This window comes from Synechococcus sp. BDU 130192 (assembly GCF_963876085.1).
Lineage (GTDB): Bacteria > Cyanobacteriota > Cyanobacteriia > Cyanobacteriales > MRBY01 > MRBY01.
Genome location: NZ_CAWNNO010000060.1, coordinates 112,786 through 170,097, shown reverse-complemented (window position 1 = coordinate 170,097; position 57,312 = coordinate 112,786). Strand labels below are relative to the sequence as shown.

The window sequence follows — 57,312 nt, the reverse complement described above, 5'->3', positions numbered from 1 at the left end:
GGCTGCGGGCGGAAGCCAAAAATCCTTACCGTTCGCTCCGCCAATTTATTTATCTATGCTTTGGGTTGTCTGGGAGCGTTGGGGGGATGATTTTTCTGTTGCAAATTGCCGCTGGGCGAGATTTAGACCAAGCGATTCCGAATCTGGCGGTGCAGGCTGGGGTTGTGGGGTTAATGATTTTTCTTTGGCGCTGGGAAAACAAAAATAAACTCGCCAGTCAAGAGAAAGAATAAGCTGGATCTCACCAATTGGCCCGTTGATTTTAAATGAATAAACTGATGCTGCCCCCTTGGTTACAACCGGGGGATTTATTGAGAGTGATTGCCCCTAGTGGTCGTTTGCTAGAGCAGGATGCTTTTTGGGCTGGGGTAGATATTTGGCGATCGCAAGGATATCGGGTAGAACTGACGGCGGGTTGGGATGCGCGCTGGGGCTATTTAGCGGGCAACGATCAGGGGCGACGGGACGCCTTAGCAGAAGCTTGGTTTGACCCAGATTGCAAAGGCATTCTCTGTGCGCGGGGCGGTTATGGCGGGATGCGCCTCCTAGAGAATTGGGACTGGAAAATCGACCAAGTGACTCCCAAATGGCTGATCGGTTTTTCGGACATCACCAGTCTATTGTGGAGTTTAGGCACGGTGGGCATTGCCAGTATCCACGGCCCCGTTTTAACTACTTTTGCGGCAGAACCCGATTGGTCTAGGCAAAGATTATTTGATTTCTTGGCGGGAAAACCCCTTGAAGTGCTCCAGGGCAAGGGTTGGGGCAATGGCCAAGCTGAAGGAATTTTATTGCCCGCGAATTTGACGGTGGCGACCCACATTCTCAAAACACCGTTACAGCCGAATTTTAAGAATGTAATTTTGGCCCTCGAAGATGTGACAGAAGCGCCTTACCGCATTGATCGCCTGTTAACCCAATGGCGACTGCTGGGGGCTTTTGAAAAAATCAAAGGCATTGCCCTCGGTCGTTTTAGCCAATGTGATGAGTTGGGTTCAGCGGACAGTTTTAGCGTTATGGAAGTGCTTGGCGATCGCCTCCAGGATTTAAACATTCCGATTGTCGCCGAGTTGTCCTTTGGCCATGATGGGATTAATGCCGCTCTACCCGTGGGGGTTCCGGTAATTTTAGATGGCGATCGCGGTTTACTCTTTTTCCCGGAGAAGCCGACCCCCCATTAGCACCGCTTCGGCAATGGGGTAAACTGGATCCCTGTGCATTGTAAGGAAAGCATTAGTAGGAAAGCCGTGCGAAAGATCATTATTGCGGGTAATTGGAAAATGTATAAGACTCAAGCCGAGTCTTTAGACTTTCTCAAAGCATTACTGCCCAAAATCGCCGATGACCATGAAGAACGAGAAGTGGTACTCTGTACGCCCTTTACCGATTTAGGCTTAATGTCCAAGAGTCTCCACGGAACGCGGGTACGTCTAGGAGCACAAAATATCCACTGGGCTGACGAAGGTGCCTTTACTGGGGAAATCTCCGGGTCAATGCTGACGGAAATGGGCGTCCGTTATGTCATTGTGGGCCATAGCGAAAGACGGCAATATTTTGGTGAAACCGATGAAACCGTAAATCAACGCCTTAAAGCGGCCCAACGCCACGGTCTAACACCAATTCTCTGTGTTGGTGAAAGTAAAGCCCAACGGGATGCTGGCGAAACGGAAGCGGTGATTTTTGCCCAGTTAGAGCAAGATTTAGTCGATATTGATCAAAATAACTTGGTTGTTGCCTACGAACCCATTTGGGCCATTGGCACAGGTGACACCTGTGATGCCACTGAAGCAAACCGAGTCATTGGTCTGATCCGCGAAAAACTCACCAATAAAAATGTCACCATTCAATATGGTGGTTCCGTTAAACCGAATAACGTTGATGAGATTATGGCCCAGCCCGAAATTGATGGAGCCTTGGTAGGTGGTGCGAGCCTAGAGGCAGAGAGTTTTGCCCGCTTGGTGAACTATGTGTAAGTTCTAATCAATTTTTCATTGGGTAGGGGTTTACCATGGTAAACCCCTACGTTTTAATCATCTTTTCATTTCCACATTGCCAAACTTTTATTTTTATAAAAACTTTTTTGATAGATGCCTACTCTCACGACATCGCGCACGACCTTTCCCCTAACAGCGGTGGTTGGTCAAGATGTAATCAAAACTGCTCTCCTGCTGGGGGCCGTTGATCCTGCCCTTGGTGGGGTGGCGATCGCCGGGAAACGGGGCACCGCAAAATCCGTGATGGCCCGGGGAATCCATTCTCTTTTGCCCCCCATCGAAGTTATTAAGGACAATCCCTTTAACTGTGATGTGCAGAACCGCAGTGATTGGGACGATCTCACCGCAGCGACCTATGGTGAAACGGCCAGCGAAAACATTCCCACAGAAGTGATTGCCGCGCCTTTTGTGCAAATTCCCCTGGGCGTTACCGAAGATCGTCTCTTGGGTTCTGTGGATGTCGAAGCTTCCGTGCGCCAGGGAGAACCTGTTTTCCAACCTGGTCTATTGGCCCAAGCCCATCGGGGTGTGTTGTACATCGATGAAATCAACCTCCTTGATGACCAAATTGCCAACCAACTCCTGACGGTCTTAACCGAAGGACGCAACCAAATCGAACGGGAAGGTATTAGTTTTTCGCACCCCTGTCGGCCCCTCCTCATTGCCACCTATAACCCCGAAGAAGGAAATCTGCGGGAACACCTCCGCGATCGCATCGCCATTACCCTGTCCGCCGATCGCCCCCTCAGCCTCGAAGAGCGAGTTGCAGCAGTGGATCAAGTCGTGCAATATGCCACTGCCCCCAGGGATTTTCTCCAAAGCTACGAAGAAGACCTCGATGCTCTCCGCACCCAAATTATCCTGGCACGAGAATGGCTCAAAGACGTCAAAATTAGCAAAGACCAAGTGGCTTACCTCGTGAGTGAGGCGGTACGCGGCAGTGTTGAAGGTCACCGGGCCGAATTGTTTGCCGTGCGCGTTGCCATGGCTGCTGCTGCCCTTGATGGCCGGAATGTAGTAATTGCCGATGATCTCCGCACAGCGGTCGAACTGGTGATTTTACCCCGTGCTACGACGATCCCCACCCCTGAGGATGAGGATATGCAGCCACCGCCGCCGCCGCCTCAATCCCAGGATGATCAGCAGGACGAGGAGGATCAATCCCAGGACGAAGATCAAGAAGACCAAGACGACGACGATCAAAACGAAGACCAAGAGGAACAGCCGGAACAGGAGCCGACGATTCCCGAAGAATTTGTATTTGATCCAGAGGGGGTTGTGCTTGACCCAGGGATTCTCGCCTTTGCCCAGATGATGCAAAACAAAGGCAACTCTGGGAAACGGGGCTTGATTTTCTCCGATGACCGGGGCCGTTACATTAAACCGATGTTACCGAGGGGGAAAGTGCGACGCATTGCGGTGGATGCGACCCTGCGGGCGGCGGCTCCCTACCAAAAGGCGCGACGACTGCGGCACCCTGAGCGAAAAGTGATCGTCGAACAAAGCGATCTGCGTTCTAAACGGATGGCCCGTAAAGCAGGGGCTTTGATGATTTTCCTTGTTGATGCCTCTGGTTCCATGGCTCTGAACCGAATGCAGGCCGCGAAAGGGGCGGTGATGCGTCTGCTGACAGAAGCCTATGAAAACCGTGACCAAATTGCGTTGATCCCGTTCCGGGGCGAAATGGCGGAGGTGCTTTTACCTCCTACCCGTTCGATTACTTTGGCGCGCAATAGATTAGAAACGTTGCCCTGTGGTGGTGGTTCACCGCTGTCCCATGGGTTAACCCAAGCTGTGCATATCGGTGTGAATGCGCAAATGTCCGGTGATGTGGGTGAAGTAGTCATTGTCGCGATTACTGATGGTCGGGGCAATATTCCCCTCTCTCGTTCCCTTGGCGAAAAACCAGAGGAAGGGGAAGAAAAACCTGATATTAAAGAGGAACTTCTGGATATTGCCGGTAAAATCCGTGCTTCTGGGATGAAACTGCTGATTATTGACACAGAGAAGAAGTTTATTTCCTCTGGCTTCGGTAAAGAGCTAGCTGCTAAAGCGGGGGGTAAATATTACCGTCTGCCCAAGGCCACAGATCAGGCGATCGCCGCCATGGCCAAAGGAGCAATGGCCGAAATTTAGGCGATTTTAAATCCATAAAAGCTTCAGGGGCGATTGTCTACAAAGGCGATCGCCTTTATTTTTCCTTCTGGGGGCAAGGCTACAATGAAACCATCTGGCTCACGGGAAAACATACCATGGCAACCACTCTCTTGATTCAAAGCAATCTGGCTCCTCTTGAGGTTTCTTTTCCGGCGATCGCCAAAATGGGAAAAGATGAATTTTATGCTTTTTGCCGCGCCAACCCTGAACTACGCATCGAACAAACTGCCACAGGAGAAGTCATCATTATGTCCCCTGCCACTTCGGATACTGGCAATCGAAATTTTAATCTCGCTGCTTATCTTTGGTTATGGAGCGAACAGGATGGTACAGGTCTAGGCTTTGATTCGAGTGCCGGTTTTACGTTGCCTAATGGCGCGACCCGTTCCCCCGATGCGTCTTGGATGCGCCGTGAAAAGTGGGACAGCCTAAGCGATGAGGAAAAAAATTCCTTTGCGCCGATTTGTCCCGATTTTGTGATTGAGTTGCGCTCTAAAAGTGATGCCCTCAAAACGCTACAAGCAAAAATGGTGGAATATCTGGAAAATGGTGTGTCTTTGGCTTGGCTAATTGATCGCCAAAACCGCACCGTCCACGTTTATCGACCCCAGCAATTGCCCCAAATCCTTGAAAATCCGGAAACAGTCAGTGCCGATCCTGAACTGCCAGGATTTACGTTATCCCTCGCAAAAATTTGGTGATTTTCAGGCGATCGCCTTTTAGTTCAAGAATTTTTGGTGACGAAACCCCGTAGGCTATACTAAAAAGCTGTGCCAAACGCCATCCAAAATCACTGCCTTCACCATGACTGTTAACGCCGAAGAACGGGCTAAACTTGACAACGAATTATCCAATAGGTTTATTGACCTCGATCCCGACGGTTATTTTATTATCTATCTAGACCGTGAACAGGGTTTAATTTGTGCGAAACATTACACCAATACGATTAACGATAAAGGTTTAGCCACAGATCCAGAAACCGGAGAAGTCCTCGCCTGTAAAGGTAGTTTAGAACGGACTCATGTCACTGTTTACACTGGCCGCACTGCAAAAGAATTAGGCATTGAAATCACCGAAAAAGCCGATCCCTGTCCCATTTCCAAGTTAGATCATGCCCTATATCTCGGACGGGAATTTGTTAAAGCAGAAATCGCCCTTCTTTCCGGCACAGAATATATTCAAGATTAATTGAATTGAAACATATCTAAAAAAAAGATGTTTGTCAATGCGATCTTCAAGTAAGAATAATATTTCGCCAAACTAATTCGTATATTTCTTTTACAGCAAACAAAATATAAAACCCTTTTCTATAACTAAAAACTTAAAAAAATAATTATTTATCATGAAGTCTATTTTGTCGCAATTAAAAACGGCTGTTTCTGAGGCTCTGATCAAGGCATTTGGCGAAGATCTTAAAGATACTGATCCCCTTGTTGTCCTTGCTAGTAATCCGAAATTTGGTGATTATCAGTCTAATGTTGCCCTATCGCTAACGAAAACACTGAAGAAAAATCCTAGAGAAATTGCCCAAAGTATTATCGAAGCTTTAGACATTGCTGATCTTTGTGAGAATCCGACCATTGCCGGGCCTGGTTTTATTAACTTCAGCCTCAAACCGAGCTATTTAGCCACACTTTTGAAGGAAGTTCAGCAAAGCGATCGCCTGGCCATTGAGCCAGCAGAAAATCCCCAGAAAGTCATTGTAGATTTTTCTAGTCCGAACATTGCTAAAGAAATGCACGTCGGCCACCTCCGCTCAACGATTATTGGGGACTCTATTGCACGGATTTTAGAGTTTCGGGGCCAGGATGTTTTACGCCTCAACCATGTGGGGGATTGGGGCACGCAATTTGGGATGTTAATCACCTATTTAAAGGAAGTTTACCCTGATGCTTTAACGAAAGCAGATGTTCTCGACATTGGTGATTTGGTCGCATTTTATAAAAAAGCAAAGGTGCGTTTTGATGAAGATGAAGCCTTTAAAGAAGCCTCTCGAAATCAAGTCGTAAAATTGCAATCTGGGGACGAAGAAAGTCAAAAAGCGTGGCAATTGCTCTGTGAACAATCCCGCCGAGAATTTCAAAAGATCTATGACATTCTAGATATCAAATTAACGGAACGGGGCGAGTCTTTTTACAATCCATACCTGGCAGATGTTCTAACGGCATTGGACGAAGTGGGTTTGTTAGAAGAAGATGCCGGAGCGCAATGTGTTTTCCTCGAAGGGTTTAAAAATAAAGATGGCGATCGCCTGCCATTGATCGTCCAAAAATCCGACGGGGGCTTTAACTATGCCACCACCGATTTGGCAGCAATTCGTTATCGCATCAAAGAAGATCAGGCCAAACGGATCATCTACGTGACAGACTCTGGCCAGGCCGGACATTTCGCCCAGGTGTTCCAGGTGGCAGAGCGTGCTGGGTTTTTACCCGATGATGTGGAAGTTGTCCATGTGCCCTTCGGCCTTGTGCAAGGAGAAGATGGCAAAAAACTCAAAACCCGTGCTGGCGATACGATCAAGCTCAAGGATTTATTGGATGAAGCTGTCAACCGCTCCCGCGCTGATTTAGAAAAACGTCTCGCCGAAGATGAACGCCAGGAAACAGCAGACTTCATCGAAAAAGTCTCCCAGGTGGTCGGGATTGGAGCTGTGAAATATGCTGACCTGAGCCAAAATCGCACCAGTAATTACATCTTTAGCTTCGATAAAATGTTGGCGCTCCAGGGCAACACGGCACCCTATATGCTCTATGCCTATGTGCGTGTCCAAGGGGTCAGTCGCCAAGGGGGCATTGACCTCAGCACCCTACCCACCGATACGCCGATTATTCTTGAAGAGGCCGCTGAACTGACCCTGGCTAAACATTTACTGCAACTGAGTGAAGTCCTGATGAGTGTTGAGCAGGATCTGATGCCCAATCGCCTCTGTGAATATCTCTATGACCTCAGTCGCAAATTCAACCAATTTTATGAGGCTTGCCCGATCCTCAAGGCCGAAGGCGATCGCCGGATTTCCCGGTTAATCCTCGCCGACACCACGGCCCGCACCCTCAAGTTGGGTTTATCTCTCCTGGGGATTGAGGTGCTAGACCGAATGTAGTCCTAAACCCTTATTCCCTCAGAAGAGTTGCCAACATCGCCCGCGAGATCGATAAGCAAATATTACAAGATATAAAGTATCCATCACCGCTACCTATCTTTGCTGATACCTTATAAGCAAGGTACAAAATAAAAGTTCTGAAAAAGCTTTTATTCGGACGAAGAGATTGAGCGGTTGTACCTCCTTTGTTCGGTCTCGCCCAGAAGTCCTTCTCAACATTTCAAGTTGAAGATAGACTCGGTTATTCCCCCTAACGGAATCGGGTAATCGGGCTATAATCACTGCCTGTTAGGTACCGTTTTTCGAGAAGCGCTTGTTGGGTTCGTTGTTAACCTCGTTTTGTTGTTTGGTAAATCTTTTTGTTAGTTAAATTTGGATTGTAAGCCTGCTCCCCTGAGTAGGCTTTCGCCTTGTTTGGGGGAAAATCATCCCAAACAGCGGTAGATTAATCTTGGGTTAATACCTCTGGCAGAGGGGTATATTCACCGATGGGGTAGCCCCTTTGCTGAATTAACGTTTTGAGGTGTTGCACTCGTTTTGCGGGGGCCGGGTGGGTCGCAAGAAAATCCCAATTGGCCCCTTGTTTTTGGCTCATCGCCTCAAAGAAATCCGTTGCACCAGCGACCTGTCCATAGGTGGCATAGAGCAAATCTAAACCATATTCATCGGCTTGTTTTTCTTGGGCTTGGGAAAAGCGCGAGGTACTGACAATTTGCGCGACATCTCCCAACCAACTGACATCACCAAAAATAGAGGAAATCACTGTACGGATTACGAGAGCCCGACCAATATTACGCAGGTGGTCTCGGTTGGCAAAGTGACCGATTTCATGGCCCAACACCATCATTAAGGCGTTTTCTGAGTCCATTTGATCTAACAACCCTTGATAGACCAATACCGTATCCCCCGGCAGGGCCGCGGCATTAACCACATGCTGGGGAATATAGAGGAGTTGGTAGTCGCGTTTTTCTTTAGCGCCAGTAGGAATTTCTGCTTCCAGGCGGTCAAGCAGGGCATTTAGTTCATCTTGGGCAGGCGAAGGTTCGGCTTGGGGTTCGTAGATTTTGACCAGGGCTTGCCCTAACCGTTGTTCCCAACTCACGGGCATCTGGACAATGAGCCAGTTGACACTGAAGTTTAATAGCCAAATCAAGAGGGCGATCGCACAGATAAACATGCTCCCAAGGGTAAGGAGTTCTCGGAGGGACGCTTCAGGGTTGCGATCTTCTGGGGTTGGGGGAGCAGGCATCGTTAATCGAGGAGTGTGGCAAGACGCGGCAACAGCAGTGCAAAGGCTTGGCCCCGGTGACTGACGTTATGTTTGAGCGCCGCTGACATTTCCGCAAAGGTCTGTTGATATTCTGGCACATAAAAAATGGGGTCATAGCCAAAGCCCCCTCTCCCCCGCAGTTCCGGGAGGATTTCTCCGGGACAGTCTCCTTGCACTTGGGCGGCAATGGTACCGTCTGGTTTGGCGATCGCCACTGCACAGATAAATTTCGCGCGGCGATTGGGGTTGTTGCCCAGTTCCGTTAACAGACGTTCAATGCGTTCTTGGTCGGTGGTGCCGTAGCGGGCTGAATACAGACCGGGGGCACCGTTGAGGGCTTCGACGACTAAACCAGAATCATCGGCGATCGCCCATTGGTTGAGGGCCTTTGCCACCTGAGAGGCTTTGAGAGCTGCATTTTCGAGAAACGTTGTGCCTGTTTCTTCAATGTCGAGTTCCGGGGGCTTGAGCTGCAATTCCCAGGGCAAATCCTGGAGATAAGCTTGCATTTCCTGTAATTTACCGGGGTTTCCGGTGGCGACGACAAGGACGGGCATGGGCGTTAAATATCTGAATGAGAAATTAAAAAAGTTAACCGAGAGCGCCGGGCAGCGACTTCTATTTTAAGGAAATTTGCCGAAAAAAAAGACGACCAAGGGCCGCCCTAGACAAACTTATGCTGTTGAGATGTTGTTTGAAAAAATTAAAAGCTGTTGGTCTTACTGAAAAATACCAATGACACCATGGCCGGTGAAGATTTCGAGAAGAAGTAAAGAAGCAAAACCGATCATTGCGGCGCGACCATTGAATTTTTCTGCGTATTCGGTAAAGCCGACGCGGGGATTTTCTTGGACGTAAACGGTGGGCTCTACGGCAAAGGTATTCATTTTGCCTTGGTCGTCGATGATGTTGCCTTGGTATTTTTTAGCCATATTGTTATCTGGGGTAAATTAGGTTGTTTTTTATCTTGATTCAAGATTAACAAGTTTTGTAACAATTTGCAACATTTTATTTTTCGAGGTTGACAAAAGCTGCAAGTGTAAGCGTTTATCCCATTTTAGAAAAGAATTGCAAACTTTTTCTTGATGTTCTGGAAGATGGTGCCATGGGCTACAGATTTTTGGCCCATATCTTTTTAGGTTGATAGTTGATTTGTCCTGCACCTGAGGGGCTGCGGTCTATGGTCTGCTCGGATTTCCCCGTCATTTACTCCACGCTATCGGCGATCGCCCTCCGGGAGCGTGTGCTGCCGCAATATGGCCTTAAGACCGTCAGCCAATGTGAGTTATGGAATCGGGGCTTGAGTGATATTTATTTTGTGCAAGCAGCCCAGGATACGTTTGTCTTGCGGGTCTCCCATCACCATTGGCGATCGCCCACAGAAATCTTTTTCGAGCTCGATTTTTTAAATTTTCTCAAGGCCCAGGGTTTACCGGTGGCGGCTCCTTTACCGACGGAAACTGGTGAATGGGCCGTCAAAATTCAAGCCCCAGAAGGCGATCGCTATGCCACTCTGTTTCCCTTTGCCCCAGGAGAAATTGCCCTAGGGGGGTGGAACGAAAGCCAAAGTCGTCATTTAGGGGCAGTGGTGGCGCAGATCCATCAGGTCAGCCAAGACTTTATCTGTGACCACCCGCGCAAACCCCTAGACCTTGAGTATTTGTTGGATGAATCCTTGGGCGTGATTTTGCCGTTTTTTGGCGATCGCCCCCGGGATTGGGGTTTCATGCAGGACATTGCCCACAAAATCCGCGAAACTTTAGCGCAACTCCCCAAGGAAAAGCCCCTCTGGTCGGTCTGTTGGGGGGATGCTCACTGCGGCAACGTCCATTTCACCGAAGATCATCAGCTCACCCTCTTTGACTTTGACCAGTGCGGCTACGGTTGGCGCGCCTTTGAAATTGGCAAATTTTTCCAGGGGGCACTCACCACAGGTCTCCAGCGACGGGTGCGAGAAGCCTTTATCGCGGGCTATGAGTCCCAAACCACCTTTGTCGCCCAGGAACAGGCGGCTCTCCAGGCCCTCACCCAACTGGCTTATATTTGGTCGTGGCGCATCAGTCTCACCAGTATTCAAATTTTTAACAACAGCCAACTGGATCGTCACTACCTCACCCAGCGGCTAGAACGACTCAAGGCTTTATCTTCGCGGGATTGGCAATTATTCTAAAGAAAATCTCCCCAATGATAAATCTATGTGACATGACCCAGGCTGAGGGAAAATGTCGCGAAAAGTTGAAAAATTCCCTGATCAAAAATGGTATGTTCTGCTACACTTAGCGTTGTGTAAAGAAATATTTCGGGCTTCGTGCTGGGAACGCGTGGTTTGAAATCTTGTATTTTTTCGATGCAAAAACAACAAGCTTGAGTCATGCCAGCGATCGCCTCGCTGGTTTTTTCTTGGGGCCCTTGCTGGGATAATGGAAGCCACAACTTTTAATGATCCCTTAATTAACTGCACTGGCCTTGTGCCAAAACGTTTTTATCAAACTGACCCATGGAAAATTTAGATTTTGCCCTTTATACCCAGTGGTCTGCCTACGCCACCTTGTTCTTTGCGGTCTTGGCGATCGCCGCGTTTCTTTTTAAGTGGGGCATCCGTTTCCGCTTAGTCGGCACCACCGGCTTTATGATTGTGCTTACCATTGGTTTGTTTGGCCTCAGCTTAGGACTCTTTAGCCGTAGTGTCGTGCCGGGGGCCGTGCGCTATGCCCTGGTCTACGACAATGGTGCAAACCTAGCCGTTGTCTCCGTGAAGCCTGAAGTGACTGCCGAGGAAGTCAATGCAACCCTCCGCCAAGCTTCCAATGACCTCTTTTCCTACGGACGCATTGGCAATGGGGATAATAAATTTACCGTGCGCCTCCGGGTGATGAGTCACCCCGAACCCGGCGTTTCCGAACCCCTCTATCTAGGTCAAGTCCAACGCGCCATTGCCGACCGCGAAAATGGGGCCCTGGACATTCAGCTTTATCCAGAAAATCTCAAAAAGCTGCCCCAACCCAATGCGATTAGTTAGGATCTAGGGAAGTTTTTCTCAACCGTTTCGTCGCCATTTCTTCGCTACCAATACCCATGAAAAAGCCTGCTGCTACCCAAACCCAAACTGTTCCCATGCAAGTGCTGATTGCGCCGGCCCAAGTGCTCAAGGGAAATAACGCCCTAGCCCAAGCTGGTGCGGCGATCGCCCGGTGGGGCAAACGTCCTTTTGTGGTGGGAGGGCAGCAGAGCCTCGAAAAATTGGCAGATCCGCTCCAAACCCTAGCCGAGCAAGAAAAACTCGATCTCGCCAGTGGCAGCTATAGTCCTGACTGTTCCGAAACGTCTCTCAAAGAACTCAACAAAAAATTCAAAGCCCACAAAGCAGATTTTGTCATCGGCCTCGGTGGCGGCAAGGCCCTCGATACGGCCAAGCTCCTTGCCCATCAGCAACGTTGCCCCATTGTGACCGTGCCCACCTCGGCGGCCACCTGTGCCGCTTGGACGGCTCTGTCGAATATTTATTCTGATCAAGGGGCCTTTCAATATGATGTGGCCTTGGAGCAATGTCCGAATCTGTTGATCCTGGACTATGATTTGGTACGCACGGCGCCGCAACAGACTCTCATTGCCGGGATTGGGGATGCGATCGCCAAATGGTACGAAGCTTCCGTCAGCAGTGGCCATTCCCCCCAGACCCTCACCATTGCCGCCGTCCAAGAAGCGCGGATTCTCCGGGATCTCCTCTTTCAAAAATCCTCCCAGGCGATCGCCGATGTCCACAGTCCCGAATGGCAAGAAGTGGTAGATGCGACGGTTCTCCTCGCCGGCGTAATCGGTGGCTTAGGGGGAGCCAATTGTCGTACTGTAGCTGCCCACGCAGTTCACAATGGGTTAACCCACCTACCTGCGGCCCATGGCATTTTGCATGGTGAAAAAGTTGCCTACGGCATTTTGGTGCAACTCCGTCTCGAAGAAATTTGCCAAAAAAGTCAACTGGCTGAGACCGCCCGCCAACAGCTCCTCCAGTTTTACCGCGATATTGGCTTACCGAAGAGCCTCGCTGATCTCGGCCTAAATACAATGACCTTGGCCGAATTGCGCCAGGTGGCAGAGATCACCTGTCAGCCCCAGTCAGACATCCACCGTCTACCCTTTACCGTCAACCCAGACCAGTTAATGGCGGCGATGGTTTCCACAGAAGCAACCAGAGAGAGTACCGCCTCTGAGACCCAGTCTGCCCCAGAGACAACTAAAGCTCAGGCTTAGGCTTGCGGATCTAGACAATTGACATCCGGCAGCCCTCCTAGGGTTTAATGGGGCACGGGCAATCCATATAAAAACGGCAAAAACAAGAGCATGAAACATAAAGTGGGTGTCATTGGCGGCGGACAACTCGCCTGGATGATGGGAGCAGAAGCCCGGAGCCTCGGCATGGAACTGTGGGTACAAACACCCAACGCCAGTGATCCGGCGGTTTCTAATGCTGATCAAGTGATCATTGGGGCGATCGACGATCTAGAGTCTACGGCCAAGCTGGTGGAAAACTGCCATGTGGTCACCTTTGAAAATGAATTTGTTGATCTCGAAGCCCTCGATACCCTCGTTAAACGGGGGGCAAAATTTTTTCCTTCTCTGCCTTTTCTCGCTGCCCTCTTGGATAAATATGATCAACGGCGCTGTTGTCAACGGTTCGGCATTCCGGTGCCGACCTTTGTCCCTTGGCAACTGGGGGAACCGCTGCCCTCTGGTTGGGAATTTCCACTGGTCGTGAAGGCCCGTCGCCATGGTTATGACGGCAAAGGGACATTTATCGTGAAAGATGCTGCGGCGTTACAGACTTTACCAACGGATTTAGCTGATATTCCCTTACTTTTAGAAGCGTTTGTGCCCTTTGAGCAGGAATTAGCGGTGATGGTGACCCGCAACCGCCGGGGAGAAATTCGCACCTTTCCGACGGTGGAAACCCAACAGATTGATCAAGTGTGTCGTTGGGTGCTGGCCCCTGCGGCGATCGCTCAAGATGTAGTGAATCAGGTCGAAAAGATTGCCCGCACCTTAGCTGAAGGGTTAAATCTGGTGGGCATTATGGGGATTGAGTTGTTTCTCACTCCCGAAGGACAGGTGTTGGTGAATGAAATCGCCCCCCGCACCCACAATTCCGGCCATTTTAGTTTGGATGCTTGTCAGACTTCGCAGTTTGCAATGCAACTCCAGGCGATCGCCGATCTGCCTTTAGGGAACCCCAAGATGATCACCCCTGGGGCGGTAATGGTTAATTTACTAGGGTTTGAGCACAGTACGGGGAACTATGCCCACAAACGGCAGATGTTGACCCAGTTTCCCCATAGCCATGTCCACTGGTACGACAAAACCAGCGCCAGCCCAGGCCGCAAACTGGGTCATGTCACGGTTTTAAGTGAAACAAATGATCGGGAAACATTGGCGGCGATCGCCCAGCAAATTGAAGCCATTTGGTATGGTGACTCTAGCCCCACCTAGAAGTTCGAGAAGTTTTGGTTAGCCGTCCAGCGGGAACCAGAGAAAGGCGTCCCTCCCAGTTGGGCAACCTTTTCTGGGGTCATCCCATAGACCCAAGCCTCCGTCAGGAGCGTTTTTGTCTCCGTGTAAACAGGCGCTTGACGCCGTTGATATTCATTGAGGCTTGGCGATCGCCCCGGTTGATAATCTTCAAGGACATCTAGTCTCTCTAAAACCTTGGGATCCCTGAATCGCAACAGACAACCTTCTACCCAACCCGGTTCTGGGGTGAGGGCCGGATAACCCACCGGTAACTGATAAAGCTTCCCTGGGATGAAAGCCTTCTCAATGTGGGGGTGATAGGGGGCACAGTAGCGGGGAAAATTTGCTTCTCCTGGCTGGAGGGTGCCATACACGAAAACCTTGAGCATGGTGTGATTTCCGACAAAGAACAACAGAGGGCGAAACCGCGAAAAGCTATAATCAGGGGCAAGATCATGCGCTTTCGTAAGGGGAAAATGGGCGATGGATAAACGCTACAATATTTTGCTTGTCGATGATGAACCGGGCGTCCGGGAGGCAGTTCAAGCCTATTTAGAAGATGATGAAGCCCTAACCGTCACCACCGCTGAGAATGCCACAAAAGCCTGGGATGTTTTGCAAACGTTTACACCGGATCTGGTCATTTCTGACATTATGATGCCCCAGGTGGATGGCTATCAGTTTTTGGGGCAACTGCGCGAAGATCCGCGCTTTAAAACGCTTCCGGTAATTTTTCTAACGGCCCGTGGCATGACTGGCGATCGCATCCAAGGCTACCAAGCGGGCTGTGATGCCTATTTACCGAAACCCTTTGAACCCGAAGAACTCGAAGCGATTGTCAAAAATCTCCTGACCCGGGAGGCGGCGATCGCCGAACAACAAGATGGTGGCGGCAGCAATCTCGAAGGCATCGCCCAGGATCTCCGGGAGATTAAGCAATTCCTCGGCCAGCAAAATCAATTGGTCACCACCCCACCGCCTTTAAAAATTGACCTGACCCCTAGGGAGCAAAGTGTCCTTGATCTCGTGGCCCAGGGACTGATGAATAAAGAAATTGCCAAGGAGCTCGAAACCAGCGTCCGTAACGTTGAAAAGTATGTTAGTCGCCTATTTAGCAAAACGGGAACCAATAGTCGGACAGAATTGGTACGCTACGCCCTCAAGCACGGCTTAACGCAATAGTTGACGAGAAAGTTCCTTCAGTCTTGCGCCATGATTTAGCCCTTTTTGCACTGTTAGTTCCATTCGCGCCGATGCCCCAACAAGATCAAGTCCATCCCCAAGCCAACCGCGATCGCCTGATTGTGGATAGTCTCCTCAAGGGAGAACCCACAGAAAATGCCCTGGTGGAATTGGCACGGCTCCATCTGCGCTATGACGGCTTCCCTGGGGCAAGGGAAATTCAACAGGATTTGAAATTGCTGTTTCAACAGTGGGGCCTGACAGAGGAAGCTTTATTCGCCAAAACAAGGGAAATCCATGCGGCCGGGCGGGCCTACAAACATCTACGCCATGGCGAGGAGCAACAGGATTGGAGCTAGCTCCCGCAACTTTCACCGAAAAACTCACCGGGGCGATCGCCGCCCAAAAGACCCTCCTCGTGGCGGGCCTCGATCCGAACCCGGAAATGCTGCCGGATTCTTTGCGCACCGGAGATTTAATTCAGAACCTGAAAACGTGGCTTTTGGGGATCATTGACCAGACCCAGGATCTCGTCTGTGCCTACAAGCCGACCCTCGGTTTTTATCAAGCCTTAGGGGTGCCGGGGTTGCAACTGTTAGAAACGGTTTTAGCCCATATTCCGCCTGATATTCCCATTATTCTCGATGCGAAACACGCCGATCTCAATACCAGCAGCCTTTTCGCCCAGGCGATTTTTGAGGTGTGGCAAGTGGATGCAGTTACCCTCAGCGCCTACCCCGGCCAAGACCACGTTGCCCCTTTTTTGCTCTATCCCGACAAAGGCGTTTTCTTGCAATGTCGCACCTCGAACCCCGGTGCCTTTCCCCTGCAAAATTATCCCGACCCGCGACGGCCTTTTTATCTGCACCTGATCCAAGAAATTAAACAGTGGGGCACCCCCGAACAACTTTTCCTAGAAATTGGGGGCGATCGCCCGGCGGTTTTTCGCCAAGTACGTGCCATTGCCCCGGAACGGTGGATCCTCGCCCGCAGTATCTGGCAACGGAGCGAAAACCTCGAAGAAATCATTCACCAGGGCTTAAATTCCAATGGGTCTGGCCTCTTAATTCCCATTCCTAACGATGACCTCAGCCAAACGGATTGTCGGCAACCCGTCGCCCAGCTACGGCAAAAGATTGAAGACATCCGCCAGCGTTATACCCCCAGTAATGCCCGCTGTGATTTGCTCCAAGTACCGACAAATTTCCCCGCAGCGCACCCCCAGGCGGAGTTGATCGTGCAGTTGTTTGACCTGGGCTGTCTGCTCTTTGGGGAATATGTCCAGGCCTCCGGAGCGACGTTTTCCTATTACATTGATCTGCGCAAAATTATTTCTAACCCCCAGGTTTTTAACCAGGTGCTCAATGCCTACGGGGCGATCGCCAAAAACCTGAAATTTGACCGCATTGCGGGGATTCCCTATGGTTCGCTCCCGACGGCAACGGGGCTGGCTCTGAAATTAAATTACCCGATGATTTTCCCCCGTAAGGAAGTTAAGGCCCACGGGACGAGGCGGGTGATTGAGGGCCATTTTGAGCCAGGGGAAACGATTTTGGTCGTCGATGACGTGCTGATTACGGGCAAAAGTATCGTTGAGGGGGCGAAAAAACTGGAGTCGGCAGGCCTCACCGTGAAGGAGATGGTGGTTCTCATTGACCACGAAGCGGGCGTTAAGGATCGGCTCCAGGCCCAGGGATATCAAGCCCACGCCATTTTAACCATTTCTGAAATCACCGAAACCCTTTTCCAAGCGGGTCGCATTAACCAGAGTCAGTACGATTGCCTCGTGAACCATTGAGCTTTTTTCGGACAAAATTCTGCCAGGGCTTGGGTCTTTTGCGTACAGTAGAGGAGAAGCACCTTTATCGACGACGGCCCCATGGGATTACATCTGTTTGAGCATTTACAAATGGCGATCGCCACCCTCCGCACCAACAAAATGCGCAGTGGTTTAACGATGCTCGGCATCATCATCGGCAATGCGTCTGTGATTGCCATGGTCGGTTTAGGCCAAGGTGCCCAAAAATTAGCCACAGAGCAGTTTGAATCCCTCGGTTCCAATGTTTTGTTTATCATTCCTGGCTCCCGGGCGGCCCAACGCACCACCATTGATTTACCCAAGACCCTCGTTTGGGAAGATGCCCAGGCGATCGCCGAACAGGTGCCGAATGTGGCGGCGGTGGCGCCCCAGATTAATAGTCGCGGTCTAGTGACATTTCGGGGGATTAATAAAGATTCTCTGCTCTTGGGCATTACCCCCGAATTCATTGATGTGCGCGAATTTACCCTAGCCCAAGGCCGGTTCGTGACCGACAGTGATGTGGAACGCAACAAGCGCGTCGCTGTGATTGGCTCTGAGATTGCCACGGAGCTTTTCCCTAATATCGAGCCGGTGGGCCAAAAACTCCGGGTCAAAAATCTCACCTTCGATGTGATTGGTGTTCTCGAAGAAAAGGGGGCTTCCTTTGGCACAAACCAGGACAACGCCGTTTATATGCCCCTCACCACAATGTCGAACCAGGTGGTGGGACGCACGTCTCCCTATGGCACCGAGTTAACCTTTATTTCCGTCTCCGGTGAAAGTGAAGACCGAGTCAGGGCGATGACCTTTCAGATCGAAAATCTATTGCGGCTCCGCCATAAGATCGTCGATGAGGATGATTTTAGCGTCCAAAGTCAACAGGATTTATTGGACGTGGCGAATACAATTACCGGGGCTTTAACCACAATGTTGGCGGCGATCGCCGGTATTTCTCTCCTCGTTGGTGGGATTGGCATCATGAATATTATGTTGGTGTCTGTTACCGAGCGGACAAAAGAAATTGGTCTCCGTAAAGCCCTTGGTGCCACAGAAAACGACGTTTTGTATCAGTTCCTGATTGAATCGGTGATCCTGGCAGGGATTGGTGGGATCTTTGGGACAGGTCTAGGCTTGGGGGGCGTATTTCTCGCCAATGTCTTGACCCCCCTGGCGGCCCCTATTTCTGTAACAGCGATTGTGATGGCGGTAGGTGTTTCTGGGGGAATTGGCTTATTTTTTGGGGTGTTTCCGGCGCGGCAAGCGGCCCGTTTAGACCCGATTGTTGCCCTCCGCAGCGAGTAGAATTTTATCCCCGGCAATGGAGATAGATCGGGGTCTACAGCCAAACTTCAATCTGCTATACTTTATTAGCCCAAAACCCTTGGACGCATAGCTCAGTGGATAGAGCAACCGCCTTCTAAGCGGTCGGTCGCAGGTTCGAATCCTGCTGCGTCCGTTTTTCTCGACAAATACATATCGTCTATGGCACTGGTACACGGCACTTGGATCTTTCAGGCACAGCAATCCTACTTTTTTCTGTGGAGTGAGGCCTGGCGCAGTGAGTCCGCAGTCAGCCCGCCCGCTTATCCTTTTGGGGGCGATCGCCAAAGCCTTGAAACCCAACTCCAGGCCTATGGGGTGACGGTGCCGGAAAATGCCCAGTGGTTAAAAACGACGCTTTCTCTACCCAGTACCAAAGGCACCAAGACCAAACCCTCGATCCCACTCTTGTCTAATCAACCCCAGATTCCCGATCAGCTCGATTGGGTCGACTGGCAAATTATGGGCCTCGCCCTAAACGCTCGCCAAGCCACGAATATTATTCAAACATTACCCCTCACCGATGACGCCCTCGCGGGGGATCTCCGGTTTTGGTGGCAGGTGTGCCGCTGGAGCCTTGATTTAGTTGTGCGGCGTAAATTTCTGCCCCATGTGACCCTCCTCCCAACGGGAGAAGCCCTAGCGACGTGGGTACCTTTGTTAGATAGCGTCACAGAACAACAGCGGTTTGCCCAGTTTTTGCAACAGATGCCTGGCATTTGTGCGGTCGGTCAAAGGCCAGCCCAGGTGTTATTGAGTTTTCTCACGGCGATGGTCGATGCCCAGGTGCGTCCCCATGCCAAGCCCCTGCAAAATTTTCCGAAAACCTCTGTGGTGTTTCCCTGGTGCGATCGCCTTTCCAAAGCCAAGGCCACCTTTGAAGATCTGCCCCGTCAACTGGGCCATGCCTACGAAAATTGGACGTTTCCCGTGCGGGAATATTTGGTAAATCCGCCGGATTTTGCCCTGAATCAGCCCCTATTTCGTGCCTGCTTTCAACTGCTACCCCCCACCGCAGACCAAAACAGTTGGCAATTGCAATATGGTTTGCAGGCCTTGGGAAATGCAGAAAATATTGTCACGGCGGATCAAGTTTGGCAAGATCCCAGCCAACCCCAGGAAATTTTATTAAAGGGTCTAGGCCTGGCGTCCCGGTTGTACGAACCCATTGGTGAAAGTTTAGGGGGGCCGCAGCCCTGTGGTTGTCCCCTTGATGCGATCCAAGCCTATGAGTTTATCCGTTCGGTGGCCTGGCAACTGCGCGATAAGGGTTTGGGGGTCATCCTACCAGCAGGTTTAGAGGCCGGGAGTAATGAAGTACGCCTTGGCATTAAAATTTCTGCCCAGGTGAAAGATGAAAGTCGGTTGAATCTTCAGAGTCTATTGCAGTACAAACTAGAGGTGGCCGTTGGCGAAACGACTCTCACAGAACGGGAATTTCAGGATCTCCTCGCGCGGCGATCGCCTTTGGTAGAAGTGAATGGTCAATGGCTAGCGCTCCAACCCACCGATGTGCGGGCCGCCCAAGAAATTTACCAAACGAAAATGAGTGAGCAGCCGCTGCGGGTAGAAGATGCCCTCCGCTTGGGGGCAGAACCGGGCCAGGTGTTTGCGAAGTTGCCTGTGGTTGGCTTTGAGGCGTCGGGGGCGTTGCGGGAACTCCTTGATCATCTGACGAATAATGAAGCCCTGAAGCTAATTGAGCCGCCTGACTCTCTGCAAGGGACGCTCCGGCCCTACCAGCACAAGGGGATGAGTTGGCTGAGCTTTTTACAAAAATGGGGCTTGGGGGCTTGTCTCGCCGACGATATGGGCCTAGGGAAAACAATCCAGGCGATCGCCTTTTTATTGACCCTCCAGGAAAACAAAAAACTAACCCAGCCGGTGCTATTGGTCTGTCCCACCTCCGTAGTCAGTAACTGGGAACGAGAACTTCACAAGTTTGCCCCCAGCTTAAAAACCTTGATTCACCATGGCGATCGCCGCGCCAAAGGAAAAACCTTTGCGAGCACGGCCCAAAAATATGACGTGATTCTCACCAGCTATTCCTTGGTTTTTCGGGATCAAAAAGATTTAGCAACGGTGTCTTGGCAAGGCATGATCCTTGACGAAGCCCAAAATATCAAGAATCCCCAGGCGAAACAGTCCCAAGCGGTGCGTGACCTCGACAGTGGTTTTCGCATTGCCCTCACGGGAACCCCTGTGGAAAATCGCCTCAAGGAACTCTGGTCAATCCTTGATTTTCTCAATCCCAATTTCCTTGGTACGCAACAATTTTTCCAACGGCGCTTTGCAATTCCCATCGAAAAATATGGCGATCGCCAAACCCTCCAGAGCCTCCGTAAGCTGACCCAACCCTTTATCCTGCGTCGCCTCAAGACCGACAAGACAATTATCCAAGACCTGCCCGAAAAACAGGAAATGGAAGTCTTTTGTAGCCTCTCGAAAGACCAAGCCAACCTCTACCAAAAACTGGTGGATGAATCCCTTGCGGAAATCGAAAACACCGACGGTATCCAACGGCGCGGCTTAATTCTCACCCTGCTGCTACGGCTCAAACAGCTTTGTAATCACCCTGTACTGCTCCAGAGCAAACCCAAACTCGGCAAAAATTTTGCCCCCCGTTCCGGCAAACTACTCCGCCTTGAAGAAATGCTCGAAGAATTGATCTCCGAAGGCGATCGCGCTTTGATCTTCACCCAATTTTCTGAATGGGGGAAACTGCTCCAACCCTACCTCCAGGAACGCCTCGGCCAGGATGTCCTCTTTCTCTATGGGGCGACCCGACGGGAGGCCCGCCAACAGATGTGCGATCGCTTCCAAAATGATCCCAATGGCCCCCCCATTTTCATTCTGTCCCTCAAAGCAGGGGGTACTGGGTTGAATTTAACCCGCGCCAACCATGTGTTCCACGTCGATCGCTGGTGGAATCCGGCGGTAGAAGACCAGGCCACCGACCGCGCCTTCCGCATTGGCCAGAAGCAAAATGTCCAGGTGCATAAATTCGTCAGTACCGGCACCCTCGAAGAAAAAATTAGTGCCATGATCGCCAGCAAAAAAGAACTGGCCGAACAAACCGTGGATACGGGAGAAAATTGGCTCACGGAATTGGATACGAATCAACTGCGAGATTTACTGCTCCTAGAGCGCGATCGCCTCATGGAAGAATAACCAGGCGAACTCCCCCGCACCGTTATAATGGAAAGCCTGAACACCCAACCCACAGATTTATTACCACCTCGTATGCAAAAACGTAGCTCCTTCGATTCTGCAGAAATTATGCACCGGGCTGAAGATCTCATGCAGGCCGCATCCAATCGTTACCGAATTACTGTGCAGGTGGCTCAGCGGGCTAAGCGCCGCCGTTACGAAGAATTTGATGCCGTTGAAGATCCGCTAATGAAGCCGCCGATCCGCGCCATTATTGAGATGTCCGATGAACTGACCCAGCCTGAAATTATTGGGGAATAATTCAAACCCTGCGCTCATCTAGTTTCGTCGTCCTGAAGGGGTTAACAGGTGGCCCCTAGGTAAAAAATTCCGCAAGAAGTTTGTGGGGAGCGATGTATTACAGGCGTCAACCAGTACACTGGGAGCATTGGTAACTCAGTGTAAGACATTCGTAAGCTTCCCATGAAACTGCTGTTGGTAGATGATGATCCCATTTTTCGTCTAGGCTTTTGTACCGCTTTGGCCCAGGAAACGGATTGGGCGATCGCCGCAGAAAATTTCAGCACCATTTTGGCAGCATCCCCCCGCAAGGATTTGGATCTAATTCTCTGTGATCCCGCCTGGCAGGGGGATCGTCATTGGCGTCGATACCGCGAACTGCAACTTCTTTACCCGACGACGCCCCTAGTCCTCTGCACGGCACAACTGGATTCGGAGCGGATCTTACAGGCGAAACGGGATGGACTAGCAGGTTATTTCCCGAAAGGCTTGGCGATCGCCGATCTCGTCCCGGAGCTGAGTACCATCGCCGCTGGCGGTAAAGTTTGGTCCCAACGTCCCCAGGGCATTAACCAAAATTTGTTCGCTGGGATGCGTCGCCGGGGCCTTAACCAGATTTACACAGCCCTAGATCGCGTCGAAACCTACCTCGCCCAAGAGAATCTCCCGCCCCTGTACCGTGCAGTTTTCGCTGGACAACAACGGGAACTCAAAACAGCAGCCTGGCTCCTGCGCCATTGTCTGCCCCAAAGTGCCATTTTCCTCAATACAGTTCCTCCCGCCCAACCCCAAACGCCTCCCGCCGGGGCGATCGCCATTGCCTCGCCCGTAGAGATCACGACGACCAATAGCCGCTGGCAAATTCTCCTCGAAAAGACCTTTGTGAAGCTCAATGGCTCCCTGAAAAATGCCACTGGCAGTAGCCTAGAACTAGAGATTGTCACCCCAGAAAAACGACGGGAACTGCTCTACATCATTCTGCAACAACTCAATTTTATTTTTAATGATCCCCAGTGGAAAAATTTAGATCCCGAAGCCTTCCAAGCCCAACATCAACGCAGCATTCGTAACCTCTGGAAATTTAGCGCCCAGGAATTTATTGGCCGCTACCACCTCACCGCTGACAATCAGGCCGAGGGCTTTTTGGAGTTGCTCAATCGGGTGGCGATCGCCAATGCCCCAGACCTAAACCAAAGACTACCCCAAAGCGACGACTTATTCGCCTATTTACTACAAGACCAGCCCCTCAAGATTGATAATGTCACCTATCGCCTTGAGGCCAGGGAAACCCTGCGACGCAGCCAACTCATTTTAGAAAATTTGTTGATCACCGTCGGTAACGATATCCTGCAATTTATCTTGAATACCCTACCGGAACCAGAATTACTCAAGGCAGAAATTTACCAGCCACAACTGCGCTCTTCCCGCAACATTGCCCGTTTTCGCAATGATCTATCGTGGGCCTATCGCCTGCGCAAATATTGGTTAGAACCGAAGGCCATTTTTGAAAGTCAACATCAATTTTTGAGCGTTAGTCCAGTCGGCATCGTGCAAACGGCCGTTTACCAGCCCCGCTCCGCGGAACTCGCCAACCTTGAGGGGATTCCCTGGCTGGTGACGATTCTCCTGGAACTGAGGGATGCCCTTGCTCCCCGGATTCGCGCCCTCGTGGCCTGGCTCGGTGAAATTTTAGTTTATGTGCTGACCAATGTGATTGGCCGAGCCCTTGGATTAATCGCTAGGGGCATCGTCGAAGGAGCTGGCAGCAGTTGGCAACATCTCCGGGCGCGCCAAATTGAGCTAGCAAACATGGCTCGGAAAAATTCCTAAGAAGACAATAAGTCTGCAAACTGGCTTCAGAGAAACTGCTATGATCCTGGTTGCAATTGCCTTTCCCTGCCATGGCTTACCGTAATCCTGCTCCCACCGTCGATATCATTGTTGAACTCTGCGATCGCCCCCATCGACCAATTATTTTGATTGAACGCAAACATGAACCCTTTGGTTGGGCAATTCCAGGGGGCTTTGTGGATTATGGCGAAACAGTAGAGACAGCCGCCAAACGGGAAGCTTTAGAGGAGATCTCCCTAGAGGTGCAATTGGTTGAGCAATTGGGTGTGTACTCTGATCCTGCCCGTGATCCGCGCCAACACACCATTAGTATTGTCTTTATCGCTACGGCAACGGGAGACCCCAAAGCGGCAGATGATGCGAAAACGGTCGGCATTTTTCAGCCGTGGGAAGTTCCGCAAAATTTATGTTTTGATCATGGGCGCATTTTGCAGGATTATTGGTCTTACCGCCACCACGGGATGCGTCCCCGTTTGGGTGCTTAACGTGATCTGCAATTTTTTAACGGTTTTAAGAATTTAGTGATGGAAAAACAAGTTATTCAAACTAATCATGCCCCCGCCCCCGTTGGCCCCTATAACCAGGCGATCGCCGCTTCAGGCAAGATGTTATTTTGTTCTGGCCAAATTGCCCTTGATCCAACCACGGGCCAAATTATTGAGGGGGATGTCCAAGCCCAAACAAAACAAGTCATGGCAAATTTAGCGGCGGTGCTAAAAGAAGCTGGCGCCACCTGGGAAAATGTTGTGAAAACGGGCGTTTTTCTCAAGGATATGAATGATTTTGCGGCGGTTAATGCTGTATATGCTACCTATTTTAATGAAGCCACTGCTCCGGCCCGCGCTTGCGTAGAAGTGGCACGTCTGCCGAAGGATGTCCTCGTCGAAATTGAATGTATTGCCGTGCTTTAAACACACCACTAAAGCTGTATTTTTATAAAGCTTTACCCAAAGAAAAACCTCCACTTCTCATCGGAAATGGAGGCTCTTTTTTATTTCTATAATGCTTGTCGCATTCCCCTAGATTTAGTGAGTTGGATCACCTGGGGAGTCGGCGATATCACATTTTTAGGAATGGTTGGAACTGTAGGAACGGCGTCCCCGGGAGCGATCGCCTTTGTAGCCACTGCCACTCCCTTTGTAGTTAGAACGACGTCCGCTGCGGCCACCTTTTTTCGTAGGTTTGGGGAGACCTGTCTTAGTGTTGACTTCTGGTACTTCCCAATCTTCGTTGAGCCATTCGGGGGAATTATTGTCGTACATCATTTGCAATACCGCCGCGGCGATCGCCTGGGGATCATACTCATCACCCAAACGCTTCACAATCGGTAAGAAGGAGGCCATCCGTTCCCCGGCCAAGGCTTCCCGTACTTGGGTTTCCAGGCGGGTGACCCGTTGGGCTTCTACTTCAGTGCGGCTCGGAATAGTCGAAACCTTGAGGGACTGTTTGACGCGCCGTTCAATTTGACGCAACAACCGGCGATCGCTGGGTTCGACGAGGGCGATCGCAGTACCCGTTTTACCAGCTCGGCCCGTCCGACCGATCCGGTGGATATAACTTTCCGTATTATCCGGTAAATCAAAGTTAATCACGTGGCTGAGGTTTTCCACGTCCAGACCCCGCGCCGCAATATCCGTGGCGACAATCATCTTGATCTTGCCGTCTTTAAAGCGACGTACCAGTTTTTCCCGTTGGTTTTGGTTGAGGTCGCCGTGGTACTCATCGGCACTTTGGCCCGCTTCAACCAACTCATTGGTCAACTCCGAAGCCGTCCGTTTCGTGCGCACGAAGATAATTGCCGACTCTGGGTTTGCCATTTCCAAGATGGGCAGTAGCGCCTTGGTTTTTGACCAACCGCGCGGAATCATGTAGACCTCTTGGGCAATGCGGTCAGGCGTAACCTGGGGCTGTTTGATCGTGATGTTGATCGGGTCATTGAGGAAATTTTCCACCAGATCCCGGATTGCGGGGGGCATGGTCGCCGAGAAACAAACCGTTTGGCGTGTTTTGGGGGACTGACGCAAAATCTTTTTCACATCATCAATGAAGCCCATACTGAGCATTTCATCGGCTTCGTCGAGCACCGCCCAACGGAGTTCTTCAAAGGACAACTTACCCCGTTCGAGAAGATCGATGACCCGGCCCGGCGTACCCACAACAATGTGGACGCCCTTTTGCAGGCTGCGAATTTGCCGTTCCATGGATTGACCACCGCAGACGGTGAGCACCCAGAGACGACGATCCACGGCGAATTCCTTGAGGGACTGGGTCACCTGCACCGCCAGTTCACGGGTGGGAGTGAGGATCAAACCTTGGACGGTCTTTTGTTCCAGGTCAATTTTTTCAAGGAAAGGCAGGGAGTAGGCGGCGGTTTTTCCCGTACCTGTTTGGGATAGTCCCACCACGTCCCGTCCTTCGAGGATTGCGGGGATCGCTTTACTTTGAATTTCGGTGGGCTTCTCGAAGCCAATATTTTCTAACAGGTCAACGCGGGCGTCGGATAAGCCGATGGTTTGAAAAGAAGTGGTCATAAAAAAGTTGTAAGGTTTATGGATGGGTTTTTGCTAAGGTTTGACAAAAATTGGGAATGCGTCTTATCTAAGGGCAATCCCTCCCCCAACCCTTTTCCCAAACTGGGTTCTTTGAAATAAAACCGATTGGATGCTTCTTGGCAGTCTGGACAATGCCGGGGGTGTGGCTGGACGGTCTAGTTATGCTTCCACGATGGTGCCGTAGAGGTCATAAATATCCGCAGCGGTAATTTGAACAGGGACAATACTGCCGAGGGAGGCTTCTCCGGTGACATATACCAGTCCGTCAACGTCTGGGGCAAATCTAGGCGATCGCCCGATTAATTCACCAGTCGCTGGGTTTTCCTGTTCGATCAGCACATCCACCGTTTGTCCGACACAAAGTTCATTGCGGCGGGCAGCAATCGGTTGTTGAATTTCCATCAGAGCATCCCGACGGCTATCTTTGACAGATTGCGGTAGTTGGTTCGGTAAATCAATGGCAGGGGTTCCTTCCTCAGCCGAGAAAGTAAACACACCCACATGATCAAACTCGTGACGTTTCACAAAATCCACGAGGTGCTGGAAGTGTTCTTCCGTCTCGCCGGGGAAACCCACGATAAAGGTGGTGCGCAAAATTGCATCGGGTAACGCCTCTTTCAGGTCTTCAATGATTCGATCATTGACGCGACCTTGCCAAGGACGATTCATCGCCCGAAGAATATCTGGATGGGAATGTTGTAGCGGGAGATCCAGATAGGGAATAACGTTGGGGGTATCACGCATCGCGGCAATTACCTCAGGGGTCAACCCCGTCGGATAGGCATAGTGGATGCGGATCCAAGGCACATCGACGCCCCCCAAGGCTCTGAGGAGTTCTGCCAATTTGGGTTTGCCGTAAATATCTTTGCCGTAGTTGGTGGTGATCTGGGAAATTAAAATAATTTCCTGGACGCCTTGCTCAGCCAATTGTTTGGCTTCGGCCACGATGGACTCAATGGGGCGCGATCGCTGATCCCCTCTGAGGTGAGGGATGATGCAAAAGGCACAGCGGTAATCACAGCCTTCCGCCACCCGGAGATAAGCCACCGCTTCGTTGGTGGTGCGGTAGCGGGGCACAGTTTCGTCAGCGATATAGGTGATTTCTTGGGAAACTTCCTTTACAATCTCGCCCTGTTCGGTGCGTTGAATCACGTCAACAATTTTGTGATAATCCCCAGTGCCCACGAGGGCGACAGCTTCAGGCAATTCTTCTAAAAGCTGCTCTTGGAAATGTTGCGCCATGCAACCGGAAATGACGATTTTCTTGTTTGCCTCTGCCAATTCCACTAGAGTACGCACGGATTCGGCCCGGGCATCTTCGATGAAGCTACAGGTGTTGACGATGACGTAATCGGCCAGTTCTTCGTTTGCATCGACCTCATAACCAGCATTTACCAATAGCCCAATCATATGTTCGGAATCGATGCGGTTTTTTTCACAACCAAGATGGGAAATGGCGATTGTCGGTTTTGTGGTCATGCAGTTTCTAGTAAAGAACGGAGTTCAGGTCAAGATCTAGGAACGATTTCTTAATGCATTGTAACGGATCTTGGGGCGATGCTGAAATATTTTTTAGGAATTTGTCAGCAAACCTTGTTACCATTTGCCCAAAAATTTAGAGGATTTGCTCCAATTTTTGCACCCAATCGAGCATATTGTGACGGTTGGCGCGGTAGCTGGTGGGGTGGGCAATGAGGCGGACGGTGCTATGGAAGAGCACTTCAACTTCTTCGAGGTTATTTTCCCTAAGGGTATTCCCAGTGGAAACAAGGTCAACGATCGCCTCGGACATACCAGTAATGGGGCCGAGTTCGACGGAGCCGTGGAGGGGGATGACTTCGATGGGGAGATCGAGATCGCGGAAGTAGTCTTTGGCGCAATTAACAAATTTGGAGGCTACACGGCAGTTGGGGGGGAGTTGCCGGGGATTTTTGTAGGGGCTGGCCTTGGGGACGGCAACGGAGAGACGACAACCACCGAACCCTAAGTCTAACAGATTCGCGACATCGGGTTTTTTCTCCCGGAGGACATCGTAACCCGCAAAGCCCAGTTGGGCCTGGCCATATTCGACATAGACGGGAACGTCATGGGTGCGCACGAGCATCGCCCGGGCGGTGCCAGTGGGATCGGTGATTTGCAGTTGGCGATTTTTTTTATCGAGGAAGGCGCTAAAGTCTAACCCGACTTGTTGGAGGAGGGCGATCGCCTCTGGGAGGAGGCCACCTTTGGGAATGGCAATGGTAAGCATTTTTTCGTTAGCAGTGATTCAAAAATCTTGAGGAAAAAGAATTTAAGTTAGAGGGTTTCGAGTTTGGGTTCGCCACTGGGGTCAATCCAGGCGAGGTGGGTAATGTGGCTGCTGCGGGCATAGGCATAAATTTCGGCAGGCGATCGCCCTCCCAGTTCCACTTCGACGCGCACCATTTCATCCCCTTGGCGGAGGGTTTGGGCATAGTGAAATACCTGCTGCTGGGCATTGGGTTCCGTCGCAATCACCAGCCAAGCACTGCCAGCGAGTTGTTTGGGCAGTTGGGGACTTGCCAACAGACAGGTGTGTAGTTCTTCAATATTCAAGCAAAAGCCAATACCGGGGTGATTTTCCCGTTGGGGATGATACAAGCCCAGAAGCTGATCATAGCGTCCGCCTTGACCCAAGATATAAGACTGATGATTGGCAAAATTCACCACCTCAAACACAATGCCCGTGTAGTAATCAAAGGTCTGAATTAGGGTTAAATCCAAGATAATTGGCAGTTGCTTCCGGGTACTCCCAGCCAATAACGCAAAGAGAGCCTTAAGATTCGCGACGATTTCCTGCGCCTCTGGCCCCAGATCAAACTGACTCACCCGCGCCAATACGGTTTCTGGCTCGCCACGCAGATCAAAAATGTCCAGGGCATAGGCCTTGAGATCCTCATCCAGGGGCAATTCCTGCAACCCAACCCGGTCTAAATTGGCCACACAATGACGAACTGTTTCCCTTACTGGTTCAGGAAACGGATCCAAGAGCGATCGCCCCAGGGCCGCCTCCCCTAAAATTAACTGCCAATCTTCTAAACCCAGGGCATCGAGGGAATCTGCTAGAAGCAATAAAATTTCTGCATCCGCCACAATTCCTGCCGCAAAGAGTAACTCTACTCCTGCTTGGTAAAATTCCATCTGTTTGCCGTGGCTACCCCGGGGGGGATGGCGAAACACATTGGCCCGGTAACAAAGCCGTTGGGGAAAGGTATTTTCGGCCATTCTGGTGACAGCCGCCCTGGCGATCGAGGCCGTTAACTCTGGGCGCAAACCCAAAGCTTGACTTTCTGCCGTTTGTAGTTGAATGACCTTTGTGCGATCCACCGCCCCACCAGCCGTGAGCGTCTCCAACCATTCCAAAGTAGAGGTGACGATCCGCTGGTAGCCCCACTGTTGAAAAACCCGTTGGAGATTGTCATTAATCCAGGCCTTTTGAGCAACTTCGAGGGGTAATAAATCCCTGGCACCTGCGGGGGGTTGATGAATCATGAAATCCGTATGTTGAGCTTTGCCGTCGCCTATTCTACTTCTTTTTCCCGCCAAACAAACCGCCAAATAAACCCCCTTGTTTATCGGCGCTCCCTTTCTTGGCCCCTGGTTGGGTCTCTAGGGCGCTGCCCATCACTTTTTCGAGGGCTTGCTTAGCTTGGCGCACGAGGGGATCCGTTGGTTTGGAGAGGTAAGCTTTTTTGATATGCACCTTGGCCATTGCCAGTTGGTTTTGGCTGAGATAGGACAGTCCCATGAGGGCGTGGGCCTTGATGCAGTTGGGATCGAGCTGGAGGGCATCCCGGAATTCCAGCACGGCCTTGGCATAGTTTTTCTTTTTTAGGTGTTCTTCTCCCCGCCAGAGGGCTGCGTCTAGGGAAGATGTGCTGGTATTTTTCGGTGGCGGCGGGCTGACGGTAGCGCCTGATGTCGCCATGGTTTCCCCAGGATATTGGGGCATGGTTTCTTTGGTCTCGACTTTTTTAACCTTGCCGAGGTATTGGAGATAGACGAGGTTCAGTTCGCTTAAGGTGGCGATCGCCTGGGGGACTGTAGCCATCGTTTGGTAATTTGCCTGGGCCAAAGCGGCCACCTTCTCCCGGTAGAGCGCCGAAATATTCCCTGGGGTATCGAGGAGTTCCTGGGCTTCCGTCGTGGTGAGGACAAGGTTATCTGTCTCATTACTCAATTGCTGACTCAATTGCACCAGAATCACTTGGTATTCCGACCAGGAAGCCGGTTTAGACAGTTTTTCATAGGCCGGATTCACGAGCTTTGACAAAAATTCACTGGCCAAGCGTTTATCCAGAGCCTGGGTTAGGGTACAGGTATCCGGGTGGAGCCGTTGGGCAATTTGTAAATAGGCTTTGCGCACGACTTTTGGATTCGCATCAATGGGCAAGCCGAGCACCGCAAAATGGTCGGCAATTTTTCGAGCAAATAATCCTTGGTTAATGGCAAGCGACATATGTTTGTGGGGGTCCCATTGACCTAATTATGACTGATTCTAAAAAAGGTACAACCGTTTAATGATGGTTTTTATGAATCCGCAGCGTAATAACTCTGAAACCATCCTTGGGCCTCTTGGAGGGCGACACTCAACGGGGTATGAATTTTGCCATTCGTCGCCAAGAGCCGACCACTGCTCATATCGAGGGGGGTTTGATCGTAGCTGGTGACGAGGCCGCCTGCTTCGCGCAAAATGCAGATGCCCGCCGCCATATCCCAGGGTTGGATGCCCCGCTCCCAGTAACCGTCTAGGCGACCACAGGCCACATCCGCGAGATCAAGGGCCGCCGATCCGCCCCGTCTGACCCCCTGGGTTTGGTGGGTGAGGTAACAAAATTCACGGTAATTATTATCCTTCGTTTGCCGGCGATCATAGGCAAAACCAGTGGTAAGGAGACTATTTTGTAGCTGATCTGTTTTTGAAACTTGGATCGGTTGGCGATTTAGGGTGGCCCCTAATCCTTGGGCGGCGTGGAAGAGTTCATCGCGGTAGGGATTGTAAACAACGCCCACTAACGGTTCGTCAGCATATAACAGAGCAATGGAAACCGAAAACATCGGATAGCCATGGGCATAGTTCACCGTGCCATCGAGGGGATCGATCATCCAGAGGTAAGGACTGGGCTGATTTGTGGCTAACTGGCCTGCTTCTTCGGCATGGATCGGCACATCCGGTAGATGTCTTTGGAGCAATTCGATAATGGCGGCTTCGGAGGTGGTATCCGCTTCTGTGATCAGGTCGCCTGGGGTTGCTTTTTCTCGAATCTGTTGGAGGTTACCGTAATATTTTCTGAGAATTGCGCCAGCACTGAGGGCGGCTTCTGTGGCAATGTCGAGGTAAGTTTGGCGTTCGGGTAGGGAGGGAAGGGCCATAGAGATATTTATAAAAGGAGATGGGCAAAGTTTGAATCCAAGAAAGTGGCGATCGCCCCAGGATCAGAGTTGATAATGGGGGTGTCTAAATGCCGTTAGTCTTCATCAAGGGGTAGACCAAAGCGAATCTTACCCTTACCGAAGTTGCGCCCAAACTGGAGTTCATACACTTCGTCCTCATCCTGGGTTTCTACCACCAAATCACTTTTGGCATGGCTCACACACATCAGCGCATAACCCTGGCGCTGCAGATCCGGGGAAAGTCCCATGGCATATTTTTGTTCGAGATCCCCCGACAAAACCCGCACAGCGCAGGTCGTGCAGGCCCCGTTGCGACAGGAGAAGGGAATCTGAAACCCTTGTTTTTCGATGCTCCGCAGGATGAATTCGTCCTCAGGGACGGTAAAAGTCTGGGTTTCGTTAATTTGCCGGTAATTAATCGTGATTTTGTGAGTTTTAGCCATGGTTACAGCAGAAAAAATAAAAATTTGCCTTTTCCTTTAGTTATTGTATAATCATTAACCGTGCCCCATCTGGAGAGATGGCCGAGCGGTTGAAGGCGCAGCACTGGAAATGCTGTTTAGGGGTAACTCTAACGAGGGTTCGAATCCCTCTCTCTCCGTTCTAATTTAGAACCTATTTATGAAAGCCTTAGATGTGTTGTCTAGGGCTTTTTTATGGCTTGAAAGATAATGGTTAATGCTCCATTTCTGCCAGTTCTAACCACCGTTCTGTTTTTGCTTCGATGTCTTGATTTAGGGCTTCTAATTTTAAAGAAAGGGTCTGCAATTGCTCATAGTCCACTTGGTTACTGAGTTCCGTCTGTAATGCTTCCCGCTGAATTTCTAGCTCAGGAATGATCTCATTTTCGAGACGTGCTAGTTCACGCCGTTGGTAGTTTGACAGGCGACGGGATGGGGCTACTTTTGGCTTGCTGGGTGTTTGTGGTTTGGCGATCGCCTCTTTTTGGGGAGGATTTTCCGGTGGGTTTTGGGCGGCTTCTGCCTGTTTATAGTCTAAATAAAGGGAATAATTGCCGGGGTATTGTCTCAGCAGTCCATTGCCTTCGAGGGCGAAAATCATGTTCACTGTCCGGTCGAGAAAATAACGGTCGTGGGCAACGATAATCACACAGCCATTAAAGTCTTCGAGGTAATCTTCCAAAATCGACAGGGTTTGTACGTCTAAATCATTCGTAGGTTCGTCAAGAATGAGTAAATTCGGCGCACCCATCAGCACTTTTAGCAGAAATAAACGCCGTTTTTCACCCCCAGAAAGTTTCTGAATCGGCGCATATTGTTGATCAGGCGGAAACAAAAATCGTTCCAACATTTGGGATGCTGTAATTTGTGTGCCATCCGCCGTTTGTACATAGGTGGCAACATCTTTGATGTAATCAATCACCCGTTGATTTTGTGTGGCTTCATCAAGTAAATCATCGGAATGTTGGTCAAAATAACCAATATGAATCGTACTGCCGATTTCTACTGTGCCGCTATCGGGTTCGAGTCGTCCTGTAATCAGATTTAAAAAGGTCGATTTGCCCGCCCCATTGCCGCCGATAATGCCGAGGCGATCGCCGGGATTAAATTCATAACTAAAGTCTTTAATGATCGTTTTATCATCGAAACTTTTACAGAGATTTTCGACGACAACAACTTTTTTGCCGATACGGCGACCGGGCGTATCGATCTCAACTTTTCCTTGGGCTTCCTTAAAGGTTTTATTTTGCATATCGGCAATCCGATCAATGCGCGCTTTTTGCTTTGTACTCCTCGCCTTCGGCCCCCGTTTGAGCCATTCTAATTCCCGTCGCAATACCCCTTTATGTTTTTGTTGACTACTAACTGCTGCTTCTTCTGCTAGAGCCTTTTTCTCTAGGTAATAGGAATAATTTCCGGCATAAGTATACAGATCACCGCGATCAATTTCAATGATACGGTTGGTGACTTTGTCAAGGAAATAACGGTCGTGGGTAATTAATAGTAATGCCCCTGAAAATTGAGTTAAATAGCTCTCTAACCATTCCACTGAATCGGCATCTAGGTGGTTCGTTGGTTCATCCATTAGGAGCAAATCAGGTTCTGATAACAATGCTGAAGCAAGGGCAATGCGTTTGCGGTAACCACCGGATAAATCCCCTACTTTTGTCTCAAAATCATCAATACCTAATTTACTCAAGATAATCTTGGCATTGGTTTCCACTTCCCAAGCATTCAGGGCATCCATTTTTTCGGTAATGCTGGACAATTTGCCCATGAGACTATTCAATTCATCACCAGAAGCCTTTGCCATTTTATGGGATAAATCTTCGTAGGCTTTAACCCATTTCATTTGTTCACTGCAATTGGCAAAAATCTGATCTAAAACAGTATTTTCTGGATCAATTTCCGGTTGTTGCGGTAGATAGATAATTCTTGCCCCAGAACGAACGAGCCGCTGTCCTCCATCAATGGGTTCAATCCCCGCAATCATTTTTAAAAGGGTTGATTTTCCGCCACCATTTACCCCGATCAAGCCGACTTTTTCGCCATCATCAATGCTCAAGCTCGCCTCTTTGAGAATTTCTTTAATGCCAAAATCTTTTTTGATGGATTGGAGGGTAATGATACTCATGGATAGTGAGGGAAGATAATTAAAATTACTGTTTGAATACTTGATCAGATCAGCTTAAAGATTGCGTTAACAATTGATTGCACTCTGTTGGAAAAGGATAATTTTGAGGGAATTCTACATCATATTCAATTTGCATATTTTCAAGGGCTTCTTGGTGGCAATCTAAGAAAATTTCTTGAAGATAATGTTTTAAGCTGGGAGAGTCCCTAAGAATTTTCAATATTCCTTTTTGGGTGCGTCGAATTGTCACGTCCCAACCGCGATGGCATTCTTCTAAAGGAACATATTTTCGTTTGAGGGCATGCTCAAATAAAGTAATTAAACGGCTTTCTAACTCGCGTTTTTCTCGTTTGCCCAAAGCCTCTATTTCCTCGATTAAATTGTCTCGATCAAGGGCTTCTAAGTCGCCTGATTTTAAGTCAGAGATGGTTTGTTCAATCCATTGATAAAAGTCTTGATCATAGAGGGTTTTTGATTTTGCCTGGGTCATAATTTAGCCCTCGCAATGAAGCGAAAAAGGGTTTACCACGGTAAACCCCTACGGATATTAGAAATTGGTGTGGTTCGTGTTGGCTTCGATGAGGCGGGAAATCACTTCCTCCATCGGAATCGCACCGAGTTCCCCAGAGGCACGGGTGCGGATACTGAGGCCATTGGCTTCGACTTCCTTTGCGCCGGCGATCGCCATCACAGGAACCTTCTGTTTTTCGGCATTGCGGATCAATTTGCCCAGACGTTCCCCAGAAGCATCGGCGATCGCCCGGATGCCAGCGGCTTGCAGTTTGTCCGCTTGGGCTTTGGCGTAGTCGAAAAATTCATCACTAACGGGGAAAATTCTGACCTGTTCGGGGGCGAGCCATAGAGGAAAATCACCCGCATATTCTTCGATCAGAATGCCGATCAATCGCTCCAAGGAACCGAAGGGCGCGCGGTGGATCATGATCGGTCGTTGGCGATCGCCATGCTCGGTAACGTATTCCAATTCAAACCGTTCGGGGAGATTGTAATCCACCTGCACCGTGCCCAGTTGCCATTCCCGTTCGAGGACATCTTGGAAAATAAAGTCGAGTTTCGGGCCATAAAAAGCGGCTTCCCCTTCGGCTTCAAAGTAGTCCATGTCGAGCTTGGTGACGGCTTTACGGATTGCGTTTTGCGCCTTTTCCCAGACCTCATCGGAGCCAATATATTTATCGGAGTTGGGGTCACGGAAGCTTAGTCGCGCCTTGAAATTTTTCAGTTGCAAACTCTTAAAGACGGTCAAAATTAAATCAACCACGTTAAAGAATTCTGCTTCCAGTTGATCTGGCGTAACGAAAAGGTGGGAATCGTCCACAGTAAAGCCCCGCACCCGCGTTAAACCGCCCAATTCACCGGATTGCTCGTAACGATAAACCGTGCCAAATTCCGCCAGACGGATCGGTAATTCCCGATAGGAGCGCAGTTGATCCTTATAAATTTGGATGTGGAAAGGGCAGTTCATCGGCTTCATCACAAAACCCTGTTCCGCCGCCCGTTCTGCGTCGCCGTCCGCCATCATCGGGAACATGTCCTCGCGGTAGTTCTGCCAGTGACCGGACACTTTAAAGAGATCCACGCGGGCGATGTGGGGAGTCACGACACCTTGGTAACCGCGTTTAGTTTGTTCCGTTTTAAGAAAATTTTCGAGGGTGGAACGAATTAACGTCCCTTTCGGCGTCCAGAGGGGTAAACCGGGGCCGACCTGATCGGAGAACATAAACAAACCCAGTTCTTTACCGAGTTTGCGGTGGTCGCGTTTGAGGGCTTCCTCTTTGCGGCGTTGGTATTCTTTGAGTTGTTCGGGGGTTTCCCAAGCGGTGCCGTAAATGCGCTGGAGTTGTTGGTTATTTTCGTCACCCCGCCAATAGGCTCCGGCGACAGATTCGAGGGCGATCGCCTTCGGGTTGATATCACCTGTATTTTCCACGTGGGGGCCAGCACAAAGATCCCACCATTGATCACCGAGGTAGTAGAGGGTGATCGGGTCGTGAATCCCTGCGAGGATTTCGAGTTTGTAGGGTTCGTTAATTTCCTTGATCCGTTTTTCGGCTTCGGCGCGGGAAATTTCTTCACGGATCACAGGCAATTTTTTCTTGACGATTTTCACCATCTCTTTTTTGATCGCCTTGAGATCCGCTTCCGTAAAAGGTTCTGGCTTATCGAAATCGTAGTAAAACCCATTCTCTGTCCAAGGACCAATGGTGACCTGGGCGTCGGGAAATAGCTTTTGCACTGCCATCGCCATGACGTGGGAGGTGGTGTGGCGAATCCGCTTGAGGGTGTCTGATTCACTGGTTTTGGGAAGTTTCATCGGTTCGAGTTGTTCACCATTCACCTGATCCATGGTTGAAATATGCTCCTTAAAATTGCTCCAAAAAGTTTAGCAGGTCGCCATTCTATGTTATCTGTTGTCTCTGCTGGACTGGGGAATTTTCACTTACCGAATCTCATTGCGCAAACCACAGGCGGCGGCATAGGCGATCGCAATGGCATCGACACTATCATCGATGGGCATCGTCTCCATCCCAAAAATCGACTGCACCAGGGTCGCCACTTCCCGCTTATCGGCCTTCGCATTACCGATGTGGCATTTCCAACTGGATTGGTGCAGATAAATCGGTTCGATGTTTAATTCTCGCAGGCTAACCAAGTTTAAAATGCCTAGACCCTGTAATACGCCCCCTGCTGCTTTGATCTGACGGCTAAAGAAGGGCATCTCGATGGCGATCGCCTCTGGGTGAAATTCCCCCAAAATTTCTGTGTAGTCCTGTTCAATCTCTAGGAGTCGTTGGGGCGTCGATAAATTTTTGGCTGTTTCGATGATGCCGTAGTCAAGAATTTGTGGCAGCGTTTGCCCCTGGTCTTCGAGGACAGCCCAACCGATAATCGCTAAACCAGGATCAATGCCAAGCCAACGCTTCATGGCAAAATAATTTTTATAAGGTATTCATTCAGTCACAAATCTAGCACGACATTCAGAATGCACTTCCAGCACAGTTGAGTAGCTAAAACTGCCAAGATTTCTGTGACGAATATTCAATGTAGGGCGATCGCTTTATTCTTCTATTTCTTCACCGGTGATGATCCCTTAACACTCCCGTTTACCCACTGTTAGTAGCTTTTCAGATTCATCAGCCAATTTACTAAAGACGGAGTACAAGTGAATTGTTAGACATGCTGTTGATTAGAATTGAATTAGAGATAATTAAAGAATGGAAACACCGCTTAAATGTCCATAACCATGTCCTTTATGATCAGGGCTTACAGGAGAATCAGCATTCTGTTTTGAGAGAATTAATTCTGACCAATTATTGAGACTTCTATTCGAAGTCCAATGTTCAAACTCATGTAGGGACTGAACGATTGGTGGCATATTTACCCTCATTAAAGAGCAATACTCGGTTTGCTTTACCATCTCTTCAAAAACTGTAGATGCAGCAATACTGTCATAGAAAGTTAAGATCAGCGGAATCACTGGCTTGTCATGAAGATTGAGGGATTCTACCGTTATTCCAATTTGCTCAAAGGCAGAGTGAATGCGGCACCAAAGATCGGCAAGTCTATCAGCTTGGAAATAGGCACTTGTATCAGAATGCATAACACAACTCTTACATTCTATTACAATATATGAACTTGAAGTTTCAACAAGAAAATCAGCACGCTTATCTTTATTAGAATTAGGGTTTTTGACTTCAGGAATCTTCTCGAAGGAGGAAGCACAAATAAAAGGAAATAATACCTTTTCAAGATAATCTTCAAAGGCGCAGCTTAATAAGTGATTCAGTTTTTCTCCATAGCTGCTTTTGGAAATGAGACCTCTTACCTGATTCCAACAGGATTCAGTAAAAGAAAAAGGATCTGGTAAACAGAACTCTTGACCTCTTAATTCAACAAAAGGAATTTCCAGAAAGTGATTGTAGAAAAGCGGTTGATAATATTCAGGAACACTATCAAGAGTTTTGGTAATCTTTCCACGAAACGAAGTATCGGTTTGTGCAGAGTGAGGGGCACTATTCTGTTGAATAAAAAGTTTGAGATTCTCTGAGGTAATTCCTGACTCCTGGAGTTGGTTATCTATATCGGGAAGTCGAGAAAAGTTGCAAAATCCTCTTTTTCCGGAAAGCCATCCAAACAGAGCCAAACAAGCCAAAAACTGCCTAAAGTAATTTGTCGGGCTTAATCCCACATAGTTTGAAAAAGTCTCTGAAAATTCTTGATTGGACTGGCTGTCCAATAGTTCAATTAGTTTGATTGTCCGATGTAAACGAGAAACTGGATGCCCAAAACCTGCATTTTGAAAAGCCCCTAAACGTTGTACAAATAAACCTGCTATATGAGTATGAACCACGCTTGAATCTAAAATTTCGCTTAACTTTACTGACCAATTGCGTACTTGTTTTTTATTTTTAGGATTACCCTCCCATTTCATAATCGAGTTTAATAAAATTTTTTCTTCTTCATCAAGAATGCGCCTATCTGAAATCGTATGTCTGTCCCAGTTATGGTAAGCATTGACCAAATTATCAAATACATGAGTATCCATACTCTGATGTCGGTGAGGATTACCCGCGCTTGCTAGTAACATGATTCGGACAGCATAATTACGTTCAGTGTTAGCAAGTACCCAATCTAGAGGATTGGCATACCTTACTTCCCAGTTTTGCCAGCATTTTTTAGTTCCAATTTCTAGGACAGATGTTGAATTATAACGACGAATAAACTGAAGAAATTCAGAAAATTGTTTGAAGTCCATTCGATTTTATTTTCTCTTAATCTAGCGGGACTGAAGCCACCTAACTATGTATTATACGGATGCTTTCTATATAACATTCTCTTTGTTGTTTTTATATAGAGTATTTCTGTATAAACACACAAAATGGAAGACTATTCAGACAAAATTTGTGTGATACCTTTGTAAAGGTAATATACAACTTTAAAAGTTTGGCATGAACTATCATCGCTATAAAATAATTCAGCCTAAATTAATGATGGCGACGTAAAATCAAGACTACAATAATTGGTGCGCCAAACATTGCCGTAACCGTATTTAAAGGTAACGTTAATTCACTGCCCGGCAATTGCACAATAATATCCGCCAGCAACGCCAGACTAGATCCCAATAAAGTCACCGCTGGCACCAAAAGCCGATGATCAACCGTTTTCAGTAAACCCCGACAGAGGTGCGGCACCGCAATCCCCAGGAAAGAAATCGGGCCACAAAACGCCGTGACAGATCCCGCCAAGAGCGCAGTGCTGACAATAATGTGACGACGGGTTGCCTTGAGGTTGAGGCCAACGCTTTGGGCATATTGTTTGCCGAGAAGAAGCGCATTCAAAGGTTTCGCCTGAAAAAAAGCCAGCAGTCCCCCCGCAAAAATTAACACCATAAAAATAGGCAACTGTTCCCGTTGGATTTCCGCAAAGCTGCCAAATGTCCAACTGAGATACAGGCGCAGCGCTTCCGTGGGGCTAAAGTGCAACAACAATGTGACAAGGGAATTACTGACATAGCCGAGCATCAACCCCAAAATCAGTAGGGTGCCATTGTGGGGAATCCGACGGGCGATCGCCAAAACGAGCAGCAACACCGCCACCGCCCCCAAACTTGCTGCCATCGCCACACTCAAATTTCCAAAAAGACCGCCCATAAAACCCGTTCCCAACAGCACCAGAGCCACCCCCAAACTCGCCCCAGAATTGATTCCCAGCACAAAGGGGCCAGCGAGGGGATTATTAAATAGGGTTTGCATCTGGAGGCCGCTAATTCCCAGGGCTGCCCCGGCAAAGGTGGCGGCGATCGCCCGTGGAAAGCGCAGTTGCCAAACGATTTCTGCCCACACCGGATTATCAATGGGTTGACCCAAGGCGATCGCCAATAGTTGATCCCAGGGAATGGTCGTCGAGCCCAGACTCAAACTGAGGAAAAATAAAACCCCCCATAATCCCCCCAGCAGGATAAATAACGAGGGCGATCGCCACCGCAGTTCCGGTAGGGACAAACAAGTTAGAGGGGTCGTGGTGTAGGGAATTTTCACGGGGAATCTTGCAGGTGACGGTAATAATAAAGCTCGTGGTCAGGTAATTGATCGGGGTGGGCGATTTTAATCACATCGGCAAGGATCACATCGGGATTGAGAATGCCCCCTTCCCAAAAATCATTGCCTCCCCCAGGCGCAACCCGGTTGTTGGCGGCATAGACTTGCTGGTTTTGCACCGCCTCAAACAGTTCATAGCGCGGGTCTTCCTGGAAAATATCGGCGGTGGTTTGCCAATCAGGATTCACATTCAGCCAAAGATCCGCTGTTTTTGCCCGACCTAGAACAGCCTCAAAATCTAGAGGTAAGCTCAAGCGGGCCGTTGTCGCATCCCAGGGGTAATTCACGTTGGCATCCCGCAGCAGTTGGGCCACATAGCTTTCGCCCCCCGGCACATACCAGACCCCTTGGTAGGGCGACCCACTCAGCACCGTTGGCGTGGTGTCTAGATCTTTGACTTGGTTCACGAGGGCTTGGTAACGCTTGGCGATCGCCCCAAAGGTTTCATTGGCCTTTGCTTCTTCGTTAAACAAAAGGGCCGTAAACTTGAGCCATTCAGCCCGGCCCAGGGGAGTCGGTTCCAGGTGCGCTGCGTCTAAAACCACCGTTAATCCCAAAGAATCTAGGGCGCTGGTATTGTTTCCTTCGCTGGCATCAAGACGATAATTCAAAATCACATCGGGCTGGAGACTGAGGATCGCTTCCCGGTCTAGCTGGAGGTTGCCCACTTCTTTGATTTCACCTGTTTCAATGGCCGCCCGAATTTCGGGACTGTAAATCAATTGGCGATCGCCTACCCCCACCAAATTTTCCGACTGCTTTAAAACTTCCAAATGGGGTAAATAAGTCGTCGAAAGGGCAATCACCCGGTTGACGGGCACTTCAACGATGGTCGCCCCTGGATAATCCTCTGGAATGGGCGTACCACACTGCACAAAAACATAGGTCAAATCCTGCTGGGCCGTTTCCCAGGGTTGCCGCACCGTCACCACTTTGTAATGACCGTGGTATGCCACCTGAAAGCCCCTGGCAAATTCTGGCGTCACCTTATCCGGGAAATAATCCACCGCCGGATCATAATTTTCGACACAGGCCGCCGTCGGTGTTGGGGTTTCTACGGTTTGTTGGGTGGGGCCACAACCCCCTAGCCACAGGGATAAACCCAGGCCCAGCAGAGGAATCGAACGGTGTGGCAAGAAGGGGAAACGCATCTTTTTTCTCCTACTCAAACCACGGAATGCGTTGGACTTTTGTCTGGAAGCGACCATCATCATGGAGTTCAAACAGACGGAAACCCGGTTGTTCCCACAGTTGGCGATCGCCTTCCCGCAATTCTTGATCTGGGGGGGTCACTTGGGTACAAGTCGATGGCGTACCAAAGCAAGGAATGCCCCCTTGGGTGACGCTGTATTCCAGATGCACATGGCCAAAGAAAACCGTTTTCACCTGGGGATGATGTTGCACAATCTGCCAAAATTCGGCGCGGTTGGTCACATCGATTTGATCGAGCCAATCAACGCCTGCTGGCACCACATGGTGATGGATGGCGATCGCCACCGGAGAGTTTGAAGATTGTTCCAGGTTTTCCGCGAGCCAGGCCAATTGTGCCGCATTTAAAAACCCCTCGCCATATTCTGGGTTCTCAAGAAACGAATCCAACAGCAACAGTTGCCAGTTCCCCAAAGAAACGTTCTTGTCTGGCGAAAGATAATCCCCCTGCAAAATCCCGGCCATGACCTCTGGATTGTCGTGGTTCCCCGGCAGCCAATAGCTAGGAATCTGCGTTGCTTCGACCAAATCCCGTAGCCGTTCGTAGGCGATCGCCTCACCATGATGGGCCAGATCCCCCGTCAAAATTAGCCGATCTGGTTTAAACTGTTGCACCGCCGCCAGGACTGCTTGAAAAGACGCATCGGTTTTCACGCCGCGCATTTCGGCATCTGGGTGATCGAGGAGGTGGGTATCAGTAATTTGGGCAATGAGAACCATAGGAAATTGTGGGCAAAATTAGGAAACGAAACAAAGCAGCTTAACGGAATTGAGCATTGACACCAATCTGAAACCTGCGCCCCACTCCAGGGTAAGCGGGGAATGTTTCAAAATCCGCATCAAACAAATTTTCGACACTCGCCGTTAAATTTACGGTATCACTGATGGGATAGCGCGCTCGCAGATCCAGGTTTGTGTAGCCTGCCAAGGATTCAGTATTGGCATTATTTGTCAGGCGATCGCCCACCCGTTTCAGGAAAATTCCGGCATAAATTCCCTGGGGATTTTCGTAGGCAAGACCCACATTGAAATAATCTGTCCCCGCAAAGGCGACCTCATTACCAACCACCGTCGGATCAGCATCGGCAAGAATTTTGGAGTTGTTCCAAGTGTAGTTAGCAAAGGCAGAAAAAGATCGGGACAATTGCAACGTCACCTCTGCTTCTAAACCTTGATTGCGGGCTTTCCGGACATTTTGGGGAGTGAATGTCCCAAGATCAAAAACGATGGCATCATCGAGGGTGTTATTAAAATAAGTCAGCCGCACCAAAGCACGATCCGAAAAACGGTGGTCAACACCCAGATCAAAACTATTCCCCAGTTCCGGCACTAAATCAGGATTGCTAAACCCCGGGAAATAGAGATCCACGGCAGTCGGCACCCGGAAATTGCGGGCATAGTTACCCCGAATGCGAGTTGATTCTCCCACTTGCCAGGCAAACCCTGCGCTGGGTGATGTGACTGAACCATCGGCCAAACTATTAAAGTCCTGGCGCACGCCCAGATTTAAAGCCAGTTCCGGAGCGATATCCAGGCCATAGCGAGCAAAAATTGCCCCTTGACTGAGATTTTCGTCGTAACTAAAGCCAAATACGCCAGGATCTTCTGCTTTTGCAGTCAAATAGCGATAATCAAAACCATAGGTGAGATTTTGGGTTTCATTTAGTTGCCAATTGTGCTGAATCTGGGCACCAAAAGAATTATTCTCATAGCGGGCATCTGTGCCGCCAAATTGAGTATTAAAGAAGCGAAAATCATTTAAGTCAGCAAATAATTTTGTCGTCAACAGAGAATCATCACTATTCCCTAGGCGAGACTCTAAATCCAGCGACAGCAGCCAGTTGTTATCATATTGCGTTGCGTCCGGGCTTGGGAAATCTACACCACTCGGAATTTCTAAATCCTTACTGCTGTAGATGCCGTTGAAGCGCAACCGGTGGCGATCGCCTAACTGATTAACCACCTGGAGATTCACGTTTTGAATATTCGTCGCCGCATTATCCCGGACACCCGACAAACCCCGCGCCGCAATGTCATAGTCAAAATCATTTTCTGCGGCGGTTCGGTCATAGGCCAGTCGCACTGCCTGGGTTTCCGAGCCAAAACTTACCCCAACATTTTGGCGATTGTAGCCAAAGCTCCCCAGATCGACCCCAGTTTCTACTGCAACTGGTTGGTTAAATCCGGGTTGGCGCGTCACAATATTGATCACGCCGCCAATGGCATTGGAACCAAACAGCACCGAACTGCCCCCAGGGATTAATTCAATGCGTTCAACATTATCGGTAGTCAAATTAGACAGATCAAAGTTCCCTGAATCGAAACGATTCAGCGGCCTGCCATCAAGCAAAATTAATGTTTGGGAAGAACTATTAGCCCCCCGAAAAATCTGAGAACTTTGGGCACCGAGGCGAGATCCAGCCGTGCTATCAATAAAAATCCCAGGGAAATATTTCAAGGCTTCGTTGACGGTGCGATACCCTTGGGCTTCAATTTGCTCCCGGTTAATCACATAGGCCGCACGGGTTGCATCTTGAACCGTTTCTTCCTGGCGCGACGGAGCATATACAGGTTGATTTAATAGCTGGTCAATGACCGTTAGTTCAAAATCAACGGTCTCTTGTTCATCATCTAGATCGTTCTCTTCTTGAGCAAAAACAGCGATACTACTACAGAGAAAACAAAGAATAGTAAAGCAAATCGTCTGGGGCGTAAAAAATGACGTCATCTAAGAATATTTTGGGCTAATTTCTAATGTAATGAAGGGAGAATTCGTGAAGCAATGGCAAGACTTTTAAGTCATAAAAAGCCTTGGTCAATAACCTTAAGAAAAGCAAAGCAGTTGAGCGATTAACATATCGTCGATTTTTTTCTGGTTTGCCAAAATCAATGCATTTCTCAACCTCATTGAATGAGGCCAATGCTGATGGAATAACGGGTTAAAGCAATGTTTAAGACAAACTCGCTAACGAGACTGGGTTTGCTGATTGCGGCGATATTGCAGTCTCAGAAGATAGAAATTATGGGCAGCAGAAAAAGACTGGGTGCTAAAAGAAAACATCATCCGTACCTCGCAGATGGGTAATTACTAAAACGTTTACACTTGGCTCGGCGGGCATTCTGACTTAGAAATTGCTGAAAATTTCCTTACAGCTGCGGGACAGCGACGGATTTGCACCGTTCTTTCCCCATTGCTTTTATCGGCTGATCCCCGATAAAACCGAACAGAGTCTAATTATATAGCAGGCGATCGCCCCCAATGTAAATAGATTTATGAAGTCCCCTTGAGCCTTGGGAGAAAAGCACCTTTAGGGATTAAGCAGGGCCGTAATGTGGGGGATAATCTGGGCGTGGTTGGTCAATAAATAATCCAGGCGATCGCTAATCAGCGACAAAATTAAATCCTCGTAGGTCATCCCCTCTTCTGATAGTCCCTGGGCAACCAAGCTGGTGACGTTGGCAGCGGGCCGCTTAAGATCGGGCTTGGGATTGGCCTCTAAAATTTGGATATTTCCCATCGCATCCATCCGGGCATCGATACGAATTAAGGCATTTAAACTAAATTCCCAGTAGACTTGTTGGGCGAGTTTTGCTAGCTTTTTTTTGGCTGAGTCACTATCATCTAAAAAGCGAATTCTTTGGCCTGTAATTGCCTTTTTATCCATCGAGGTAAAAATCTTTTCATCGGCTTCTAAAAGACGCTCTAAAATCGAAAACGTAAAGGGAAATTCTAATTTTTCAAACCGCCCTTGACGATGGCGCACATAGCCACACACAGAGACACAAAATTCGCGCCCGGTTAAGAAGGGTTCAATCAAAGCGGTGTTGTGAGTTTGCTGATGTATGTTGGCGATCGCCTCACCGAGATCCTGGGGCTGATCCACAAAATGAATGTTCAAAGAGGCACGACCAGACACGGGTTTAACCAGAAAACTGCCCTGGTAATCGCCAAAAGTCTGTTGGAAACGAGCGTTGTCCTTGGCAGTAAATTGCCCCTGGGCTGGATGCCAAATCATGAACGGCGCAGTGGGAAAACCGAGCCCTTGCAGTTCCCGTTTAAAGCTGTGTTTATTATCTAAAATCGAGCTATTTAAAGGGTTATGGCCGATATAGGGTACCCCCAACATTTCTAAAATTGCCGGGGTGTGGCAGACGGGATTGTAACCCTGAACCCCACCGGTATTCAGCCAAGCCAAATGAATTTGATTTTTCCGGAGGCGATCGCCTAAGGTGGCATCATCGGGCAACACAAACACGTGCTGGAACCCTAAATCTTCGAGGGCCGCGGCAATGTCATGGGCTACCACTTCATAGGTTTTGGTGGAGCGAGGATTGTGGGTTTGGTAGATCACGGCCCCCTGCGCTGCTTTGTCACCCCCATGGATTACGGCAATTTTTAACTTTTTCCGGAGAATTTCAAGGTAGTTTGGTAGTTGACTAAAATCGTAAACAAATCCCATCATTAACGTGACTTTCCCACAATTCTGAGCAGTTTTGTTATTTTAGAGGATCCCTGAGAAAGATATGGCAGGCAGAAAAAAAGAGGTTTAGTCTTTAAAAGTACTAAAATCTCTAAACAAAAAAATTACGTCCACATCCTATCCGACAGGCCTCACCAATGACCAATGGTCTCTCATCAAACCCTTACTTCCCCAGTTCAATCTAGCAAGCTCCTGTCCCACTGACCTGCGCCAGGTTGTTCATGCGCGCTTTTATATTATGCTCACAGGTGGTATTACCTAGCGCTTACTGCCCCGTAATTTTCCCCAATAGAAAACCGTCTCCCCCTGCGTCCGCTAATGGTGTGACGACACGACCCTCGAACCCATTAAGCAAACTCCCCACCAGTGGAAATGCCGCACAGGTCACGAGCACCCTCCTCACTCAGTTATGGAGTGGTAAATGCTCAATCGGTAGATACAGCCACAATGATTCATCAGGAGATCGGCTACCAAGGCAATGGGTTGAGGTGCTTGGCATAATTTTCAAAAGATTTGCTGCGTCAATCTGGTTCCATTGCGATAACGATCTTAATAGCACTTATGCTTACCGCTTCATCCCTGGCAAAAGATCCAAAGAGACCAATATTTAAGTCAATAAAACTTCTAGAAATTAGGCTTATATTTTCCTAATCAAACAAGAATTATTTCTTTATTTGTCAATGATATTTCTGAGATTGTCTGAATCATAAATCGTTATATGATTTTTGTTTTCTTATTGTAATTGGCAGCTAAAAATAGAAAAAAATCATACTTTCTTAAATGGCGAATGCCCTATTGTCCATAGACCCTTAGGGGGATTATGGTGAAAACTTAAGAAAAATAAACCTTACTTTAAAAAAAGCAACTTTCCCGAAACTTTGCCTGGTCTAGTCTATAGTTTTTATAAACTTAATTCTTTTCATTTTCTAAAGTCAATACTTACTATAAAAAAATGACTATACCTCTATTGACCTACGAACCAAGCTCTCAGAATCAACGGGTACAAGATTTTTTTATCGGCAGTGAAGAAAGTCCCAAGCAATTTAGCGTGGAATCGGCTTTTGCAAAAACAGATTTTGAGACCTTAATCCAGGCGGCCTATCGCCAAATTTTCAATGAGCAGCAGATGCTTGAACAAAATCGCCTAAAAGTTCAAGAATCTAAGCTGAAATCAGGTTTTATTACCGTTCAAGACTTTATCCGGGCGTTGCTCTTGTCTGAGTCTTTTCGGCAACGGAACTATGACGTGAACAATAACTATCGCTTTGTGCAGATGTGCGTGCAGCGGGTACTGGGCCGGGATGTTTATGGTCAGAAAGAGGTTCTGGCTTGGTCAATTTTGTTGGCGACCCAGGGTTTAAATGGCTTTGTGGATGCCCTCTTGAACTCTGAGGAATATCTCGACAATTTTGGCTTAGATACTGTCCCTTATCAGCGGCGACGCATCTTACCCCAACGCACAGAAGGAAATTTACCCTTTGCACGGATGCCCCGTTATGACGCTGATTATCGTCAACAATTAGAAGATCTGGGCTATTTCCAAGAACGGGATGAAACGCCATGGGTCGCTCCTGCCTGGGTCAGCGTGATCGGGAAAACGGTTACCATTGCTGGGGCTGGGACATTGATTTTAGGGGCGATCGCCGTTGCTTTGGCCGCTTTTGAAATCATTAAGCTGTAGGTCTATGGTTCGATTGAGGGCAAGACTTCAATACCTTGGACAATACATAAAATTCAACCTCAAGGCCTAACAGGAGCAGATCTTGGGGTTTGGTTTATTCTGCTTCAACTAAATCCGGTTGAACACCGCGATCAATCACTTCAATATCCCATTGCCCCGTGCGATCGCCTTCAAAGGCGACCCAACGACCATCGCCGCTAACGGTAGGATTACGCACTTGACCGATGTAGGTGCGGGTCAGATTTTGGCTTTGGAAGGTTTGGCGGTCGTAGAGATAAATATTGGTTTTTCCTTCCTGCTCGGAAGTGTAGACAATGAAGCGACCATTACGGCTAATGTCTGGCTGGTCGTAGAACACATTGGGTTGATTTAAACCGGGCAGGGGCAAAAGCTTGCGTTGGGCGAGATCATACAAAAAAATACGCCGTTGTTGGCGGCGATCGCTACTAAAGACCAGGTAACGGCCTTCATCGGAAAGGCGGGGATTTTTTTCGCTATGGAGACTATTGAGATTATTGCCAAGGGGGTCGGCTGGGGGCGTCACAAAACTGGTACTCTGGCAGCCGATACACAAAACCCCTAGAAGGGCGATCGCCCAAGCATGGTTCATGAATCCGAGGTAGCAGACTGATTCGGGAGGGCACAACAGTTCACATTATCCAGGCACACTTTCCCCCACTGTAACGCCCAGCGCACCAGGGAAACGCGATTATCCGTCGCCGTTTTTGTCAAAATATTACTAATGTGGTTGTCCACCGTGCGCTTGCTAATGTCGAGGCGCGCCGCAATCTCATGGTTCGTCAGACCCGCTGCCACCAAATCGACAATTTCGATCTCCCGTTCCGATAAAGCCGCTTCACTTGCCGTCTTTTCCGTAGCCATAGACCCTTCTTTTGTCTGTGTATTGTTATTTTCCTATTGTAGGGGAGGTTTTCACGTTGGCTAGATTGTACACAATTCCCTCCCCCAGACAACTAAAGATTTAACCCCGGAAAATCGGCGATCGCCATCGTCGAACTGACAAGCTGCATCCCGGCTGCGGCAAATCGATCAAAGGCTTGATCGGCCTGGGCCGTAAAATCAACTACCCCAGGAATCACGACCGGAGAAGTACAGTCTTCCAAAAGATAAACTTTCTTTGCCAAGGCTGGATCATGACGCAAAATTTCCGAGAGTAAATCGTCCACCGTCCAGGCTAGACAGTGGCTTTTCGCCTGCCCCGCAATAATCAGCGCATCAAAGGCCAACAATTTTTGCAGGAAACGGGTATTTTCTTGGGCAATGGGTTGTCCCTGGGCATCGTCTAAGACCTCTGGCCGCAACGCAGAATAATTTTCCGTGAGGGGATTGTCTCCTTTAATTTCAAAATGGGTTTGGCTATGGCGCACTAAGTTATGGAAAAACAGAGCCTCTTCCACCGCTGGTACAAGGGCATGGCCAATCCCCCCCAACATGGCGTGGTAGGGCCAAATCGTCAGGGGATATTTCCCTGCTTGGCTGAGTTGGGCGGTGTAGTGACGGGAATATTGTTGTAAGTCTTCGTAGTCGCGCTTCGTACTAAAGGCGATCGCCGGATTGACGCGCCAAAGACCCTGTTCAACCTCCGCAAAGCTGATATTGCTCGCGGGTTGGGGATGTTCGCCCGCTCCATTGACCCAAAAGACCGGGTGAAAAATTTGCACCGCCTTGTGGGTGTCCATGGTGGGGGTAATGGTGGTAATTGTTCCGAGATTTCGGTAGATAAATTCACACAAACGTCGGTTATCTTCCACGGCCCCCAGCCCTGATTGGCCGCCGACAAACAGCTCGAACTCCGGGATACAAAAGGTATTCTGCACATCGACCACCAGCAGACAAACGCGACAGCGGTCAGTGGTGGCCGGCTGAATCCCGTGTTCCTTGGCCCAGGTTTCAGCAGCGGCAGCCCGGTCTAGATAGGGGACACGCCAGATCTCACCAACGGTCTGGGGATTAAAAAAAGCAGGAATGGGTAGTTGGTTCGCCATCATCGACACCTCAATTGGCAACAGATATTTTCGCCATACCCTTATTGTGGTGTTTCAAAAACACATTGTCAAATCGGGGTCAGCCGAGGGAAAGGCGATCGCCCAGCTTTAGTTACATCGGCCGGAGCGACAATTTGCATCATGTATTTTTAGGATTGATTCGATGTGCTTTTGTCGTGAAGCATTGATTTTTGTGATAGTTTCCCAGATTCAACATACAATTGTTGCCATTTAAAAGCGTATCTTTAATTACATTGCGTTGATTTTTTAAACCGTTTAATAGCAAGCAACCACTCCACTAAAAGTCTTCCTCCTAACACTTACTGGGACATTTTCTTCACAAAAATTATTTCAGTAAATCAAGTTAGAGGCTGATATTTCGTGATATGGCCCGGACAAATTTGCTCTGATTAATCACTCAAATTGTCCGCCAATTCTGTGCAGTTAAATTTATTTGATAACGGAGAAACATTTCTATGGCGATCGCCGTAATTACCGAAAAGTTACTTGCTGCCAAAAAAGTAACAGGTCTTAGTTTTGCGACCCTCGGCGAAAAAGTTGGCCGCGATGAAACTTGGGTCGCTGCTGTATTCTACCGTCAAGCCAGTGCCGATGAGACGGAAGCAAACACCCTCGTCACCGCCGTCGGTTTACCGGAAGATTTCGCCGCAGCACTTACCGAACCGCCCCTCAAAGGTTCCCTAGAGCCCGTCATTCCCACCGATCCGTTGATCTATCGCTTCTACGAAATCATGCAAGTGTATGGGATGCCCGTCAAAGCAGTAATCCACGAAAAATTCGGCGATGGGATCATGAGTGCCATTGATTTTTCCATTGAAGTGGATAAGGTCGAAGACCCCAAAGGCGATCGCGTGCAAGTAACCATGTGTGGCAAATTTTTACCCTACAAAAAATGGTAAGCCATTGAAAAGTGATTGGGTTTCTCTTTTTTAAATTTCAAGCTTGATGTACATAGCAAAGTCCCTAGATTTTTGACAGAATCCAGGGACTTTTACTTGGTTTAAACGTACAAAATCAAGGGCTGACTTTAAGGATTAGAGGTGGCCACTTGGCTCTGGGCTTCCCGGAGTTTTTCTTGATCCTTACGACGTTTTTTCGCATAGAGTTGGATTGCGGCGGCCATAAAAACAATCAACGCCAGAATTAAACCTCCTGTCCAATTGAGGGGCAAACTATTTTTAAACACGGCCAACATCACAATGGTTACCAACAGGAGGGTCGGCGCTTCGTTGAGGGCGCGGAACTGTTGACCTGTCCAGGTGCAGGTGCCTTCTGCCAGTTTGCGCATAATCCGCCCGCAGAAGAAATGATAGACCAATAACAGGACAACCAAGGCCAATTTCGCATGGAGCCACCAGGCTTTTAGAACCCCCGGTTCGGTACTGATCACGGCGATCGCCATGGCCACAGTCACAAACATTCCCGGTTGGGTAATGATGTTGTAGAGGCGCTTTTCCATCAACTCATATTGTTTTTTGAGGATGCTCCGGGCGGGTTCGGGTTCCTTTTCGGCTTCGGCATGGTAGACAAAAAGGCGCACGAGGTAAAATAACCCCGCAAACCAAACCACCACACCGATAATATGGAAAGCCTTGAACCAAAAATAGGCCTGGGGAGCAATCTCTGACCAAAACTGTGTCATAGCAAGTTTCGATAAAAATCTTTATATCGTTTTTAGTCAGTGTAAAAGGGGCTGGGGGCGATCGCCGCAGTTTTTTCCGAAGTTGACATTAAATGTTAGATTCCCTATCACTGCCAAACCAAGCTGGAGAAAGGAGATCACCGTAGACCACGCCGTGATTTTCCCTGGCAAGGTTTGTATCCCCACTGGGACTCACCCGCCAAATGGGCCAGGTTTCCTCCCCCATCACCCCGGTTTGGAATAGGACATCCTCAGCATATTGTTCGCTCCAGCCCAACAAAATGGCATGGCTATATTCGGCTCCGATATTGGGTTGGAGGGTGATACTCCGTTGGGTTTTGGCATCCCAGACCACCGCAAAATCTGACATTACGCCACTGTTAAAAAAGCCTTCAAACTGCCGCGCCAGGAGCCTTTGGCCATCGGCAGACCAAGATACGGGAATCAATAGTGAAATTAAACCTGCAGCATCGTTACCTTCGACTTCTTGAAATGCTTGGGGAGCGAGGGGCGATCGCGCCATTACCGTGCTTAAAATGCCTGTTTGCAAATTTTCCACAAATAAAACACTGGTGACCTGACTCTCCTGGAGCTGCGGGCGCAGTGCTAGCTGGATGCGACTGTAGGCGGCGTACTGATGGCGACCATTATTTAAGGCAGGACTACGACACACATCGGCACTACTCTGGTTCCCGGCGGCCACCGTAGCTTGGGTCTCTAAAATCCACTGCCAAGGGATAGGGAAAGGGCTGTGGAGTGGATCCGTAATGAGCTGGGGGTCGGCGGTGGAGATGGACATGATCTCAGGGGGGAAAGAGCGGCAAAAAAAGGACAGAACGGCCAGGAAATGGTTTACATAAACCTGAGCGGTGGGGTCTCTAGGGCATTAGAATAGCGATAAATTATTGTGCCGATGGCGACGACAACTGTGAGTTCATCTTCACCCCACCCCCCAATACCGTCAACGAAATCCCGCTTTTCTGTAACAAAATGGATCATCGCAACCTTGGGCCGCACAGCACTTTTGCTGGGTTCTGGTTTCGGGGCGATCGCTTTGGGGATCCTGGTGGGTCATTTTATGCCACGGGCCGAGCCAAAACCGCCATTATTTTTACGGTTATGGGCGACAAATTCTGCTGGAATCGCCAAGCCGACCCTCAACGAAACCATTGCTGAATTATCGGCGGAAGACCGGGCCGCCATCGAACAAGAAATTGCCGGTATTCAGGCCCAACTGGATGTCCTCGAAGCGCGCACCCAACAACTAGAGGCAGAACTCGATCTGGGTCAACAACAGGCGGATCTCGGCGATCGCCTCACCAATTTGACCGCACTCCTCGCCGCTGACCCCAGCACCTTTGACCCCCAGGCGACCCCCGCAACGACTTCGCAAAATCCAGAACCGTTAAAAATCACCCTGCCCAGCAATGCCCTATTTAGTGCCGATGGGCAACTCGCCGCCGATGCCGCCGAAATTCTAGGGGCGATCGCCATCGATCTTCAACAACAGGAGCGGCAAACGATCACCATTCGCAGTTATCAAGTTGGGGACGATGCCACTAAAGCGACAAGCCTTGCCCAACAGCAGGCCCAGGCCGTCCAAACTTACCTGGCCGAGGCTCTCCCCGGTGATTATCGCTGGCTCGTGGTGGGCTATGGTGAACAAGCCGCCGCTGATCCCCCAGAAGCCACAACAGAAACCAGCAGCCAAGCCCGCCTTGAAATTAGTACCCAGTAGTTACCGGTTTTGCCGATGGATCTCCTCGATATCTTGCGCCAGGATTACCAAAACTTTCCCCAAGATCAAACCTTTGCCATTTACAGTGACGATGTTTTTTTCCAAGACCCCCTCAATCGGTTCCAGGGGCGCGATCGCTATCAAAAAATGATTGGTTTTTTAGGACGCTGGTTTCGGGATATTCACTTGGAACTCCATGACATCCAGCAAACTCAACAGACCATCCGCAGCGAGTGGACTTTATCCATGACCTGTCCTCTGCCCTGGCAACCCCGATTACGCATTTCTGGCCATAGCCTGTTGGCGGTCAATGCCGATAACTTGATCGTCTCCCACATTGATTACTGGCAAAAACCGCCCCTAAAGATTTTGCTGCAAGTTTTTCAACCGTCTTCCTAGCTCATTTCTTTTAGGCTCCGGCGGATTTTGTTGGCCATTGCTGTAAAACTTCAACGAGAAATTCCGCCAACGTGACCCCATCAACCCCGGCAACAGTTCTGGCCTGGGCGGCGCGAATTCCGGCCTGGGCGTGCCACCAAGCGGCTGCTGTAGCGACCTCTAAGGGGGCCTCTGGATGTTGGGCCAAAAGGCCACCGATTAAACCAAGGAGGACATCGCCACTACCGCCTCTAGCTAAAGCTGGAGTACTTTCTGTAACGCAATGGGTCACGCCATCGGGACGGGCAATGACAGTTTTTGCCCCCTTCAAAAGGGCGATCGCCCCGGTCAGTTGGGCCGCCTTTTGGGTCATCTGGAATCGGTCGGCAGTGATGGGGATTTGGTCAGCAAATAGACGCTTAAATTCGCCGAGATGGGGCGTCAAAATTGTGGGGAAATGACGGTTTTGAAGCACTTCTAGATCTTCCTCGGCCAGCCAATTGAGGGCATCGGCGTCTAACACTAGAGGCACTTCCCGCGGCATGAGGTCAGGCATTAAATTAATCGCCCCCGCAAGGGTTAGACCACAGCCACAGGCCACCGCTTGGTATCGGGAAAAGTCTAGGCTTGGTAGTTGGGCGATCGCCCCCGTTTCATCCTCCGGGCAACCAAGCACCAAGGCTTCCGGCAGTTGGGCCACCACCAATAATTTCAGAGATTCTGGCACCGCAATGGTGAGCATACCAATCCCCGTCGCCCGCGCCCCCAAAGCCGCCAGCAACACACTGCCCAGGTAAGTTTGGGAGCCACCAATGAGCAATAAATGGCCCTGTTTGTATTTGTGGGTTAACGGCGATCGCCCCAGGGGTAACAAACGTTGTAACAAGCTTTGGGGAATGCCTTGAATCGTATTTTTGGCAGATAAAGTTTCTGCAATTAAATGGGAGGGAATACCAAAATCAAGGCGGTTAACTTTACCTAGATAAGGCGTGGCGGCATCCTGGCCGTAGGCCCGCTTCCAAAGCCCTAAACAAAGACTTTCCGTTGCTTGAATCGCTGTACCCAACACTGCCCCGGTATCGGTATGGAGCCCCGAAGGCAAATCAATACTGACAATGGGCCGTCCTGATTCATTCAGTTCATCGATTAATAAACCTAAATCTCCCGTAATTGGTCGCGTTAAACCAAAGCCAAATAAACCATCAATAATTAAATGACTTTCCAGAAAAATATCAAGATCTTTTGTGTGGGAAATTCCTAAAAATTGTGCATAATCCCAGTGGCTTTGGGTCAGGGATTTTAGCTTTTCTAGGGGACGAAATGAGCATATTTTATAACCTGCAAAAGATAACTCCCGCGCAACAACTAAGGCATCGCCGCCATTGTGACCAGGCCCTACTAAAACACTAATTTTCCGATAATTTTTTAAAGGATAATGATTTTGAATATATTGGGCAATTAACCCCGCCGCCTTTTCCATAAGGGCTGGTATCGGCATTCCTTGGTTAAAAATTGCTGTTTCAAGGTGCTGCATTTGGACAGCAGTGACAAAAATCTGGTCAAGCTCAAGCATTTTTCTCTAGATAACGGTAAAAGGTCAATTAACTTTTAAAATACTCATTTTTCGGTAATGCCGTGGCTTTTGCCCAAAACCCAATGGCGACGGAAAAAACGATAAAGGGATGTTTCTTCTAGGGCTAGGTAAATGGGTCGACCGTGGGGACAGGTACTTGGGTTTTGACACCGTTGCCAACGATCAATAATTGTTTGCATGGTCGGGAAATCTAGCGGTGTGCCATTACGGACAGCAGTCCGGCAGGCGATCGCCACCTGGGCGGCATCGAGATCTCCCCCTAGACTGAGTTCTAGTAAAGCTGCTTCTAAGTCAAGATTATCTTGCAAAGCACTCGGAATGGTATTCACTCGCCAAATATTTTCCCCAAAAACTTCCAGTTCAAGGCCAATATTCTCTGTTAATTGCTCGATTTGCTTAGGAGATAAATGGTTTAAAAGTATCGGTTGGGAGAGAGAAACTAACTGCCAATTTTTGTGTAAATCTTCATAGATTGCCCGCTCATCGGCAATGTGCTGTTCTACAAGCCAAATCCCTTCGGTATGCTCTACTAAAATATAGGTGTTGCGAGCTTGACCAATCACTTTTAAGGATTTTTTTAATGGATTTTCTGAGGTAATATCGGCTTGTTTTTTTAATGATTTAAGTGAATAACTTTCTGATTTTTCTGCGGCTTGAATGAGATTTAAAACCCGTTGATTTTCGACACGCGGCAAACTCACTTCACTAAAACTTAAACTTTTGGCGATCGCCTGAGGGATAATCTCTTGCCAGAGGGCTTGATTTTGCAGATAAATTTCACTTTTTGCAGGGTGACGATTCCAGTCGATTTGTTCTGGCGGCACGTGGAGATGGACAAAACAAACGGGATGGCGATCGCGCGGCAGTGTGCGAGAAAAAGCTTTCATCATCGCCTGCTCTAAGGCCGAAAATCTCACGATTCGCCCATTAATACCGAGCTTTAACCAGTCAGCTTGGTGGCGGTGACAACGGTCTGGTAAACCAAGGACTAATTCCAAACGGCTTTGAGAAAAACTAGGCAGATTTTCTATCAGAACATCTGCGGCTTGATAGCACCGATAAATTAAGTCTTGAATATTAATTGATTTCAGCAGTTGTGGCAGAATATCCTGGGCATTTTTTCCAGCACTAATGGCAAACCAAGGTTGATTATTTTGGGTCACTTGCCAAGTAATTTGTGGCTGACACAAGGCCAAATGATAAATAATTTGCTGGGCGGTTTTTAATTGCTGGGCGATCGCTGGTAGGGCATGGCGTCGCACCGGAAAATTCTGAAAAATATCTGTCACCGTCACCATCGTTCCCACAGCCATCGGCTGAAGCATCGGCTCGGAAACCTTATCTTGATGAACTGTAAGTTGATAACCTTGCTGGTTTGGTTGGCAACTGGCGATGGTTAGCTTTGCCACCTGGGCAATGCTGTGGAGGGCTTCCCCTCGAAATCCGAGGCTTTTGATGTGGGCTAAATCTTGGCGATCGCCAATCTTACTTGTCCGGTGAGGGAGGGCGCACTGTTGCAAATCCTCCAGATCCATTCCCTGACCATTATCTACAACGCGAATTTGCCAACGTTGGGGCTGAATATCGATGTTAATGCGTGTCGCCCCAGCATCAACGGCATTTTCTGCCAACTCCCGCACCACCGCCGCCAGGGAATCAATCACTTCACCGGCTGCAATTAACTGGATGACATCATTAGGGAGTTGTTTGATATTGGCCATTTAGTGCTGAGTAATTATTTATTTTTGGCGATCAAGTTATGATTAAGATCTCAGTAATTTAAGACCAGGCTTTAACAACTTAGCACTCACTTTTGATGAAGATTGAAAATTTTCATGGAAGACTATTTTATCTTCAAATCAAACATCAGAGAATAATCATGACCCCATTTTTAGCCAACTAAACACCTCAGCGGCGGTCAAGGTTAAGGGAATATTCGGTAGAATCTTGAGTGCATCTTCTTGCGTGAGCAGTTGTGGTTGTTGATTAGGCTGAAAAATTAGAATTGATCGATCGCCTGGATCAATAAGCCACCCCAACTGACAGCCATGCTCTAAGCAGTACAAAATATTGCCAGTGACTCGGTTAGGGCTTTGTTCAGGGGAAAGAATTTCAATTGTCCAATCTGGACACAGCAGAAAATTATCTGGGACTTCACCATCTGCTTCCAACGGGATACGTGACCATTGAAACACCGCAATATCGGGAACAATAGAGCGATCGCCAAAACTACAGCGCAATTCTGGAAAGGCATAGGCAAGTT

At 49.1% G+C, this 57,312-nt stretch carries 54 protein-coding genes, 2 tRNA genes and 1 riboswitch (2 of these 57 cut by a window edge); of the genes, 26 read left to right on the top strand and 30 right to left on the bottom strand.

Translation table 11 applies throughout. From position 1 onward, the window contains the following. The 7 genes from AACT35_RS14395 to argS form a co-directional block, all read left to right on the top strand. Positions 1-233 carry the 3' portion of a DUF3493 domain-containing protein gene (locus AACT35_RS14395; protein ID WP_099238013.1) on the top strand. 34 nt of this gene lie to the left of the window's left edge, so only the last 233 of its 267 coding nucleotides appear in the window; its start codon lies beyond the left edge, outside the window; the stop codon is at positions 231-233. A gap of 33 nt (positions 234-266) precedes the next feature. Then, a complete protein-coding gene (locus tag AACT35_RS14390) occupies positions 267-1,181 on the top strand; it encodes a S66 peptidase family protein (RefSeq protein ID WP_173867216.1) in 915 nt (304 codons plus the stop codon). Between the two features lie 66 nt (positions 1,182-1,247). Continuing rightward, positions 1,248-1,973 (top strand): triose-phosphate isomerase, encoded by a 726-nt coding sequence (gene tpiA, locus AACT35_RS14385; RefSeq protein ID WP_012306226.1) that lies wholly within the window; start codon positions 1,248-1,250, stop codon positions 1,971-1,973. Positions 1,974-2,087: 114 nt separating this feature from the next. Then, positions 2,088-4,130: a magnesium chelatase ATPase subunit D gene (gene bchD, locus AACT35_RS14380; protein WP_099238011.1), complete on the top strand. Its 2,043-nt coding sequence runs from the start codon at positions 2,088-2,090 to the stop codon at positions 4,128-4,130. Positions 4,131-4,246: 116 nt separating this feature from the next. After that, complete coding sequence (locus tag AACT35_RS14375) at positions 4,247-4,852, top strand: Uma2 family endonuclease (RefSeq protein ID WP_099238009.1); 606 nt, start codon at positions 4,247-4,249, stop codon at positions 4,850-4,852. A gap of 103 nt (positions 4,853-4,955) precedes the next feature. Beyond that, a complete protein-coding gene (locus AACT35_RS14370; RefSeq protein WP_030005857.1) occupies positions 4,956-5,339 on the top strand; it encodes a DUF4346 domain-containing protein in 384 nt (127 codons plus the stop codon). A gap of 154 nt (positions 5,340-5,493) precedes the next feature. After that, entirely contained in the window at positions 5,494-7,251 is a 1,758-nt protein-coding gene (argS, locus tag AACT35_RS14365; RefSeq protein WP_099238007.1) for an arginine--tRNA ligase, read from the top strand. Between the two features lie 445 nt (positions 7,252-7,696). Here argS and AACT35_RS14360 read toward each other — a convergent pair whose 3' ends face one another. The 3 genes from AACT35_RS14360 to AACT35_RS14350 all read right to left on the bottom strand — a co-directional run bounded on the left by AACT35_RS14360 (position 7,697) and on the right by AACT35_RS14350 (position 9,453). Beyond that, a complete protein-coding gene (locus AACT35_RS14360) occupies positions 7,697-8,500 on the bottom strand; it encodes a M48 family metallopeptidase (RefSeq protein ID WP_065715981.1) in 804 nt (267 codons plus the stop codon). 2 nt (positions 8,501-8,502) lie between these two features. Beyond that, a complete protein-coding gene (rdgB, locus tag AACT35_RS14355) occupies positions 8,503-9,078 on the bottom strand; it encodes an RdgB/HAM1 family non-canonical purine NTP pyrophosphatase (RefSeq protein ID WP_065715982.1) in 576 nt (191 codons plus the stop codon). 162 nt (positions 9,079-9,240) lie between these two features. Continuing rightward, positions 9,241-9,453, bottom strand: a complete 213-nt coding sequence (locus tag AACT35_RS14350) for a high light inducible protein (protein WP_012306233.1) — start codon at positions 9,451-9,453, stop codon at positions 9,241-9,243. A gap of 248 nt (positions 9,454-9,701) precedes the next feature. Here AACT35_RS14350 and AACT35_RS14345 point away from each other — a divergent pair, with 248 nt between their 5' ends. From AACT35_RS14345 to AACT35_RS14330, 4 genes are all read left to right on the top strand, one after another. After that, entirely contained in the window at positions 9,702-10,691 is a 990-nt protein-coding gene (locus tag AACT35_RS14345) for a phosphotransferase enzyme family protein (RefSeq protein ID WP_099238005.1), read from the top strand. A 327-nt stretch (positions 10,692-11,018) separates the two neighbouring features. Continuing rightward, entirely contained in the window at positions 11,019-11,540 is a 522-nt protein-coding gene (locus AACT35_RS14340; protein WP_012306235.1) for a Ycf51 family protein, read from the top strand. A 56-nt stretch (positions 11,541-11,596) separates the two neighbouring features. Further along, positions 11,597-12,769: an iron-containing alcohol dehydrogenase family protein gene (locus AACT35_RS14335; protein WP_099238001.1), complete on the top strand. Its 1,173-nt coding sequence runs from the start codon at positions 11,597-11,599 to the stop codon at positions 12,767-12,769. A 90-nt stretch (positions 12,770-12,859) separates the two neighbouring features. Further along, entirely contained in the window at positions 12,860-14,002 is a 1,143-nt protein-coding gene (locus AACT35_RS14330; protein WP_030005864.1) for a 5-(carboxyamino)imidazole ribonucleotide synthase, read from the top strand. On the opposite strand, the gene AACT35_RS14325 is transcribed toward AACT35_RS14330, so the two are convergent. Continuing rightward, positions 13,999-14,412 carry a gamma-glutamylcyclotransferase family protein gene (locus AACT35_RS14325; RefSeq protein ID WP_099237999.1) on the bottom strand — a complete coding sequence of 138 codons (414 nt, stop codon included), beginning with the start codon at positions 14,410-14,412 and terminating at the stop codon, positions 13,999-14,001. The genes AACT35_RS14330 and AACT35_RS14325 overlap by 4 nt on opposite strands. Positions 14,413-14,506: 94 nt before the next feature. On the opposite strand from AACT35_RS14325, the gene AACT35_RS14320 reads away from it, so the two are divergent. The 10 genes from AACT35_RS14320 to AACT35_RS14275 all read left to right on the top strand — a co-directional run bounded on the left by AACT35_RS14320 (position 14,507) and on the right by AACT35_RS14275 (position 24,538). Then, a complete protein-coding gene (locus AACT35_RS14320) occupies positions 14,507-15,205 on the top strand; it encodes a response regulator transcription factor (protein WP_012306239.1) in 699 nt (232 codons plus the stop codon). Between the two features lie 71 nt (positions 15,206-15,276). Continuing rightward, positions 15,277-15,564 (top strand): DUF3288 family protein, encoded by a 288-nt coding sequence (locus AACT35_RS14315; protein ID WP_030005865.1) that lies wholly within the window; start codon positions 15,277-15,279, stop codon positions 15,562-15,564. Next, positions 15,555-17,003: a bifunctional orotidine-5'-phosphate decarboxylase/orotate phosphoribosyltransferase gene (locus AACT35_RS14310; RefSeq protein WP_099237997.1), complete on the top strand. Its 1,449-nt coding sequence runs from the start codon at positions 15,555-15,557 to the stop codon at positions 17,001-17,003. Before AACT35_RS14315 ends, AACT35_RS14310 begins: the two co-directional genes overlap by 10 nt. Before the next feature lie 81 nt (positions 17,004-17,084). Further along, positions 17,085-18,308 carry an ABC transporter permease gene (locus AACT35_RS14305; protein WP_065710153.1) on the top strand — a complete coding sequence of 408 codons (1,224 nt, stop codon included), beginning with the start codon at positions 17,085-17,087 and terminating at the stop codon, positions 18,306-18,308. A gap of 81 nt (positions 18,309-18,389) precedes the next feature. Continuing rightward, positions 18,390-18,462, top strand: a tRNA-Arg gene (locus tag AACT35_RS14300). A gap of 26 nt (positions 18,463-18,488) precedes the next feature. Beyond that, a complete protein-coding gene (locus AACT35_RS14295; protein ID WP_099237995.1) occupies positions 18,489-21,497 on the top strand; it encodes a DEAD/DEAH box helicase in 3,009 nt (1,002 codons plus the stop codon). A 72-nt stretch (positions 21,498-21,569) separates the two neighbouring features. Next, positions 21,570-21,797, top strand: coding sequence for a DNA-directed RNA polymerase subunit omega (locus AACT35_RS14290; RefSeq protein ID WP_012306244.1), 228 nt, complete (start codon positions 21,570-21,572; stop codon positions 21,795-21,797). A 162-nt stretch (positions 21,798-21,959) separates the two neighbouring features. After that, entirely contained in the window at positions 21,960-23,606 is a 1,647-nt protein-coding gene (locus tag AACT35_RS14285) for a DUF3685 domain-containing protein (RefSeq protein ID WP_099237993.1), read from the top strand. A 71-nt stretch (positions 23,607-23,677) separates the two neighbouring features. Then, the gene (locus tag AACT35_RS14280) at positions 23,678-24,112 is read left to right on the top strand and encodes an NUDIX domain-containing protein (protein WP_099237991.1); all 435 of its coding nucleotides are present in this window, start codon (positions 23,678-23,680) and stop codon (positions 24,110-24,112) included. 39 nt (positions 24,113-24,151) lie between these two features. Continuing rightward, on the top strand, positions 24,152-24,538 hold the full coding sequence (locus AACT35_RS14275; protein WP_099237989.1) for a RidA family protein: 387 nt from the start codon (positions 24,152-24,154) through the stop codon (positions 24,536-24,538). Positions 24,539-24,694: 156 nt separating this feature from the next. Here the strand turns inward: AACT35_RS14275 and AACT35_RS14270 are convergent, their stop codons facing one another. The 7 genes from AACT35_RS14270 to AACT35_RS14240 all read right to left on the bottom strand — a co-directional run bounded on the left by AACT35_RS14270 (position 24,695) and on the right by AACT35_RS14240 (position 32,034). After that, positions 24,695-26,158: a DEAD/DEAH box helicase gene (locus AACT35_RS14270; RefSeq protein ID WP_099237987.1), complete on the bottom strand. Its 1,464-nt coding sequence runs from the start codon at positions 26,156-26,158 to the stop codon at positions 24,695-24,697. Between the two features lie 180 nt (positions 26,159-26,338). After that, positions 26,339-27,658 carry a 30S ribosomal protein S12 methylthiotransferase RimO gene (gene rimO / locus AACT35_RS14265; RefSeq protein WP_062432459.1) on the bottom strand — a complete coding sequence of 440 codons (1,320 nt, stop codon included), beginning with the start codon at positions 27,656-27,658 and terminating at the stop codon, positions 26,339-26,341. Positions 27,659-27,794: 136 nt separating this feature from the next. Next, a complete protein-coding gene (gene hisG / locus AACT35_RS14260; RefSeq protein ID WP_012306250.1) occupies positions 27,795-28,427 on the bottom strand; it encodes an ATP phosphoribosyltransferase in 633 nt (210 codons plus the stop codon). 47 nt (positions 28,428-28,474) lie between these two features. Further along, on the bottom strand, positions 28,475-29,689 hold the full coding sequence (locus AACT35_RS14255; RefSeq protein ID WP_099237986.1) for an ATP phosphoribosyltransferase regulatory subunit: 1,215 nt from the start codon (positions 29,687-29,689) through the stop codon (positions 28,475-28,477). 34 nt (positions 29,690-29,723) lie between these two features. Further along, entirely contained in the window at positions 29,724-30,656 is a 933-nt protein-coding gene (locus AACT35_RS14250) for a J domain-containing protein (protein ID WP_065715992.1), read from the bottom strand. A gap of 71 nt (positions 30,657-30,727) precedes the next feature. Beyond that, complete coding sequence (locus AACT35_RS14245) at positions 30,728-31,570, bottom strand: inositol monophosphatase family protein (RefSeq protein WP_099237984.1); 843 nt, start codon at positions 31,568-31,570, stop codon at positions 30,728-30,730. Between the two features lie 95 nt (positions 31,571-31,665). Then, positions 31,666-32,034: a 2Fe-2S iron-sulfur cluster-binding protein gene (locus tag AACT35_RS14240; RefSeq protein WP_012306254.1), complete on the bottom strand. Its 369-nt coding sequence runs from the start codon at positions 32,032-32,034 to the stop codon at positions 31,666-31,668. A gap of 71 nt (positions 32,035-32,105) precedes the next feature. Between AACT35_RS14240 and AACT35_RS14235 the strand changes: the two genes are divergently transcribed. After that, positions 32,106-32,192 (top strand) — tRNA-Ser (locus AACT35_RS14235). A gap of 74 nt (positions 32,193-32,266) precedes the next feature. Here AACT35_RS14235 and AACT35_RS14230 read toward each other — a convergent pair. The 10 genes from AACT35_RS14230 to AACT35_RS14185 form a co-directional block, all read right to left on the bottom strand. Beyond that, positions 32,267-34,186, bottom strand: coding sequence for an ABC-F family ATP-binding cassette domain-containing protein (locus AACT35_RS14230; protein ID WP_099237982.1), 1,920 nt, complete (start codon positions 34,184-34,186; stop codon positions 32,267-32,269). Positions 34,187-34,235: 49 nt separating this feature from the next. Then, entirely contained in the window at positions 34,236-34,676 is a 441-nt protein-coding gene (locus AACT35_RS14225; protein ID WP_173867215.1) for a DUF29 domain-containing protein, read from the bottom strand. Positions 34,677-34,733: 57 nt separating this feature from the next. After that, positions 34,734-36,548: a threonine--tRNA ligase gene (gene thrS / locus AACT35_RS14220; RefSeq protein ID WP_099237978.1), complete on the bottom strand. Its 1,815-nt coding sequence runs from the start codon at positions 36,546-36,548 to the stop codon at positions 34,734-34,736. A 93-nt stretch (positions 36,549-36,641) separates the two neighbouring features. Further along, positions 36,642-37,127, bottom strand: coding sequence for a crossover junction endodeoxyribonuclease RuvC (locus tag AACT35_RS14215; RefSeq protein WP_099237976.1), 486 nt, complete (start codon positions 37,125-37,127; stop codon positions 36,642-36,644). A gap of 282 nt (positions 37,128-37,409) precedes the next feature. Further along, on the bottom strand, positions 37,410-38,957 hold the full coding sequence (locus AACT35_RS14210; protein WP_099237974.1) for a hypothetical protein: 1,548 nt from the start codon (positions 38,955-38,957) through the stop codon (positions 37,410-37,412). 229 nt (positions 38,958-39,186) lie between these two features. Further along, the gene (locus tag AACT35_RS14205) at positions 39,187-40,239 is read right to left on the bottom strand and encodes an iron ABC transporter permease (protein ID WP_099237972.1); all 1,053 of its coding nucleotides are present in this window, start codon (positions 40,237-40,239) and stop codon (positions 39,187-39,189) included. Beyond that, a complete protein-coding gene (locus AACT35_RS14200; RefSeq protein ID WP_099237970.1) occupies positions 40,236-41,450 on the bottom strand; it encodes an ABC transporter substrate-binding protein in 1,215 nt (404 codons plus the stop codon). The genes AACT35_RS14205 and AACT35_RS14200 overlap by 4 nt, the downstream gene beginning before the upstream one ends. A gap of 10 nt (positions 41,451-41,460) precedes the next feature. Beyond that, positions 41,461-42,228 (bottom strand): phosphodiesterase, encoded by a 768-nt coding sequence (locus tag AACT35_RS14195; RefSeq protein WP_099237968.1) that lies wholly within the window; start codon positions 42,226-42,228, stop codon positions 41,461-41,463. Between the two features lie 40 nt (positions 42,229-42,268). Further along, positions 42,269-44,236 carry a TonB-dependent receptor gene (locus AACT35_RS14190; RefSeq protein WP_099237966.1) on the bottom strand — a complete coding sequence of 656 codons (1,968 nt, stop codon included), beginning with the start codon at positions 44,234-44,236 and terminating at the stop codon, positions 42,269-42,271. Positions 44,237-44,601: 365 nt separating this feature from the next. Further along, a riboswitch (cobalamin riboswitch) is annotated at positions 44,602-44,748 on the bottom strand. A gap of 68 nt (positions 44,749-44,816) precedes the next feature. Beyond that, positions 44,817-45,971, bottom strand: a complete 1,155-nt coding sequence (locus AACT35_RS14185; RefSeq protein WP_099237964.1) for a D-alanine--D-alanine ligase family protein — start codon at positions 45,969-45,971, stop codon at positions 44,817-44,819. Positions 45,972-46,941: 970 nt separating this feature from the next. Here AACT35_RS14185 and AACT35_RS14180 point away from each other — a divergent pair. Continuing rightward, positions 46,942-47,670 carry a phycobilisome rod-core linker polypeptide gene (locus AACT35_RS14180; RefSeq protein WP_062432506.1) on the top strand — a complete coding sequence of 243 codons (729 nt, stop codon included), beginning with the start codon at positions 46,942-46,944 and terminating at the stop codon, positions 47,668-47,670. Positions 47,671-47,764: 94 nt separating this feature from the next. Here AACT35_RS14180 and AACT35_RS14175 read toward each other — a convergent pair whose 3' ends face one another. From AACT35_RS14175 to AACT35_RS14165, 3 genes are all read right to left on the bottom strand, one after another. After that, positions 47,765-48,280 (bottom strand): TolB family protein, encoded by a 516-nt coding sequence (locus tag AACT35_RS14175; protein ID WP_030005890.1) that lies wholly within the window; start codon positions 48,278-48,280, stop codon positions 47,765-47,767. Then, complete coding sequence (locus tag AACT35_RS14170) at positions 48,277-48,552, bottom strand: helix-turn-helix domain-containing protein (protein WP_012306270.1); 276 nt, start codon at positions 48,550-48,552, stop codon at positions 48,277-48,279. The genes AACT35_RS14175 and AACT35_RS14170 overlap by 4 nt, the downstream gene beginning before the upstream one ends. Positions 48,553-48,644: 92 nt before the next feature. Next, positions 48,645-49,676: an isochorismatase gene (locus tag AACT35_RS14165; protein ID WP_099238031.1), complete on the bottom strand. Its 1,032-nt coding sequence runs from the start codon at positions 49,674-49,676 to the stop codon at positions 48,645-48,647. Positions 49,677-50,152: 476 nt separating this feature from the next. Here AACT35_RS14165 and cynS point away from each other — a divergent pair, with 476 nt between their 5' ends. Then, positions 50,153-50,596 carry a cyanase gene (gene cynS / locus AACT35_RS14160; protein WP_099237962.1) on the top strand — a complete coding sequence of 148 codons (444 nt, stop codon included), beginning with the start codon at positions 50,153-50,155 and terminating at the stop codon, positions 50,594-50,596. Between the two features lie 128 nt (positions 50,597-50,724). Here the strand turns inward: cynS and hemJ are convergent, their stop codons facing one another. The 3 genes from hemJ to AACT35_RS14145 all read right to left on the bottom strand — a co-directional run bounded on the left by hemJ (position 50,725) and on the right by AACT35_RS14145 (position 52,338). Beyond that, positions 50,725-51,339 carry a protoporphyrinogen oxidase HemJ gene (gene hemJ / locus AACT35_RS14155; protein ID WP_012306273.1) on the bottom strand — a complete coding sequence of 205 codons (615 nt, stop codon included), beginning with the start codon at positions 51,337-51,339 and terminating at the stop codon, positions 50,725-50,727. A gap of 88 nt (positions 51,340-51,427) precedes the next feature. Beyond that, positions 51,428-52,138 carry a hypothetical protein gene (locus AACT35_RS14150; protein WP_099237960.1) on the bottom strand — a complete coding sequence of 237 codons (711 nt, stop codon included), beginning with the start codon at positions 52,136-52,138 and terminating at the stop codon, positions 51,428-51,430. A 53-nt stretch (positions 52,139-52,191) separates the two neighbouring features. Then, positions 52,192-52,338: a hypothetical protein gene (locus AACT35_RS14145; protein WP_156785464.1), complete on the bottom strand. Its 147-nt coding sequence runs from the start codon at positions 52,336-52,338 to the stop codon at positions 52,192-52,194. A gap of 7 nt (positions 52,339-52,345) precedes the next feature. On the opposite strand from AACT35_RS14145, the gene AACT35_RS14140 reads away from it, so the two are divergent. Together AACT35_RS14140 and AACT35_RS14135 are read left to right on the top strand one after the other, a co-directional pair. After that, entirely contained in the window at positions 52,346-53,077 is a 732-nt protein-coding gene (locus tag AACT35_RS14140) for an OmpA family protein (RefSeq protein WP_143596756.1), read from the top strand. A gap of 15 nt (positions 53,078-53,092) precedes the next feature. After that, entirely contained in the window at positions 53,093-53,476 is a 384-nt protein-coding gene (locus AACT35_RS14135; protein WP_099237956.1) for a DUF2358 domain-containing protein, read from the top strand. 10 nt (positions 53,477-53,486) lie between these two features. On the opposite strand, the gene AACT35_RS14130 is transcribed toward AACT35_RS14135, so the two are convergent. From AACT35_RS14130 to AACT35_RS14120, 3 genes are all read right to left on the bottom strand, one after another. Then, positions 53,487-55,028 carry an NAD(P)H-hydrate dehydratase gene (locus tag AACT35_RS14130; RefSeq protein ID WP_099237954.1) on the bottom strand — a complete coding sequence of 514 codons (1,542 nt, stop codon included), beginning with the start codon at positions 55,026-55,028 and terminating at the stop codon, positions 53,487-53,489. 44 nt (positions 55,029-55,072) lie between these two features. Then, the gene (gene mutL, locus AACT35_RS14125) at positions 55,073-56,770 is read right to left on the bottom strand and encodes a DNA mismatch repair endonuclease MutL (protein WP_099237952.1); all 1,698 of its coding nucleotides are present in this window, start codon (positions 56,768-56,770) and stop codon (positions 55,073-55,075) included. Positions 56,771-56,926: 156 nt separating this feature from the next. Beyond that, positions 56,927-57,312, bottom strand: partial view of a Uma2 family endonuclease gene (locus AACT35_RS14120; protein WP_099237950.1) — the 3' portion only. 178 nt of this gene lie beyond the right edge of the window; the window shows 386 of its 564 coding nt (coding positions 179-564); its start codon lies off the right edge, out of view; it ends in the stop codon at positions 56,927-56,929.

What these genes read in the sequence shown, in the direction of transcription:
- AACT35_RS14390 (WP_173867216.1), top strand. Translation starts at nt 267, where the DNA reads ATGAATAAACTGATGCTGCCCCCTTGGTTACAACCGGGGGATTTATTG.
- bchD (WP_099238011.1), top strand. Translation starts at nt 2,088, where the DNA reads ATGCCTACTCTCACGACATCGCGCACGACCTTTCCCCTAACAGCGGTG.
- AACT35_RS14375 (WP_099238009.1), top strand. Translation starts at nt 4,247, where the DNA reads ATGGCAACCACTCTCTTGATTCAAAGCAATCTGGCTCCTCTTGAGGTT.
- AACT35_RS14370 (WP_030005857.1), top strand. Translation starts at nt 4,956, where the DNA reads ATGACTGTTAACGCCGAAGAACGGGCTAAACTTGACAACGAATTATCC.
- argS (WP_099238007.1), top strand. Translation starts at nt 5,494, where the DNA reads ATGAAGTCTATTTTGTCGCAATTAAAAACGGCTGTTTCTGAGGCTCTG.
- AACT35_RS14360 (WP_065715981.1), bottom strand. Translation starts at nt 8,500, where the DNA reads ATGCCTGCTCCCCCAACCCCAGAAGATCGCAACCCTGAAGCGTCCCTC.
- rdgB (WP_065715982.1), bottom strand. Translation starts at nt 9,078, where the DNA reads ATGCCCGTCCTTGTCGTCGCCACCGGAAACCCCGGTAAATTACAGGAA.
- AACT35_RS14350 (WP_012306233.1), bottom strand. Translation starts at nt 9,453, where the DNA reads ATGGCTAAAAAATACCAAGGCAACATCATCGACGACCAAGGCAAAATG.
- AACT35_RS14345 (WP_099238005.1), top strand. Translation starts at nt 9,702, where the DNA reads ATGGTCTGCTCGGATTTCCCCGTCATTTACTCCACGCTATCGGCGATC.
- AACT35_RS14340 (WP_012306235.1), top strand. Translation starts at nt 11,019, where the DNA reads ATGGAAAATTTAGATTTTGCCCTTTATACCCAGTGGTCTGCCTACGCC.
- AACT35_RS14335 (WP_099238001.1), top strand. Translation starts at nt 11,597, where the DNA reads ATGAAAAAGCCTGCTGCTACCCAAACCCAAACTGTTCCCATGCAAGTG.
- AACT35_RS14330 (WP_030005864.1), top strand. Translation starts at nt 12,860, where the DNA reads ATGAAACATAAAGTGGGTGTCATTGGCGGCGGACAACTCGCCTGGATG.
- AACT35_RS14325 (WP_099237999.1), bottom strand. Translation starts at nt 14,412, where the DNA reads ATGCTCAAGGTTTTCGTGTATGGCACCCTCCAGCCAGGAGAAGCAAAT.
- AACT35_RS14320 (WP_012306239.1), top strand. Translation starts at nt 14,507, where the DNA reads ATGGATAAACGCTACAATATTTTGCTTGTCGATGATGAACCGGGCGTC.
- AACT35_RS14315 (WP_030005865.1), top strand. Translation starts at nt 15,277, where the DNA reads ATGCCCCAACAAGATCAAGTCCATCCCCAAGCCAACCGCGATCGCCTG.
- AACT35_RS14305 (WP_065710153.1), top strand. Translation starts at nt 17,085, where the DNA reads ATGGGATTACATCTGTTTGAGCATTTACAAATGGCGATCGCCACCCTC.
- AACT35_RS14295 (WP_099237995.1), top strand. Translation starts at nt 18,489, where the DNA reads ATGGCACTGGTACACGGCACTTGGATCTTTCAGGCACAGCAATCCTAC.
- AACT35_RS14290 (WP_012306244.1), top strand. Translation starts at nt 21,570, where the DNA reads ATGCAAAAACGTAGCTCCTTCGATTCTGCAGAAATTATGCACCGGGCT.
- AACT35_RS14285 (WP_099237993.1), top strand. Translation starts at nt 21,960, where the DNA reads ATGAAACTGCTGTTGGTAGATGATGATCCCATTTTTCGTCTAGGCTTT.
- AACT35_RS14280 (WP_099237991.1), top strand. Translation starts at nt 23,678, where the DNA reads ATGGCTTACCGTAATCCTGCTCCCACCGTCGATATCATTGTTGAACTC.
- AACT35_RS14275 (WP_099237989.1), top strand. Translation starts at nt 24,152, where the DNA reads ATGGAAAAACAAGTTATTCAAACTAATCATGCCCCCGCCCCCGTTGGC.
- AACT35_RS14270 (WP_099237987.1), bottom strand. Translation starts at nt 26,158, where the DNA reads ATGACCACTTCTTTTCAAACCATCGGCTTATCCGACGCCCGCGTTGAC.
- rimO (WP_062432459.1), bottom strand. Translation starts at nt 27,658, where the DNA reads ATGACCACAAAACCGACAATCGCCATTTCCCATCTTGGTTGTGAAAAA.
- hisG (WP_012306250.1), bottom strand. Translation starts at nt 28,427, where the DNA reads ATGCTTACCATTGCCATTCCCAAAGGTGGCCTCCTCCCAGAGGCGATC.
- AACT35_RS14255 (WP_099237986.1), bottom strand. Translation starts at nt 29,689, where the DNA reads ATGATTCATCAACCCCCCGCAGGTGCCAGGGATTTATTACCCCTCGAA.
- AACT35_RS14250 (WP_065715992.1), bottom strand. Translation starts at nt 30,656, where the DNA reads ATGTCGCTTGCCATTAACCAAGGATTATTTGCTCGAAAAATTGCCGAC.
- AACT35_RS14245 (WP_099237984.1), bottom strand. Translation starts at nt 31,570, where the DNA reads ATGGCCCTTCCCTCCCTACCCGAACGCCAAACTTACCTCGACATTGCC.
- AACT35_RS14240 (WP_012306254.1), bottom strand. Translation starts at nt 32,034, where the DNA reads ATGGCTAAAACTCACAAAATCACGATTAATTACCGGCAAATTAACGAA.
- AACT35_RS14230 (WP_099237982.1), bottom strand. Translation starts at nt 34,186, where the DNA reads ATGAGTATCATTACCCTCCAATCCATCAAAAAAGATTTTGGCATTAAA.
- AACT35_RS14225 (WP_173867215.1), bottom strand. Translation starts at nt 34,676, where the DNA reads ATGACCCAGGCAAAATCAAAAACCCTCTATGATCAAGACTTTTATCAA.
- thrS (WP_099237978.1), bottom strand. Translation starts at nt 36,548, where the DNA reads ATGGATCAGGTGAATGGTGAACAACTCGAACCGATGAAACTTCCCAAA.
- AACT35_RS14215 (WP_099237976.1), bottom strand. Translation starts at nt 37,127, where the DNA reads ATGAAGCGTTGGCTTGGCATTGATCCTGGTTTAGCGATTATCGGTTGG.
- AACT35_RS14210 (WP_099237974.1), bottom strand. Translation starts at nt 38,957, where the DNA reads ATGGACTTCAAACAATTTTCTGAATTTCTTCAGTTTATTCGTCGTTAT.
- AACT35_RS14200 (WP_099237970.1), bottom strand. Translation starts at nt 41,450, where the DNA reads ATGCGTTTCCCCTTCTTGCCACACCGTTCGATTCCTCTGCTGGGCCTG.
- AACT35_RS14195 (WP_099237968.1), bottom strand. Translation starts at nt 42,228, where the DNA reads ATGGTTCTCATTGCCCAAATTACTGATACCCACCTCCTCGATCACCCA.
- AACT35_RS14190 (WP_099237966.1), bottom strand. Translation starts at nt 44,236, where the DNA reads ATGACGTCATTTTTTACGCCCCAGACGATTTGCTTTACTATTCTTTGT.
- AACT35_RS14185 (WP_099237964.1), bottom strand. Translation starts at nt 45,971, where the DNA reads ATGATGGGATTTGTTTACGATTTTAGTCAACTACCAAACTACCTTGAA.
- AACT35_RS14180 (WP_062432506.1), top strand. Translation starts at nt 46,942, where the DNA reads ATGACTATACCTCTATTGACCTACGAACCAAGCTCTCAGAATCAACGG.
- AACT35_RS14175 (WP_030005890.1), bottom strand. Translation starts at nt 48,280, where the DNA reads ATGAACCATGCTTGGGCGATCGCCCTTCTAGGGGTTTTGTGTATCGGC.
- AACT35_RS14170 (WP_012306270.1), bottom strand. Translation starts at nt 48,552, where the DNA reads ATGGCTACGGAAAAGACGGCAAGTGAAGCGGCTTTATCGGAACGGGAG.
- AACT35_RS14165 (WP_099238031.1), bottom strand. Translation starts at nt 49,676, where the DNA reads ATGGCGAACCAACTACCCATTCCTGCTTTTTTTAATCCCCAGACCGTT.
- cynS (WP_099237962.1), top strand. Translation starts at nt 50,153, where the DNA reads ATGGCGATCGCCGTAATTACCGAAAAGTTACTTGCTGCCAAAAAAGTA.
- hemJ (WP_012306273.1), bottom strand. Translation starts at nt 51,339, where the DNA reads ATGACACAGTTTTGGTCAGAGATTGCTCCCCAGGCCTATTTTTGGTTC.
- AACT35_RS14150 (WP_099237960.1), bottom strand. Translation starts at nt 52,138, where the DNA reads ATGTCCATCTCCACCGCCGACCCCCAGCTCATTACGGATCCACTCCAC.
- AACT35_RS14145 (WP_156785464.1), bottom strand. Translation starts at nt 52,338, where the DNA reads ATGATCCATTTTGTTACAGAAAAGCGGGATTTCGTTGACGGTATTGGG.
- AACT35_RS14135 (WP_099237956.1), top strand. Translation starts at nt 53,093, where the DNA reads ATGGATCTCCTCGATATCTTGCGCCAGGATTACCAAAACTTTCCCCAA.
- AACT35_RS14130 (WP_099237954.1), bottom strand. Translation starts at nt 55,028, where the DNA reads ATGCTTGAGCTTGACCAGATTTTTGTCACTGCTGTCCAAATGCAGCAC.
- mutL (WP_099237952.1), bottom strand. Translation starts at nt 56,770, where the DNA reads ATGGCCAATATCAAACAACTCCCTAATGATGTCATCCAGTTAATTGCA.